Source organism: Streptomyces sp. SCPE 10, from assembly GCF_051980735.1.
Classification (GTDB): domain Bacteria; phylum Actinomycetota; class Actinomycetes; order Streptomycetales; family Streptomycetaceae; genus Streptomyces; species Streptomyces misionensis.
In genome coordinates this window covers 7621680-7676457 of record NZ_CP197069.1, presented here as the reverse complement: position 1 = coordinate 7676457, position 54778 = coordinate 7621680, and the positions used below count along the sequence as shown (strand labels likewise).

Below are 54778 nucleotides of genomic sequence, written 5' to 3'. Positions count from 1 at the left end.
GACCGTCCGCCGCGGATCCCGCCCGACGCGGTCGACGACACGGTGCAGCTCGCCGAGGACGGCTTCGGTCCCCTGTTCCACCGGACCTTCCGGGTGCACATCGCGGGGGCCGGGATCGACGGCGCCCGGCTGGTCGAGCAGCTCTGCTGCCATTTCGAGCACTTCGTGCCGTCGGAGGTCGTCGGCATCCGTGTGGGCGAACTCCGCGCCCACGGCCTGCACGTCGCGGACGAACTGCTGGTGGAGATGCCGGGCCCGTGGAACGGTCCGGTGCGGGTCGTCCAACGCGACCGCGAGCTGCTGCACCTGGTCACCCTGCGCGGGCACATGGAGGCCGGACAGGTGCAGTTCCGCGCGCGCCGGGACGGCGACCTGCTGGTGTTCGAGATCGAGTTGTGGGCGCGCGCGGCCACCCGGCTGGTGCACGTGCTGTACTCGCATCTGCGCGTGGCGAAGGAGATCCAGCTCAACATGTGGGTCCGCTTCTGCCTGTCCGCCGTCAGGGCCTCGGGCGGCCGGCTGGTGGACGGAGTGCACATCCGCACCCGCCGGCTCCCGCCGTCCCGGATGACACCGCGGAAGGGATGAGGGCCGACCGACGGCGAACAGCCCGCTGCAGGACCGGACCGTCGTCATCACCGGAGCCGCGCGCGGGATCGGCGCCGCCCTGGCACGCCAACTCGCCCGGCACCGGGCGCGGTTGGCCCTGCTCGGGCACGAGGGGGCCGAGCTGCACGCTCTGGCGGCGTCTCTGCCCACCGCGGCCCTGGCGATCGAGGTCGACGTCACGGACCACACCGCCCTGGACGACGCGGCGGCCGAGGTACGCGCGCGCCTCGGCCGGCCGTCGGTGGTCGTTCACCGCACTGCACGAGTTGCGCGTCCACATGCCGGCTCCGGGGCGCACCGTCCGCCCGCCCGAGGCGGTCGCCGCGTGGTTGGCACGGGCGGTGGAGCGGCGCCGTACCGCGGTCTACGTACCGTCGTGGCTGTGCTGCCTCCAGGTGGTCCGCTGCGCCCTGCCGCCCGTCGTACTGCGGGTGGCCCGGCACGAGTTGCCCCGTCTGGACGCCGGGCGGCCCCCGCGTGCCTCCGGCCCGCTCGGTTCCGGCGGGCGGGCCGGCCGGGCCGCGGCGGGGCCGGGGGAGAGCTGACGCGCGTGCCGTAACGAGCGGGGCCGGGAAGCGGGTTCAGCGCAGGACGAGGCGCCGGCCCGGGGTGAGCCGGTCCGGGTCGGCCCCGATGACTGTCTTGTTCCTGCGGTAAAGCGCCGACCAGGACTGGCCGTTGGCACGGGCGATGCGGCTGAGGGTGTCCCCCGGCCGCACGGTGTAGGGCTGGGTGCCGGTCCGCTTCCCGGTGAACGGGTCGGCCGAAGCGCTGTTGCCGGTGAACGGGTCGGCCGAAGCGCTCTTGCCGGTGCAGGAGGCGGCCGTGGAGGGCCGCTCAGGGACCGGGGTGAGGGGGGTGCAGACCGGGGTGGCGAGTCCGATGAGTTCGACCAGCCCGGTGCCGCCGGTGGGCGGGACGATGCGCGACCAGTTGTTGGCCAGCCAGACGTTGCCGGACTGGTCGATCTGCACGGCGGTGAGGTGCTGGATCGCCTTGCTGCGGAAGCCCTGCGGGGGTGACAGGACGGCGCCGGTGGCGCTGCCGGGCGGGCAGGCGGCCTTGTTGGTGCCGCACAGTGTCCACACGCTCGGGGTGAGGAAGCCCGCGACCCACACGCGGTCGGATCCGTCGACGGCGACCGACCAGGGCAGCGTCTTCTCGGGCAGTTTGTACGCGCCCGCGACGCTCCCGTCGGGCGTGAGCCGGGTGATGGTGCTGTTGAAGTAGTTGTCGACCCAGGCGTTGTTCCGGGAGTCGATGGCGATGCCCAAGGGCCATTTGAAGGAGCTGCTCTCGATGGGCGAGGCCGCCGTGGGTTTGAAGTCCGGCCCGATCACGGTGACGCTGCCGCTGAACTTGCCGATGAGGGGCGCCAGCGGGGTGTTCACCAACCGGGCGCCGCCGAGGCCGGCGTTGCTCACCCAGGCCCGCCCGAAGCCGTCGATCTGGACGGCGAACGGGTGGTTGAGGCCGCCGCCGGTGATCTTGATCGCCTTGGCCGGGTCGCCGTGCGGGTAGACGACCACATTGCCCTGGCCCGGTGCGGTCTCCACGCCGAAGTTGTTCGCGATCCACACATTGCCGCGCTGGTCCACGGCGAGCCCCTGCGGGTGGACGAGCCCGCCGTTGCGCCAGCCCTCCGGAGGGGACAGCGGTTTGCCGGTGGCCGAGTAGTGCGCGACGGAGTTGCCGCCGTAGCTGCTCATCCAGACCGAGCCGTCGGGGGCGACGGCGGCGCCCCAGTCGCCGCCCTTCATGCCGCCTCCCGGTATCGGACTGCCCAGGATCGGGCGGCCCGTGGGGTCGAGCACGCTGATGTAGGGGGTGGGCTTGCGGGTGCCGGGCAGCCAGTTGTTGGACGTCCAGACGTTCCCCTTGGCGTCGAAGGCGATACGGCCGGGGGCGTACAGGTTGGTGTCGGTGTAGCGCAGCGCCAGTATCCAGGCGGTGGGGGGTGCGGCGAGCGCCGGTGCGTAGTGGTTCGCGGTACGCGCCAGGCCGTAGAGCCCCGCCGGGGACAGGGTGGGGTTGCGGACGAGGTTCAGCACGGCCTGCACGGTGTCCTGGGGTGTCGTGCCGCCGGGCGGTGTCGCCAGCCGGAGCAGGCGTTCGCACCGGGTGGTGTCGGACGCGCACAGGGAGACCAGGTTGGCGAGCGTGTCGAGGGTGGCGAGGGTCTCGTTGGTGTTGCCGTTGTCGGCGTTGGTGACCGTTCCGCCGGGCTTGCCGGTGACCGGGTCGACCAGGTTGAACGTCGTCGCCGCGGCGTTCTGGAGCCCCGGACTCGGCCCGTCGATGCCGTGCTGGTCGCTGAACTGGGCGAGGGCGTACGTGGCGGCGACGGTGGTGAGTTCGTTGACCCGTACCCGGTTCGTCGTCCGTGCGGGCACCGCCCCGCCTCGGCCGACCGCCACCACGGAGCGCAACCGCAGCCGGCGGGCACCGGAGGGCGTGGCCTCCAGGTACAGCACCCCGGCGGCGGGCGGGGTGTAGGGGATGGCGAAGGAGCCGGTGGCGTCGGTCGTGGCCCGGCCCAGTTCCCTGACTCCGGTGCGCGAGCCGGCGAAGAGGGTGACCGTCGCTCCCCGGAGCGGCTTGCCCGCGCCGGTGACGGTGCCGTGCAAGGGGCCCGACGCGGCACCGAGCGGGACGGCCGGGATGCCGGCCACGCCCAGCGCCATGGCCGCCGAGGCCGCCGCGACGGCCGGAGCCCTCAGTGAGCGGCCCGTCCCTCTTTTCCTCCGGGGGCGACCGGCGCTCGCCGGCCTGCGGGCGGGTATGCCGGATGAGCTCATGGCTGATGAACCTTTCACTGAAGGAGTCGGCCCGGCCGGGTGGAGGGGCGTGGCCCCGGTGGAGGGGGGGCGCGGGTGCCGGGAACTTCGCCGAGGGCCGCGTGCGACGCGGGCCCGAGGGCGCGTCGGGAGCGGGCGCGGAACAGGCCGGGTACGAGACGAGGCCCTCGCCGCGGCTATCCGGCCCGGGTCCCCCCCGCCCCGGGAAGGGTGCGGTCGACCTGCGGCACCCTGAGGGCGAACCAGCCGACCCTGCACCCGAAGAGCCAGACCACACCGAGGTACAGGCCTTCGCCGACCTGGCGCATCTCGTCGCGGACGCCGCGTGCGACGAGGGAGATCCTGGAGTAGTCGATGACGATGCACTCCTGCTCGTCCATCAGGCTCGGGCCCTTGTAGACCTGAGCCACGATGGCGAGCACGTCGAACGAGGTCATCCGGTTGCTCAGATAGCCCTCGTGGTCGAAGACCTTGCCCCGCCACACGGCCGTGCGCACCAGCCAGGCGAGGGGGCGGGCGAGCCGGCTGCCTCCCCAGCGCAGGATGCCGGTGCCCTCCAGCGGGCCTCGGGGGATGTCACCGGCCGGGCTCGTACAGAAGAGTTCCACGAGGCCGTCGTCACCGGCGCCGATCAAGTCACTCTCGGTGAGCGCCATTTCGTCCTCCTGACGGTCGCGGGAACCGTTGCCTGTGCCGCGTCGTGGCCGCGATCGACCGGGCGGGAAGTCGTCGCGAACGGCGCGGGCCGCCGCGCGCGGGCTCGGCGTGCGGCCACGACGAGCCCGCGGCTCCGGGGGAGCCGGGTGCCGGACCGGCGACCGCGCACCGGAGTTCGCTGTACGAGCTTCGCCGCAGCGACCTGGGCGTCACCACTGCTGTTAGGCCAACGGGGGGACCGAGCGGTGCGCGGGCCGCGTCGGGTCCGGGCCGGGTCCGGTGGACGGCCCGCCGTCCGTCGTGCGGCCGGACGGGGCGGGTCGGCGACTCTCGCCCGGGTCGGGCGGCGTGGCCGGGTTCCGGGCCGGAGTGCGCCGGCCCGGAACCCGATGGCTCCACCTTGCCGCCCCCTGCCCGGCCACGCGATTACCGCACAGGTAATGCCCGGCCCGCCCGGTCGCGTCACCCGGCGAAGCGGCGCCGGACACGACGCACCGGCCCCGCGGGAAGAGGAGGCGCAGAGTTCCACTGCAGCTTCCGCGAGACCGGTGCACGGCACACATACCCAGCGATGCGCCCGATACGCCCGTTCCGCCCCCTGTGCCGACGAGCGGGATGCCCACGCATGACGTGGGGCCCGGCCTCACCCGGCCGGGCCCCACGTCATGCATCTCGTTTACCGCCGGCGCACCTCACGCCGGTCGTCTGCCTCTACCAGCGATACCAGCGGCCCTTGCGGCCCGTGCCGTCCGCGGACCGGACGACGAAGCCGAGCAGCCAGACGACCAGCACGATCACCGCGATCCACCACAGTGCCTTCAGTGCGAAGCCCGCACCGAAGAGGATCAGAGCCAGAAGAAGAACCAGAAGCAGGGGAACCATTGCTATCAACCTCCTGGCCATCGAATGCCCTTGCCTCGCACCTACATGCATACAAATCGTGAGTTATCTTCACGAAATGCAGGGCATGCGCACGCCTGACGCGGTTCCCCCACACGGGCCGACCTCACCTCGGTGAGCGGCCGGCCCCTTCGAGGCGCCGTCGCTGCGGACGTTCACCGCCGCGGCTGCGCAGCGAGACGTCCGTCTCGGTCAGTACACGGTGGACGAACCCGTACGACCGTCCGTGCGCTTCGGCTATGGCCCGTATGGACATGCCCTGCTCGTACTGCTTCTTCATCTCCTGCGCGAGCTCCTCGCGTGCCGCACCGGTGATCTGCTTGCCCTTGTCCACGGTTCGTCTCCTTCAGGGGTCGACACGATTGTGCTCGTCGTCTACCCCGGACCAGGGGAACCTTTCTTCCCGGACCGCAGGGCCGAGCCCGGCTCCCCCAGGCCCGCTACACCTCTCCGCGCCCGGTGCCGGGTGCGTCGCCGCGGTCCCCGAGCGCGTCGGCGGCGCGGCTTCGGCAGGCGCGGAAACGGCGCAGGTACGACCGCGCCATGGGGCCCGGCGGGATGCCGCGGGCGAAGGCCCGCATATTGCGTTCGCCCGTGTTGTAGCCGAGGGCGAGGAGTTCGTCGCGGGTGTAGCGGCGCACATGCCGCTTCGGAAGGCACCGGTCGAGGTCCTTCATGTGCAGGGCCGCCGCGTGGATGGCGAACGCGGGATCGTCGCGAAGGTCCTGCCACCGCCCCGGCAGGCCGTGTGTGCGCCTCACCCGCTCGAACGTCGCGCGGTGCATGTTGGCCACGCCGAAGGACGCCCCGGGCTTCCACCACTGCCACAGCCGCTCGAACAGCGGATGGTGCGGCTTGTACGCCTCGACGTGAAGCACCGTCATCACGAGCACGGGCGACACACCGGCCTCCCCCGCACTGCGCAGCACGGGCCCGGCGTAGTCGGCCGGGTCGTAGCGTCCGGGCCGCAGCGGCGGCACCCGGGCACCACCGCGCCCCACCGGTGAGGACCCTTCACCCGTCGCCGTCGTCGATCGCTCCACCGCCCGCACCCGTTCCTCCCTGCGCCGCCGGGCCTACGCCCGAACGGCGGCACGTCCGCCAGCCGGACGTCCGTCTGCCCCGCCCACCCCGGTACCAATCCAGCTCCGACCTGCGGGAGTTTCGCCGCACAACCCTCCCACCAGCGCGTACGCGGGCCGACGGATTGTCGCCTCATCGTCAACCGGAAGCCGCGTCAGGAGGGTTACCAGAAGTTTGCCGAAGTTCCCCGCCGTCTCGGCAAACCGGTACCACCCCTGGCGAGCAGGTCGATACCGCACGGTAAACCACAGCTGGCGCATAGGGGTTGACCAGCGAATTCGACGATACGTCCGCAGATCGGTTGCATTAGGAACTCAACTTGTTCGAATAGAGGACCGCTGGCTACAGTCGGCCGCCATGACCGCAGACATCGCGTTGATCCGGAGCAGCTTCGCGGCTGTTCAGCCGCACAGTTCACAGGTGACCGAGTACTTCTACGACCACCTCTTCACCCACCATCCCGGTGTGCGTCCGCTGTTCGCGGCTCACCTCGACGAACAGCGTGACCGCCTGTGGGCGGCGCTGGGCGCCCTGGTCGCGAACCTGGAGAACACCGACACCCTCACGGGCATGCTGCAGAACCTCGGTCGGCGCCATGCGGGATACGGCGCGCTGGCCGAGCACTACCCGGCCGTGGGCGCCAGCCTGATAGCGACCCTGCGCCACCACGCGGGCGATGCGTGGACCCCCGCCGTCGAGGAGTCCTGGACGGCGGTCTACGGCGTGATCAGCAGCACGATGGTCGCCGCCGGCGAGGCGACCCAGAGCTGATCCGGCCGTCCGGCGGCGGCGCACCGCGACCCGTCGGACGGCACCCGATTTTTGGAGGTCACCCCTAATGTCAGTCACCGGAGGGCGGACGTGAGCGATTCCCAGGCGCTGAGAGATTCCTTCGCTCTCGTCGGCAAGTCGGGGGACGAGGTGCCGCGGTACTTCTACTCCTACCTGTTCCTCATCGCGCCGGAGGTCCGGCCGATGTTCCCGGTGGCCATGGGGGACCAGCGCGACCGGCTCGTCGCCGCGCTCGGGCGGATCGTCGCGGAGGCGGACGACCCGGACCGGCTCATTCCCTTCCTGCAACAACTGGGCCGCGACCACCGCAGGTTCCAGGTCGTCGCCCAGCACTACGAGGCGGTGGGACAGGCGCTGCTGGCCACGCTGGCCTACTTCCTGGGCGACGCCTGGACCCCGGAACTCCAGCGTGGCTGGACCGAGGCGTACTCCCTGGTGGCCCGCACCATGATCCAGGCCGCCGAAGCGGACGGTACGGTGAACCCGCCCTGGTGGAACGCCCAGGTGGTGCGGCACGAGCAACGCGGCTTCGATCTCGCGGTGCTGACGCTGCGCCTGGACCAGCCGATGGCGTACCAGGCCGGGCAGTCCGTGATGGTGGAAGCCCCGATGCTGCCCAGCACCTGGCGGCCCTACACCCCGGCCAACGCGCAGCGCGCCGACGGGACCATCGAGTTCCATGTGCGCGCCATCGACGGCGGCCTGCTCAGCCCTGCCCTGGTGTACGGGCTGCGCCAGGGTGACGTGCTGCGCCTGGGCGCCCCGGTCGGAAACCGGCTCACGCTGCGGGCGTCCCAGGGCCGCGACCTGGTGCTGGTCGCCGGCGGCACCGGCCTGGCCCCGCTGCGGGCCCTGGTCGAGGAGATCGCGCAGCACGGCCCGTACCGCCGCGTCGACTTGTTCGTCGCGGCACGCGACAACCACGGTCTGTACGACCTGCCCGTGCTCAGGCAACTGGCCCAGGTCCACCCGTGGCTTCGCGTCACTCCGCTGGTCGGCGCCGACGCCGGCACCTTCGACAACCGAAGCCTCGCCGGCCCGGTCCTGCGCTCCGGCGCGGGGGGTGGACGCTCCTTCTACATCTGCGGTTCGTCGGCCATGGTCTCCGCCACCGTGCGTGATCTGGCGGGCGCAGGAATCCCCCACGACCTGCTGCACTACGAAGACGCTCGGTGATCGGAGACAAGTGAACGAGACAGGAGCCCACCAGCCACAGGAGTCCCGGGAGCCCTGGGTGACGCCCGAGGCCCTTCGATCGATGACCTTTCCCCGCGCGCCCCTGACCCGTCGCGGCTACAGCGAAGAAGCGGTGCACGACGCGCTGCGGCGCTGCGCCCAGGCGCTGACCGCGCTCACGGAGGAGAACGACCGCCTGCGGGCGGACATGCAGCGTCACCGGGACTGGATCCGGGCGAACAACATCGGTGACGGCGGCAGCCCCACCGGGGTGCCGACCGTGGACGCCGTGCTGCAGCAGGCGCGCGCCCAGCAGTCGGCGGAGCAGACCGTCACCGCGGCCCGCGAGCAGGCCCGCAGCATGGTGCGGGCCGCGAGGGCGCAGGCCGAGGCGATCCTTCAGCAGAGGTGGGAACAGGCCGCCCAGTCGCCCGAGAACGACCAGGAGGAGACCGAGCGGCTCATCTCCTACCTGCGCCAGGTCGCGCAGTCGCTGACCGTCACCGCGGACCAGTACGACAGCAAGCGCCCCGCGATCTCCTCGCCGGCGGGACCCGCCGCCCCGCCGGGACCCTGACCGGCGCCCCTCGCGGGCGGGCCCGCGGACCGGGCGTCGACGTGCTCGCGCCACACCGGCCGGCGTCACCCGTCACGGGGGTGCGAGGGGCCCGTCCGCCGACTTCCCCGCAGGGTCAGGCGGCGCTCGCGGCGACGGGGCCGGGGGCACTGCTGGGCGCCGTGCCGGCCGCCCGTCTGCCGAGCCGGTTCGGTCACGGCCCGGTGCTCGTGTCCGCGGCGGCGCTCGGCGACGGCGTGTTCCTGAGCGTGCCCGCCCTGCACGGCCGTTCGGCGGTGACGGTTCCCGTGCTCCTGGCCGTCAACTTCCTGTTCGGGGCGGCCGGTCGGTTGGTGAACGTCACCCTCATGGCGGTGCGGCAGGCCCTCACCCCGGACGGGACGCAGGGCCGGACGGCCGCCACGATCACGTTCGCTGGAATGGGCATGGCTCCGCTCGGCTCCCTGCTGGGCGGGTTTCTCCCGGTGGCGTGGAGCGTGCGCGGCAGTGTCCTGGTGACGGCCGCGGGCATGCTGCTGTCCCCGGCGGTGATGGCCCTGTCCCCGCTCGCACGCCTTGGCCGGACGGCCAAGCGCTCCGCCCCGGGTTGTCGACCCCTTCCCGGCCGCTGGATCCGCTGCCGGCCCCTACCGGCGGGAAACCTCAGATCTTCCGCAAACCTTGATCCACACGGTTGCCCGCCCCACGGTCGGCTGCAAATGTTTCGCGCACCCCGCTCCAGTCGGCGACTCCCTCCCAGGAGGGGCGAAATCGGAGGTTTCGTGACCACCCGCCGTACCCTGGTGACCGCCGCTTCGACGGCGTTGCTCACCCTTCCCCTGCTCCCCCACACCGCCGCCGCCTCGGCCCCCGCCGCCCCGCAGGAGACGGCTCCCGGGCTCCGGCCGCCCGCCAAGCAGGCGGTCGCCGTCGGTGACGGCGGTGCCGTCGCCAGCGTCAACCCCTACGCCACACAGGTCGGCATCGACGTTCTGCGCCGCGGCGGCAACGCCATCGACGCCGCGGTCGCCACCGCGGCCGCGCTCGGTGTCGTCGAGCCCTACTCGTGCGGGGTCGGAGGCGGCGGCTACTTCGTGTACTACGACGCCCGCACCAGGACCGTCCACACCATCGACGGCCGGGAGACCGGACCGGCCCGTATGCGGTCCGACTCGTTCACCGATCCCGCCACCGGCAAGGCGATCCCGTTCGACGACGCCGTCAACTCCGGCCTGTCGGTGGGCGTTCCCGGCACCCCGGCGACGTGGCGGAAGGCCCTGGACGCCTGGGGGACCCTTTCCCTGGCCGAGGCCATGCGGCCGGCGATCCGGATCGCGGACGAGGGATTCGTCGTCAACGAGCAGTTCCGCGCCCAGACCGAGATGAACGAGGACCGCTTCCGAGACTTCACCTCGACCGCCCGGCTGTTCCTGCCGAACGGTCGACTGCCCGTCGTCGGCAGCCTTTTCCGCAATCCGGAGCTGGCCCGGACCTACCGGGAGCTGGCCCACACCGGCATGGACGCGATGTACTTCGGTGACATCGGCCGCGACGTGGTGCGGACCGTCCAGGATCCCCCGGTGGCCCCGGGCGCCACCCGCACGGTGCGCCCCGGCCTCATGGAACGCGCCGATCTCGCCGCCTACCGGGTGATCATGCGGGCCCCGACCCGCACGACGTACCACGGGCTGGACGTGTACTCCATGGCACCGTCCTCCTCCGGTGGCACCACGGTCGGGGAGGCCCTCAACATCCTGGAGAACCTCCACCTGTCGCCGGCCGACAAGGTGCAGGCCCTGCACGACTACCTGGAGGCCAGCCGGATCGCGTTCGCGGACCGCAACCGCTGGGTGGGCGACCCGGCGTTCTCCGACGTACCGACCCAGGAGCTGCTGGGCAAGGAGTTCGCGAAGGACCGCGCCTGCCTGATCCGGCCCACCACGTCGCTGACCAGCCCCGTCGCCCCGGGCGACCCGCGCCATCCCGCGGGCTGCTCCGACTCGGGCACCGGCGCCCTCGAACCCTACGAGGGCCGGTCGACCACCCACCTGGTGGCCTCCGACCGCTGGGGCAACGTCGTCTCCTACACACTGACGATCGAGCAGACCGGCGGCTCGGCGATCACGGTTCCCGGCCGCGGGTTCCTGCTCAACAACGAGCTGACGGACTTCGACTTCACGCCCCTGCAGGCAGGCGTGCCCGACCCGAACCTGCCGGGCCCCGGCAAGCGGCCGCGCAGCAGCATGTCGCCGACGATCGTCCTGCGGAGCGGCAAGCCCCTGATCGCCGTGGGGTCGCCGGGCGGCGCCACCATCATCACCACCGTTCTCCAGACCCTCGTCAACCGCCTCGACCTCGGCATGACACTGCCGGAAGCGGTCGCCGCGCCGCGCATATCGCAGCGCAACGGCGCGACGACGGAGGCCGAGCCCGCGTTCCTCGACTCGCCGGAGCGCCCCGCGCTCGAAGCCCTCGGCGAGCGGTTCGTCCTGGCCCCGCCGGCCTTCACCCCGTCACCCGAGATCGGCGCGGTCGCCGCGCTGGAGTTCGGGTCCCACGGAAAGGTCACGGCGGTCGCCGAGCCGAAGCGGCGCGACGGCGGCTCGGCGATGGTCGTCCACCAGAGGTCCTGAGGCGGAGCCGAACGACGGCACCCGGACTCTTCGCCCCCGTACACGAACGCGTGCGGTTCTGTACGGGGGCGGCGCGAGCACGTCGGTGCCCCCTCGACGCCGGGGCCGCACCGTCTCCTCCCCGTCCGCGACCGCCCGGGTGACCTGGTGTCCCGGGCGACCCCGGTGCCACGGTAATTCGATGGCGCTCACCCATGGGTGTGACCACCCTGTTCCCATGTCAGAACCCAAGAATCGCATCCGGGCCGCGTACACCGATTCCACCGTCACCGTCTATCAGGCGTACACGCCGGAGATCGGCCGCCGGGCAGCCCATGAGGGCCGGTTTCCGCCGACGTGGAAGAGGGACCGGATGACCTGGATCAAGCCGTCGTTCCTGTGGATGATGTACCGCTGCGGGTGGGGTACGAAGGAAGGCCAGGAGACCGTCCTCGCCGTCGAGATCTCCCGCGCGGGCTTCGAATGGGCGTTGCAGAACGCCTGCCTGTCCCACTACGAGCGGGGGCTCCATGCCGACGAGGCCGCGTGGAAGCGCCAGTTGAAGCGGGCTCCCACCCGGGTGCAATGGGACCCCGAACGCGACCTGCGCCTCCAGCCGCTTCCTCACCGGTCCCTCCAGCTCGGCCTCGCCGGGGAAGCGGCGCGTCTCTACGCGGACGAGTGGATCACCTCGATCACCGACGTCACCCCTCTCGTCCACACGATCCACGCGCACGTACAGGCCGGGGACCTCGACGCCGCACAGCAACTCCTGCCCCGTGAACGCCCTTACCTTGTGAAGGAGGGTTTCCTGGCTCATCTGAGCCGGTGAGCCGGGTCCCGGTCGAGGCGGCCTTCGGGTACGAGGGATGGGTGGCAACGTGAACGCGGACGAACGTGTGGCGCGGGTTCGTGAGGTGCGCAGGCGGCTCGCGCGGGAGGGGCCTGCGCGGGTACGCGACCACGAGAGGGACTTCGAGACCGTCTCCGTTCCCGAACGCCATGGCGACCGGCTACGGGATCTGCTGGTCGCCGAGGGCGCCGGGAAGGTCGTCGAGATCGGTCTCGCGTACGCCGGTTCCGCGCTCGCCATCGGCGAGGCCCTGCTGACCGTCGACGCGCCGTCTCCCCGGCACGTCATCATCGACCCGTTCCAAGAGCGCGAGTACGCCAACGTCGGCTGGGACCTGCTGTGTTCGGCGGGGCTGGACTCGATCGCCAGGCTCGTGCCCGGTCCGTCGTCGCTCGCGCTGCCACGGCTCCTCGGCGAGGGCTTCGTCGCCGACGCGGCCTTCGTGGACGGCAGCCACCGGTTCCACGAAGTCTTCGTCGACCTGTACTTCCTGCGCAAGATCGTCCGTCCCGGCGGCCTGGTCGTCGTCGACGACGACTGGTGGCCGTCCGTGCACACGGCCGCCCGGTACTACGAGCGGAACACGGGATGGCAGGTCCTCCCCGACGCCTTTCCCGGCGAGCCGGTGGGCGTTCAGCCGCAGGGCCGGCACGGGACCCGGTGCAAGGCGTTCCGCCTGCCCGACCCCCCGTTCGAGCCTTCCTTCCAGGACTTCCGCGCGTTCTGACTCGTTCCGGTCCGGCGACGACGAGCGGCCCGCGCCCACGGCGCCGGCCGACCACCGGCGACGGACCAGGCATGAACGGCCCCTACCCTGGAACCCGCTCCTCGTCCAACCCGTGAACGAGGAAGCGAGGAACGCGCATGTCTCAGGTCGAAGAGTCCATCGAGGTCAACGTCCCCGTCCGCGCCGCCTACAACCAGTGGACCCAGTTCGAGGAATTCCCCCGCTTCATGGGGGGCGTCGAGCGCGTCGAGCAGCGCACCGACACCCTCACCCACTGGAAGACGAAGATCGACGGGGTGGAACGCGAATTCGACGCGGAGATCACCGAGCAGATCCCCGACGAGCGCGTCGCCTGGACTTCGATCGACGGCGAGGCCAAGCAGGCGGGTGTCGTCACGTTCCACCGCCTGGATGACAACACCACCAAGGTCATGCTGCAACTCGGCTACACGCCAAAGGGCGTGACCGAGACCGTCGGGGACAAGCTCGGCTTCGTCAAGCGCCAGGTCAGCGGGGACCTGAAGCGGTTCAAGGAGTTCATCGAGTCCCGCGGCACCGAGACCGGCGCCTGGCGCGGGGCGGTCTGACGGCCGAGCCGGGCGTCCGCCCGCGAGGTCACGCCGGGCGCTGCCGCGGACACCGCGTCATGGAGACGCTCTCATCGACACGGGCGGGGCTCCCCCTCGTCGGCGCCACCGTCGACACGGGGGCGGGCCCCGCCCGGCGTGCCGTGCCCGGCACGCCGGGCGGCCAGGTAAATGCCTCGACAACGCCCCTCGGCAACCGGCAAAGTGGCCGCCCGTGACGAGCAGTGAGCTGTGGAACCGTGCGACCGCCGACCGTTACGACGCCGAGGAGACCGAGATGTCCTCGGCCGCCGTCCTCGGACCCACCCTCGATTTCCTCGCCGAACTCGCCGGAGGCGGGCGGGCGTTGGAGTTCGCCATCGGTACGGGGCGGGTGGGTGTTCCGCTCCGGGAACGCGGCGTGCCGGTGGTGGGGGTCGAACTCTCCGAGCACATGGCAGCGGTCCTGCGGCGCAAGGTCGGCGAGGACGTGCTCCCGGTCGTCATCGGCGACATGGCCAAGACCGTCGTCCCCGGCGAGTTCAGCCTCGTCTATCTGGTCTACAACACGATCTCGAACCTGCTCACACAGGACGAGCAGGTCGAGTGCTTCCGCAACGCCGCACGCCATCTGGCGCCCGGTGGCCGGTTCGTCATCGAGCTGGGCGTGCCGCCGCTGCGGTTCCTGCCGCCCGGGCAGGTCGCGGTGCCGTTCGACGTCTCCGAGCAGCACCTCGGTTTCGACACCTTCCACCTGGTCGAGCAGATCCTCGTCTCGCACCACTTCACCCGCGACGGCGACGACGGCCGCTACCGCCGTGACGCCTCCCGGCACCGGTACGCGTGGCCCGCCGAACTCGATCTGATGGCGCGGATCGCCGGGCTGGAACTGGAGCGTCGCGTCGCGGACTGGGACGGGTCGCCGTTCACCCAGGACTCCGGTAAGCACATCTCCGTGTGGCGCAAGCCGGCCTGACGCCACCACCGGCCGCCACAGCGGAAATTCCGGGCCCCGCAGCGCCCTCTCTTGACCTGGAGCGCGCTCCGGATTCGAGCATGGGCACATGAACACCACTCACCCCACCGCTCGGCCCTCCACTCAGCCCCAAGTCGTCCTCGGGACGATGGACTTCGGCACCCGCGTGAGCCGCGAGCAGGCCTTCGCGGTCCTCGACGCCTTCATCGACGGCGGCGGAGTCTGGCTGGACACCGCGAACTGCTACTCGTTCTGGACCGACCCCCGTGGCATCGGCGGCGCGAGCGAGGAGGTCATCGGCGCCTGGCTCCGTGCCCGGCCCGGAGCCCGGGACGTGGTGCGGATCGCCACGAAGGTCCGGCAGAACCCGCTCGTTCCGCACTCCTGGCCGGACAGCGCCGAAGGGCTCTCCGCCCGCGCCGTCCAGACCGGGGCCGAACAGAGCCTCCTGCGGCTGGGGGTCGATCACGTCGATCTGCTCTGGGCCCACGCGGAGGACCGTGCGGTGCCGCTGGAGGAGACGGTCGGTGCCTTCGGTGAACTGGTCGCGAAGGGCGTGGCCCTGCGGGTCGGGGCGGCGAACCATGCCGCCTGGCGCGTCGCGCGGGCCCGGTCGCTCGCCCGGGAACAGGGCGTGGAACCGTGGACGGCGCTGCAACTGCGCCACTCACTCGTGCAGCCGCGCCCGCTCACCCCGGTCGCGGAGGCCGGCCACCGCATGCTGACCACCGAGGACCTGGATCTGGCGCGGTCGGAGGGGCTCGGCGTCTGGTCGTACAGCTCGCTGATGTGGGGATCTTACGTTCGCCCGGACAAGCCGCTTCCGCGAACCTATGATCACCCGGGGACCGAACGGGTGCTCGCGGTCCTGGGCGACATCGCGGGCGAACTCTCGGCCACCAGGAACCAGGTCGTCCTCGCCTGGCTGATGCAACAGGGGATCGACCCCATCGTCGGCGCGAGCCGGGCGGAGCAGATCGAGGAGGCGCTCGCGGCACGCCGGGTACGCCTCGAGGACGAGCACCTGGCGCGCTTCGCCGGAGCGCGGTAGTGACAGTGCACCCGGGAGACCGCATGACGACCCTCTCGCCGGCGGCGGCCGCCGACCGCACCGGCGTGTCCATCGACACGCTGCGCTATTACGAGCGCGAAGGGCTCATCGGACCGATCCGGCGTTCCGCGGGCGGACGCAGGGAGTACACCGAGGACGACATCTTCTGGATCGGTCTGGTCGCCTGCTTCCGGGAGGCGGGCCTCGGCATCGCGGACCTGCGGGAGTTCGTCGCCCTCCTGCGCGCCGAGCACTCCGCGCGGGACCGGGTCGCCTTCCTCCGTGAGCGCCGTGCCGCACTGGAGCACCGGGTGGCGGCGCTCCACCGGGCGATGGAGGTCCTCGACGACAAGATCTCCTACTACGGCGCGGAGTCTTAGGGCGGACTCCGCTGTCTCTTGGGCCCCGCCGGCGCTCCTGCCCACGGGCGCCGGCGGGGTGTCGGCGGGCCGGCCCGGGACTCAGGCCGTAGGCGTGGCGGTGTGGTCCCGCATGTCGATCGTGCCGTCGGCCGCCTCGACGACCACCGGGTCGTGGGTGGCGACGACGGCGACGCAGCCGTGCTCGTGTGTGGTGCGGGCGATGAGTGCGGTCAGGTCGTCGGCGCGGGTCCGGTCGACGGCGGCTGTCGGTTCGTCGACGAGGAGGAGTTCGGGCCGGGTGAGCAGGGCACGGGCCAGGGCGACGCGTTGGCGCTCGCCGCCGGAGAGCTGGTCGGGCCGGTGACGGAGCCGGTGTCCGAGGCCGACGTCGGCGAGCAGGTCGCGGGCCCTGGCTCGTACCGCGCGGGGTTTGCGGTCGGCGAGGGAGGCGGCGGCGAGCAGTTGCTCCTCGGCGGTGAGTCCGGTGATGAGGTTGCCGCTCTGGAACATGTAGCCGATGCGGGTGCGGCGGGCGCGGGCGCGTTCGCGGTCGGTGAGGGCGGCCAGGTCGGTGTCGCCGAGCAGGACCCGTCCCTCGTCGGGGCGGAGCAGGGCGCCCGCGACGGCGAGGAGGGTGGACTTGCCGGAGCCGGAGGGGCCGACGAGGGCGGTGAGGACGCCCGGCCGGAAGGTGGCGGTCAGTGCCCGCAGGGCGGTGGTACGGGATTCGCCGCGGCCGAGGGTGACGGTGATGCCGTCGAGGCGGAGGGTCATCGTGCGGCTCCCAGCATGATCATCGGGTCGACGGTGGTGACGCGGCGCAGGGTGAAGGCGGAGCCCGCGAGCCCGACCAGGGTCACCGCGGCCATGGTGGTGGCGAGGGCGGCGGCGGGGAGGCTGAAGGGCACCTGCTCGCCGACGAACAGGCCGACGGCGGAGGCGAGTACGGCTCCGACGGCCGTCCCGGCGACGACGACCACGGCGGCCTGCGCGAGGGTGTGACCGAGCAGGCGGCGGCGGGAGGCGCCCAGGGCGCGCAGCAGGGCGAGTTCGGGGGTGCGCTGAACCGTCCACACGGCGAAGAAGGCGCCGACGACCAGCGGTGCGATGAGGAAGAGGAAGGTCTGGATGGAGGTCATCGTCAGGCGTTCGCCCTCGTAGCCGGGGGCCGCGGCGAACGCGTCCCGGAGCGGGACGGTGGCCGTGTGGTGGCGGCGGTCCGCGTCGGCGAGCGTCGTGCCGTCGAAGCCGGCGGGGAGCTTGAGGGCCATCGCGCTGTACTGGCGCGGGAGGTCGCCGGGGCGCGCGTCGGTGCCCGGTGCGGTGAAGCGGATGCGGCGCCAGGTGTCGGCGGTGACATAGGCGGCGGGGACGTGCCCGTAGGAGGAGCGGCCGGTGGTGCCGACGACCTTCAGCCGGATGCCGAGCCGGTCGATGACGAGGGTGTCGCCGATGCGGACGCCGTCGCCGACGAGTTGCCGGGAGACCACGATCCCCTGGGGCGCGCTCGCGGCGAGGGGCTTGCCGTCGTCGGCCCCGGGGTCGGTGAAGGCGCCGGGCTCCACACCGAACGCGGCGAGGTCGACCTCGACGTGCCGGTCGGTGGTACCGCGGGTGATGGCGACGCCGAGCGGGGTGGCCGAGACGCCGGCTTCCCGCCGCCAGCCGTCGACGGTCCGCTCGTCGATCAGGCCTCGGGCGAACTGGTCGGAGTCCGAGCCGGCGGCGAAGGCGATGTGGGTGGCGGGCAGTCTGCGCAGGGCGGAGACGGTGTCGTCACCGAGCCCGGTGGTGAACCCGGAGACGATGCCGACGAGCGCGGCGACGAGGACGACGACGCTGCCCATCAGCAGGAAGCGGCCACGAGCCGCCTTGAGTTCCAGCAGGGCGAGGAACACTGTGTTCCTTCCAAAGTTAGGGACAGGGCGTCCCTAAAATAGAAGATGGGGACGCCGCGTCCCCAAGTGGGGGTCCTAAACTGACCCTGTGCCCAAGATCCACGCCGCGTCGGTCGCCGATCACCGCGCCCGGCAGCGGGCCGCCCTGCTCGAAGCGGCTCGGGAACTGCTCGCCGAGGGCGACGCCTCCAAGGTGACGTTCGCGGCGGTGGCCCGCCGCACCGGGCTGGCCCGCAACAGCGTCTACAAGTACTTCGCCGACCGCAGGCAGCTGCTGACCGAGGTGGTCCGGGAGGCCGCGCCGCGCTGGACCGAGCGCATCCACGCCGCCCTCGCCGCGGCCGGCGACTCGCCCCGGGACCGGGTGGCCGCCTACGTCACCGCGCAGCTGGAGATGGTCCGCGACGGCGAGCACCGCATCGCCAGGGCCGACGCCGACGCGGGGGACGCCGCGGCGCTGCGCGAGGGCGCGGACGCGGCGCACCGGGCCCTGCTCGACCCGCTCGTGGGCGCCCTGAAGGACCTCGGCGACGACGCCCCGCTGCGGACAGCTCGGCTGCTCCAAGGGTTCGTCAACGCCGCGACGACGGCGCTGGAGGCGGGCGACGACTACGACGCGGTGGCGGACAAGGCCGTACGGCTGGCCGTCGCGGCGCTCGACGGCCTCACGGCCGGACCGTCGTCCCCGGCGAAGACGTAGCGCTGCACACCTGGTCCGGCCGTCCTGGCGAACGCACAGCCCGACGCGAAGGAGACGGTCTCCCCCGGCCGCTCGACTCGCCCAGGGTCCTGCTGCCAAAGTGATCAAGGCCGTGGACGAGCCGAGATCCGACATCGAGGGGGACGACATGCGATTCGCCGATGGGCCGAGCGTGCACTGTGATGTTCATGTCCAGGCGGACGTGCGGCGCGTGTGGGAGCTGGTGACCGACATCCGTCTGCCCGCCCGGCTCAGCCCGGAGTTGCGGCGCGTCGCCTGGCTCGACGGGGCGGACCGCCCCGTGGTGGGCGCGCGCTTCGAGGGGTACAACCAGCACGAGCGGCTCGGCGAATGGCGGACCGTCTCCCATGTCGTCGAGCTGGACGAGCCGAGGGTGTTCGCCTGGGCCGTCACGGACGCCGACGGCCGTTACGGAGAACCGGCGCCGGATCCGGCGCGGCCCATGGCGACCTGGCGCTGCGAACTGGAGGCCGAGAACGGCGGCACCCTGCTGCGGCAGTCGGTCCTGATCGGGCCCGGCCGCAGCGGCGTCACACTGGCGCTCGAACGTTGGCCCGACCGGGAGGAGGAGATCGTCGCCTTCCGGTCGAAGGAACTGCTCGCCGGGATGGAGGCGACCCTTCAGGGCATCAAGGCCCTTGCCGAATAGGACAGTTGAGCGTTCAGGTGCGGCCCGTCACTCGTGGGTTCCCCGCTCCGTGGTTGTTCAAGGGGTGCTCACGGTCGTCGTCACCCGTACCAGGCTGGGTCTGCGGGGTGTGGAGCCGAAGCCGAACCGGACCGGTGGGCGCACCGCGGTGAGGGCGCCGAGGCTCCGTCCCCGCACCACCGCGGTCATCCCGGTGATCCGGTGCAGATCGTGGGCGCCGTACCACTCGTGGCGTCCGCCGCCGGCCGTGCCCCGGGTGCGCACACCCAGCAGCAGGCGGGCCGGCGGGTCCGTCACCGCGGTCCAGCCGGGGCTGGCGGACAGCGCCGCGGGTACCGCACGCAGCAGCAGCCCGGCCGGGCCCCGCCGGCCGACCGTGAACCGCAGACCGAGCACCGCTCCCGCCGTGACGGTCCACACGTCGCCGGTGACGCGGACCCGTACGGGTACGATCCGCACCTCGTCGAAGGAGTACGTACCGGCGATGAACTCGGCCGTCCGCCGGGTCGGGGCCAGCAGCAGGCGGTGTCCGTCGGGCCGTTCGAGCATCACGTCGCTGAACGGCCCGAAGGGCGAGCGCGGCCAGTGGCCCACGACCAGCCGGGTCCCGGACGCCGTCCCGAGGCCGGCGATCCAGCCCTCGAAGCGCATCCGGACCGGGCGCCTGGCCCGCCTGTCCGCACCGGAGGCCCGCATCATCCACCCGCGCCCTCGGGAGCGACGCGGCCGCACCGGCGCGAGGCTCGCGCTCCGCCCGCCCGCGCCGCCCCACCCGGTGGGCCTGCGGGCAAGCTTTCGGGGCCGGGCCACCGCACGGGTTCCCTCACCGTCTCCCCTTCCGCTGCCGCACCGGTCGCGAGGGCGCGAAACGCACCGTGCGGACCCCGTCCGAGAAGTGCGCCAGCGGCTCCTCGGCGGGCGGGGGCAGCCCGGCCGCCCGGGTCAGCGTCTCGTCGAGGCCCTCGATGTGCGCCGCGCGCAGCGGCCAGGGCTCGTGCTCGACGGGCGTCTCCCAGAGCACGCCGAACCCGCGGGTGAAGGCCCGCCAGCGCGAAGTCAGCCACACGTCCCGGCGGGTCGGCCGGAGCGGCTCGCCCGGCCGGACGGTGAGGCGGTACGACGGCCCGCCGCGCCCCCGGACGCCGGCATAGGTCAGAGCGTCGCCGTCGCGTGACAACCTCAGGCGTCCCAGGTGGTACGGCGCGCCGATCGCGCGGGCCGCAAGCATGACCGGGGACGCCACTTCGAGGGACAGGAACCACAGGCCGTCCCGGCCGTCCCGGCCGCGCGCGTAGGTGCGTAGGTTGGTCTCCGCGAAGGGAGGCACCGCGAGCGGGGACCCCGGTACCCGTACGCCGGCCATCACGAACGGCGTCAGGCTCACCCAGGCCCGCCCGTCGCAGGTGTCCACGGTCAGGCCGTCCGGGAGCAGGCGCTGCACCTGCTCGGCGGGGTAGGACCAGTGCACGAAGGTCTGCGTCAGCCATGCGGCGCGCAACGCCGGCAGACGTACGCGCTGCTCCGCTCCGTAGGACGCCACGGATCCCGACTCCCCCGCGGCCGCGCGGTGAAACCGGGCGAAGGAACAGGCCGCTCTGCCGCGCATGCGCGGCGGACACCGGAGCGGCGCTCGACACTCGGGCACGGACCGTGGGAGCCGCGTCGTGTCAGCGGCATGCCGGCTGGTTCCCGCGGTCCTCCCAGAGCAGCTTCATGTGTTCGGTGGCAGTGGTGTGTCCGCGCCTGACGGTCACGGTGACCCGGCCGCGGGTCCGCGCGGGGACGTCGAAGGCGTAGACCGAGCGCCTGCCGTCGAGGAAGGGGGCGAGCCGCCGCAGTGCGAGAGGTCTGCCGTTGCACGTCACCTTCACGACGGCCTCGTGGTCCGCGCCGAGTACGTCGTGCTGGTCGGTGATCGCGGTGACGACGAGAGGGACGACCGTGGGACGAGAGGAGTAGGCGGTGCTGCCGGGGGACGAGGCGCAGCTCGTCGTGACGGCTCCGCCGGTCGCCGCGGCGGAGCCGAAGCAGAACCGCCTCTCGCCGGTCTCCCCAGACGAACAGCGCGGATCCCCGGTCGACGGCGGCCGTGGACATCGGAGCCGGGCCGGGGTGGTCCCTTGTCGGCAGCTGCGCCAGCAGACGGCGCCGCGCCCCTGCGGTCACCTCCTCGCGGCCGGCCGTCGTGGCCCGCGAAGAGGCGGCGCGCGGCGCGGTGGGCGATTTGGTCGGGGGCGGCTCGCCGGGGCTCGTACACGCCGCCGTCGAGGCGAGCGCGGCTCCGGCCAAAGCGGACACAAGAACCCGTTTCATGTCGCCCTCCGTTGTCCTACGTGGTGTCCGCGCGCGGTGCGTGTTCCCGGTCGTCGTTCAGCCGGTCGGCGTGCCCTGGCGGAACCAGCCGGCCCGTTTCCGTCGGCCGCCACACCGGGCTTCGCCATGTCCGGCGGCCCCGGTGGTCGGCGACGTACGTCAGGTGGACGACGCCCGGCGCGAGGACGACCCCCGGCATGTCGCCGACCTCGACCGGTCACGGCCGGTGGCCGGGGTGCCGGGCGGAGGTGGTGGCCGCGCGGGCCAGGACGTCGGCGGTCAGCGCGCCCGCCGCCACGGCGTGGGCGGCGGTGCTGGGCAGGCAGCGCCCGTGTTCGGGGGCGTACTCGGTCATGACGACGCCCGCGTGATCGGTCGGGACCTCGGCGAGGGATGACGGCAGGCCCTGTTCCCCGAGTGCCGTGTGCAGTTCGCGGGAGCGCGCCACGTCGACCACGGGATCGGCGGTGCCGTGCACCAGCCAGACCGGGATCGGTGGCAGCGGGCCGCCGTCCCGGCGCAGGTCGTCCAGCGGGATGGTGCCGGTGCTGGGGGCGGCCGACGCGTAAGCGCCCGCGATTCCCACGACGGCCTGCGGCCGCCAGTCGCCGAATGCGGCGGGGTTCAGTGCGACGCCCACCGCGGCCTTGCCACCGCGCGACCAGCCGGCGAGTACGACCCGCCCGGGATCTCCGCCGAGGCCGGCCACGCGCTGCCGTACGAAGGCGGCGGACTCCATCAGATGCGTACGGCCGCCGTCCGGGGCGTCGGGGCGCCAGTCCGGCACCAGGACAAGGACGCCCAGCTCCGCGGCGGCGCGGGCGACCGGCGCGAGGACGTCCCGTTCGTCGGGGCCCCGGCCGTGCCAGAGCAGCACCACGGGTGCGGGTCCCGGTGTGCCCGTGGGCCGGTAGACGTCCATGAGCTTGCCAGTGGGCCCGTACCGGAGCCCCGCCGTGACGACGACTTCTGTGGCCACCGTTCCCCCTGACTGGTCCCACCGAACGACGACACGCTATCAACGGCCAGTCGTGCCGGGCCGCCGGTTCGGTCTCAGCCCTGGGCGGCGCTCCTGTCGTCGGCCTGGCGCGCTGCCCGTTCCAGGCGGTTGCGGTAGGACTGCCACCATGCCGGGTCGCCGGGAGCCATGCTGTCCCTGTCCTTGCGTTCGCCGACGTCGCCGTCGATGAGTTCGCGGACGATGTCGGCGTGTCCGGCGTGGCGGTGTGTCTCGGTGAGCACGCGGACGACGGCGTGGTGCAGTGTCATCTCGTCGCGGCCGGCCGGCCACCAGGGCACCTTGCCGATCGTGTCGAGGGGCAGCGCCTCCAGTGTGGCGTCCGCGTGGGACCAAGCGCGGCGGTAGAGGCCCACCATGGACTCGCGGGACTCGTCGGCCGTGGCCCACATGTCCGCGTTCGTCTCGGCGTCGTCCCCGAGCCAGGGCAGCGGCTCCTCGGCGGGCCGCCCGAACGTGGCGCCGAGGTAGCCCAGTTCCACACCGGCGACATGCTTCACCAATCCCAGCAGGTTGGTGCCGGTCGGCGTGAGCGGGCGGCGGATGTCGTACTCCGAGAGTCCTTCGAGCTTCCACAGCAACGCCTCCCGGGCGGTCTGCAGGTAGCGGTGAAGGTCGGCCTTGGCATCTGATGAGGTGGTCATGGGGTCACTTTGCCGCTTCCGCCGTCGTCTTCGGGGTTTTCCGGCCCGGCGCCGGGAGTTCGGCACCGGGCCCGGGCGGGATGCCCGTCAGGTGGACGGGTTCACGACCACCTTGGCGGAGTTGTTCTCGGTGTCCGGATCGAAGGCGAAGGACGTGCCGTAGTCGGGCCGGGCGACGACGCGGCCCGTGGCGTCGGGGACGACCCGGTCGATGCGCAACTGGAAGGGGAAGCCGACCCGCAGGTCCGGCTTGGCCCACATCGGCAGCGTGCAGGCGTAGTGGCCGATGGCCGGGTCGTCGCCGGACTTCCAGGCGTTGCGGCAGATGTCGGGCACCGAGGTGGCGGTGGTGCCCTCCGGGAGGTAGAAGTCGAGCACGGCGACCGGGTCGCCGGAGCTGACGTTGCCGACCCAGGCCGGGCCCCGGTTGTCGAAGCGGAAGGCGGCGGTGACGGTGTCGCCCGCCGTGCCGCTCACCTCGGTGCCGTGCACGGCGAAGTCGGCGGTGTTGTCGGCGTCGATGTGCAGCGAGCGGCCGTTGTCCGAACCGTCGAGGTCGGTGGCGCCGGCGCCGGGCTCGACCTCGTAGTCGAACCGCTCGTACAGCGCGTGGTCGGTGACGGCGAGCCGCAGCGGCTCCGGCGGTTCCACGGTGGCGCCGGGCGCGACCTCGGTGTCGAACGAGCAGGTCACATAGGTCATGGACGCGTATGTGCTGTCCTCGTCCGGCCCGGTGTAGGTGCACTGCGGGTAGCGGGTGACGACATCGAGGCCGTACGTCGCCCACAGCCGCACGCTGAAGCCGTGGGCGGTCTCGTTGCCCGTGTTGGTGACGGAGAACGGCACGGTGAGGCTCGACCCCGGTTCGACCCCGGAGACGTCCTGCGGGGTGCTCACCCCGAGGTCGGGGCCGGAGCCGACGGTCACGGAGGTCTCCGCGGAGTACTCCGGGGCGACGAGTTTCCCGTCGGGCCCGCCGGTCGCCTCCGCCGAGTACTCGATCGCCCCCTGCGCGCCGACGGCGGCACCCGCCGCGGCCCGCACCTTCAGCTGGACCTGCGGCGTGTAACGGGTCGGCACGTCCCCGGTGTCGCACACCGCGACCGAACCGGTGCCGTCCGGGGTGCAGTTGTCGGGCCACAGCACCTCGGCGACCCCGGCGAGCCCGGAGACGTCGACGGTCAACCGGCCGTCGGTCACCGTGAAGTTGCTGTTGTCGTGGTAAAGGCCGAGCGCCAACGAGCGGTACTGCGCCGGGCCGTCGGCCGGTGCGACGGTGACCGCCTGCTCGTAAGGCGCCTGTATCCACAACTGGTCGGTCTGCGCCTCGTCGGCGTAGGCCGCCCCCGTACCGAGACCGGCGACGACCAGCGCCCCCACGGCTCCGGCACAGGCCCCGCGGCGCAGCGCGCGCATGACGGAGACAGAACTCATGACATCTCCCGAAGAGTCGGATAACAGCCCGCGGCAAATGATCAGGATCGGGCGGCGAGTTGGACGACCTGGGAAGATGAAAGGTTGTAGGCGGATGACGCGGCGACGAGGCCCTCTCCGGCCCGTCCGGATCCGTCACCCCCCGGGGCCTGCCGTCGTGTGCCGCCGAGACGTCCCGGTGCAGGCGCTCCGCACAGCGGATCGAGATGTCGAATCACGTCCGCGCGCCGGACGTACGGCCAGGCCGGTGCTTCAGTGCTGGACCGGCGGGCAGTAGCCGGTCTGCTCGCCGATGCTGTTGATCTCGGCATTGGAGCGGGGGTCGCCCGCGTAGTTGATCTGGTTCGTGCAGCTCACGCCGGGCTTCTTCGGTGTGCCGGCCGGCTTGCCGCTCTTCTGCGGCGTCGGGCAGTAACCCGTCTGCTCGCCGACCGAGTTGATCTCCGCGTTGGAACGGGGGTCACCGGCGTAGTCGATCTGGTTCGTGCAGCTGACACCGGGCTTCTTCGGCGTGCCCACGGGCTTGCTGCCCTTCTCCGGCGCCGGGCAGTGCCCCGTCTGCTCACCGATGCTGTTGATCTCCGCGTTGGAGCGCGGGTCCCCCGCGTAGTCGATCTGGTTCGTGCAGCTCACGCCGGACTTCTTCGAGCTGCCCGACCCCGTGGTCGTGACCGAGCCCCCGCCGGTCTTGCCGGCCGAGGAGCCCGGCTGGGCGCTGCTCGTGGAACCGGCCGAGGAACTGGCCGTGACGGAAGGGCCGGAGGAGGACGACGCGCTGTCCGAGCCGCCGCCGCTACAGGCCGTGAGCGACAGACCGACGGCCACACCGGCGACAGCGAACATCGAGAACTTCCGAACGCGCATCAGATTCTCCCTCAGGGCGGCTCCCGCTCCTGGTGAGCGGGCCTACTGCCCATCCAGACAGGGTGATCGGCGGACCAGTTGCACCTCGGAGTTCGCTGAGACACACCTGTGACACAGATGGCCGATACACACAGTCGGACTGGTGCAAACCGGGCCGGAGTCGGGCCGTGGCGATGCGTGGGTCACGGCCCACCGTGGCGGCTCGCGGTCAGGGGCGCAGGATCAGCCGGATCGGGCCGCCGGTCTTGTGCTCCAGCCGCTCCACCGCCTCGGCGGCCCGCGAGCGGGAGTTCACCGCCGATCGACCCAAGGCCCGCGCCGTGGGCGAGGGCGCGCTCGCGGACGGTGGGGTTGGGGTCGACCGCGATCACGCCGCTCACCGGGTGTTCCCCGGTGAGCGGCGTGCCGCGCGCTGCGGAGAGGGCAGGATTCGAACCTGCGTGGACCCCTGGGGATCCGACCTTGAGGCGTGGCTCGCTGGTCCCCGATCAGCCGCTCCGGGCACCTCTCCTCGCTCCCGGCCCCTGCCTTCCCGGGGCCGTTCACGTGAAAGAGAGTGACACGGGGCCCTGACGCGGGGCTGACATGGCGAAGGCCGCGCACACCGACGCCGCAATCCAGTCGGAACACACTACCCGCGTTTGCAGATAGGGCGCGTCCGCAACTATTGTCGGGGTGTGCACCAGGGGGCCCCGGTCCTCCTGGCAGCCAGACACGTCGCACATCCGGCCCCCAGGGGCCCGCGCCACCTCAAGGAGCATCCGCACATCATGGCCTCCTCCCCCATCCCCAGCGTCACTCTCAACAACGGCGTCGAGATCCCCCAGCTCGGCTTCGGCGTCTTCCAGGTGCCCGACGAGCAGACCACCGCCGCCGTGACCTCGGCGCTGGAGGCCGGCTACCGCAGCATCGACACCGCCGCGATCTACGGGAACGAGACCGGCGTCGGCCGCGCCCTGGCCGCCGCCGCGCTGCCCCGCGAAGAGCTGTTCGTCACCACCAAGGTGTGGAACGCGGACCAGGGCTACGACGCCACCCTGCGCGCCTTCGACGCCAGCCTCGCCAAGCTCGGCCTCGACTACGTCGACCTGTATCTGATCCACTGGCCGACCCCCGACCGTGACCTGTACCGGGACTCCTGGCGGGCCCTGGAGCGCCTCGCCGAGGAGGGCCGCATCCGCGCCGCCGGCGTCTCCAACTTCCAGCCCGGCCACCTGGAGCGCCTGCTGGACGGGGCGACGCTGATCCCGGCCGTCAACCAGATCGAGCTGCACCCCGGTCTCCAGCAGGCCGCCCTGCGCGCCTTCCACGCCGAGCACAAGATCGCCACGGAGGCGTGGAGCCCGCTCGCCCAGGGCGCGGTGCTCGACGACCCGGCGATCACCGACATCGCCGCCCGGCACGGCAAGTCCCCCGCCCAGGTCGTCATCCGCTGGCACCTCCAGCTGGGCAACATCGTGATTCCGAAGTCGGTCACCCCGGCCCGCATCCGCGAGAACCTCGACGTCTTCGATTTCGCGCTGTCGGAGCAGGAGATGACGGCGATCGCCGCGCTCGACCGCGACCTGCGCACCGGCCCCCACCCCGACGAGCTCAACTGAGCCGGCGCCGCCCCACCGCTCCGTTCCGGGCAGGGCCGCCCGGAACGGGGCCCCGCCCCCGGAAGGAACCGCGATGGCCTCCCCTCACCCCGCGCTCGCCCGGCTGGCCCCGGCCGGCGGGCGGCTCACCCTCGGCCTGGAACTGCCCCTCGACAACGACTGGGGCGCGGCGCGCCGACACGCCGACCAGCAGTCCGGCCGCCCCTTCGGCGTCCCCGACCTGACCGAGCACGCGCGGCTCGCGCGACTCGCCGACCAGCTCGGCTTCGCCGCCCTGTGGCTGCGCGACGTCCCGCTCTACGACCCCGTCCAGTTCGGCGACGCCGGTACGGTCTTCGAGACCTTCACCCACCTCGGTCACCTCGCCGCCGTCACGGACCATGTCGTGCTCGGCACCGGCGCCGTCGTGCTCCCGCTGCGCGAGCCCCTGCTGGTCGCCAAGGCCGCGGCCACGGTGGACGTCCTGTCGGGCGGCCGCATGCTCCTCGGACTGGCCAGCGGTGACCGGCCCGTGGAGTACCCGCTGTTCGGGCGCGAGTTCCAGGCCCGTGGGGCGGCGTTCCGCGAGGGCGTCGAAACCCTGCGGGCCGCGTGGCGCGGCGGCCCGCTGGAACTGCCCCAGGCCGGCCTCGGCCGGGACCGGCAACTGGAGGTCCTGCCCAAGCCGGTGCACACGGCGGGCATCCCGATCGCGGTCGCCGGTGGCGCCCAGCAGACCCCCGAGTGGGTCGCCGAGCACGCCGACGCCTCCCTCAACTACCCGCGCGAGCTGGGCGCGTTGAGGCTGAAGACGCGGACCTGGCGGCAGCTCACCGGGGAGGGCGGCAAGCCGTACCTCACACCGATGGTGCTGAATCTGACGGAGGACGCCGACGCGCCGCCGCGCCCCATCCGGCTGGGTCTGAGCACCGGCCGCAAGGCCCTGGTCGACCACCTGGGGCAGATGGCCGAGCTCGGCGTCGCGCACGTCTCGTTCAACCTGCGCCCCAACGACCGGCCCGTGGCCGAGCTGCTGCACGAGCTCGCCGAGGACGTCCTGCCGCACTTCCCGACACCGGCCGCCGCACCGCCCGCGGGCAGCTGAGCACCGGTCGCCCCGCTGGACGCACCCGCCGGGTCTCGCGCCGCACGCGCGGGATCCGGCCGCACGGGTTCTTCGCGGCCGCGGGTGCCCGGGGCGATCGTGGGAATCGGCGTGGCGGATGGCGTAACCGCCGGGCGGTGCGGGTATGCGGGCTGCCGGTCGGCGGGCAAGGATGGTGAGCCCGTTTCCGGCCCCGGCCGCACCACCCACCGCTTCGACGAGGGAACGCAGATGCAGATCGATCTCTCCGGCCGTACCGCGCTGGTCACCGGCTCCACGCAGGGCATCGGACACGCCATCGCCGTCGGACTCGCCCGCGCGGGCGCGCACGTCGTCGTCAACGGCCGCGGCGAGGACCGCGTCGCGGACGCGGTCCGTGGGGTGCGTGACGCCTCCGGCAGCGAGCATGTCACCGGTGCCGCGGGGGACCTCGCGACGGAGCAGGGCACGGCCGCCGTGCTGGCGGCCGTGCCCGCGGCCGACATCCTCGTCAACAACCTCGGCATCTTCGGTTCCGCGGCCCCGCTGGAGATCGACGACGACGAGTGGCGGCGCTACTTCGAGGTCAACGTCCTGTCCGCCGTACGGCTCATCCGCGCCTTCCTGCCCGGCATGAAGGAGCGGGGCTGGGGCCGGATCCTCAACCTCGCCAGCGACTCGGCGGTGGTCATCCCCGCCGAGATGATCCATTACGGCATGACGAAGACCTCGCTGCTCGCCGTGAGCCGCGGCTTCGCCAAGGACGCCGCAGGCACCGGGGTCACCGTCAACTCCGTCATCGCCGGACCGACCCACACGGGCGGTGTGGAGGGGTTCGTCCGCGAACTCGTCGGCGACGAGCTGCCCTGGGACGAGGCGCAGCGCGAGTTCATGGTCAAGTACCGCCCCCAGTCGCTGCTGCAACGCCTCATCGAGCCCGAGGAGATCGCCAACATGGTCGTCTACCTCGCCTCGCCGCTCGCCTCCGCCACCACGGGCGGCGCCCTCCGCGTCGACGGCGGCTACGTCGACTCCATCCTTCCCTGAGCCCCGGCCACGCGCTTCGCCTTTCTCACTCCGAGTCGTCCGCGGCGCGGCTCGCCAGTCGTTCGTAGCGCTGTCTGGCCGCTTGCGGCGTGCCCAGTCCGAGACCGAAGGCGATCTCCTGCCAGGTCATACCGCGCCCTCGCGCCATCCGGAGCAGCGAGGTCTCCAGTTCGTCCATCTCGGCCCGGACCAGTGGGACGAGGCTCAGTGCGGCGGTGACGTCGGCCTGGTCCACCTCCGGTTCGCCGTCGTCCGGGTGCGCGGCCCCGCTCAGCAGGAACGACACGAGCCTGACGGCCTCGTGCGGTCCGAGGACCGCCGGGTGGATCTGGCGGTGGCGTTGCGCCTCGGTGGCCGCGTGCCGCTCGGCGATGCGCATCAGGGACGCGTAGACGCGGGCCGCGCGCGCCTGCTCGGGCTGCGGCGGTGTGAAGGGGTCGGTGTGCTGGTCGGAAGCTGATGACATGGGATGAGCATGGTGGACTTCATGACATGGTGTCAACGATCCGTTGTGAACAACTCGTTCACATCGCGTCGGTCCCGGGCTGTTCGGCGTCCGGTCCGCCGGTGAAGAAGGCGACCGTCTTCTCCAGGCCGTCCTCGCCGAACATGGTGTCCAGGCTGGCCGCGGACCCTGCGGCGGACGCCTCGCCGCGCGGGAAGAGGGCCTCCTCGTACGCAGCGAGGGCGGCCTCGATGTCACCGGGGTGCGCGGCGATCGCCTGGCCGAGTTCCGCGCCGTCGAGCAGCGCCAGGTTTGCGCCCTCGCCGGCGAACGGGGACATCAGGTGCGCGGCGTCGCCCAGCAGGGTGACGCCCGGGACCCGGTCCCAGCGGTGCCCGACGGGCAGGGCGAGGATGCGGCGGGGCGTGAGCGTGCCGTCCGCGTCGGCGACGAGGCCGCGCAAGTCCTCGTCCCAGCCCTCGAAGTGGGCGAGGACCGCCGCCTTGGCGGCCTCGGGGTCGCCGAAGTCGATCGTGTCGAGCCAGTCCTCGTCGGCCTTGAGCGCGGTGTAGACGTGGAGGCTGCCGTCGGTCTCCCGGTGCGCGAGGAAGCCGCGCCGGTCGCCGAGGCAGATGAAGAACCCGCCGCCGACGACGGCCGCGCTGCGCGGGTGGCGGGCGTCGGCGTCCAGCAGATCGGTCTCCACGAAGGAGATGCCGGTGTAGGCGGGCCGGGCGGCCGAGACCAGCGCCCGGATCCGCGACCAGGCGCCGTCGGCTCCGATCAGCAGGTCGGTGGTGATGGCGGAACCGTCGGCGAAGGCCACCTCATGGCGTCCGCCACCCAGCGGCCGGGCTCCGGACACCTTGCTGTTCCAGCGGATCGTCCCGTCCGGCAGGGAGTTCAGCAGCAGGTCCCGCAGGTCACCGCGGTCCACCTCCGGGCGGCCCCGGTCGCCGTCGTCCTCCTCGCAGAGGTGGACGGTGCCGTCGGGGCCGACCAGGCGCATGGCCTGTCCGCCCTCGTGGACGATCTTGCGGAATTCGTCGTGGAGGCCGGCCGCGCGCAGGGCCTTCTGTCCGTCCTCCTCGTGGATGTCGAGCATGCCGCCCTGGGTGCGGACGTCCGCGGACGCCTCCGCCTCGAAGATCGTGGCGTCGATCCCGTGGACGTGGAGGAGCCGTGCGGCCGTCAGGCCGCCGAGTCCCCCGCCGATGATCGCGACAGGGAAGTGGCTGGTGGTCATCAGGGGCCTCCCGAGGTGGTGTGCGCGCGGCCATGACGGAGCCCGCGGCAGGCTCCGCCATGAAGACGTCGGCCGAACCCCTTCAACATAACGAACGCGTTCGTTACGAACAAGTTCGGAACGGAGATGCGCGGGGCAGAGACCGGTGCGGGCGACACTCGGCCCCGTCCTCAGGGCCTCAGGGCCTCAGGGCCTCAGGGCGTCGGGGCTCCTGTCCTCAGGAGACGGAAGTGGGCGGGGCCGGGTCCGCCGGGCCCGGGACGGGGGTGTGCGTGATGCCGTCGACGAGAACGTCGAAGCCCCAGCGCATGCGCTCCGCGACGGAACCGCTGAGCAGGGCGGGCAGGTGCGCCTTGATCGCCGGATGAGTGGTCCGGCTCGTGGCGTGCAGTGCGCGGGTGAGGGCGTTCCAGTCGTCCTCGGCCGCGGGGTCGTGCTCCCGTGTCGACTGCTCGGCGGCGGTGGCCGTGGCGTCCTGGAGCAGTTTGTCGACGCCCCAGGCGACCTGCTCGCGGGAAGCGCCGCTGCGGGAGAGCAGGTCGACGATCCGCTCCAGCAGGCGCAGGTAGTTCTCGCCGCTGGGACGGGCGACGAGGGCCGACCGGGCGAGCTGCGGGTGCTCGAACAGGACGAGCGTGTAGGACGTCAGCACCGCCAGGAGCTGGTCGCGCCAGCCGTCCCCGGCCGTCTCGCCGGCCAGGTCGACCTCCCCCAGCAGCGCGTCCAGCACGGCCGCGTGCAGTTCGGCGGTGTTGGCGACGTAGACGTACAGCGAGGCCGGCCCGGTGTCCAGTTCCTGTGCCAGGCGGCGCATGGTCACCTTCTCCAGCCCCTCGGCACGCATGATCCGCACGGCGGTGTCCACGATCCACTGCCGGGACAGGGCGGGCTTCGCCGGGCGCTCCCGGCGGCTGAGCGGCTCTCTTCTCGGTGTCACACCGCGATCGTAACGAACGCGTTCGCCGGGCCCGGCCGCGGTCGCTCGCGCCGGTCGCTCAACGGCAGGGCATGCTCATGTAGAGGGCCTGTTCGCCCGCCGAGGGGGTGCCGTCGTAGAGCGCCGTGTCCAGTCCGCACAGGGTGAATCCCAGCCGCCGGTAGGCGTGGATCGCCGGAGCGTTGACGTTGCTGACCTCCAGCCAGATGTGCACGGCACCGCGCTCGCGGGCGAACGCGACGGCCCGACCGATCAGGGCACGGCCGATGCCCCGGCCCCGGTGGGCCGGCGCGACCGCGATGTCCTCGATGACCAGCCGCCGGTTCCAGGCGGCGTAGCCGACGGTGGCGAAGCCGGCCAGGCCGCCGTCCGCGGCGGCGGCGACGAAGGTACGGCTGTCGGAGCCCTCCTCTGTCCCGGGGTCCTCCTCGGTCCCGGGGTCGTCGGCGGCTTCGGTGTCCTCGGCCGGGAAGACCTTGTGGAGGGGCGGGTCCACCGGGATCTCCTGGAGGGTGAACCCGTTCTTCGTGACGGCCACGTGGAAGACGGTGCGGGTGGTGAAGGATGCGTCGAGCGCTTCGATGGCCGCGGCGTCCTCGGGCCGGGCCGCGCGGAACGCGTACTCCGGGTCACGCATGCTCGTCGTCCGCCGTGTCACCGGTGCCGGCGACGGTCGCCATGGCCCGGGCCGTCGGATCCCAGAGGCCGCCCGCCTCGCCCCGCGCGAGGTGTTCGGCGTAGACGCCGGTCTTCCAGGCGATGATGGAGCGGCACTCCTCCAGCGCCTCGATCCGGGCGTCGACGCGCTGCCGGTGGGCGTCGAGGAGGCGCAGCCGTTCGGCCTCGTTGCCCGGGCCCTGGCGTACCAGCTCGGCGAAGCGTCCCAGCTCGGCCAGTGGCATGCCGGACTCGCGGAGCTTGACGCAGATCAGCAGCCAGTCGACGTCGAGACCGGTATAGCGCCGCCGTCCGCCCGCGGTGCGCCGGACCGGTCCGACGAGCAGACCCTCACGCTCGTAGAAGCGCAGTGCGTGGACACTGAGCCCGGTGCGCTCGGCCACCTCGCCGATGCTCAGCCACTCCTCCGCCGCCATGCCCCGCCCCCGTACGACTTGATCTAGACCTCACTCGAAATCGTAGCGTCGGCCGCATGACCACCACCGAACAGCGGCCGATCGACTCGCCCTTCTCCGCCCTCAGCACCGCCGAAGACGTCATGGCCGGCCTCGACCTCTCGGGCACCACCGCCGTGGTGACCGGGGGCTACTCGGGTCTCGGGCTGGAAACCACCCGGAGTCTGGCGGCTGCCGGGGCCCGGGTCGTCGTACCGGCGCGGCGGCCCGACCTCGCCCGTGCGGCGCTCGCGGGCGTGGCGGGTTGCGAGGTCGTCCCCATGGACCTGGCGGACCCGGGCAGCGTGCGCGCGGCAGCCGCGCGGATCGGCGACTCGCTCGACCGGCTCGACCTGCTGATGGCCGTGGCCGGTGTGATGGCGACCCCGGAGCGCCACGTAGGACCGGGCTGGGAGGGCCAGTTGGCGGTCAATCACCTCGGCCACTTCATTCTCGTCTGCGAGCTCCACCCCCTACTGGCCGCCGCCGGCGGTGCGCGCGTCGTCGTCAACAGTTCGGCGGGGCATACCCTGACCGGCATCCGCTGGCACGACCCGCACTTCCGCACCGGCTACGACAAGTGGCTGGCGTACGGCCAGGCCAAGACCGCCAACTCCCTGTTCGCCGTCCATCTCGACGCGCTCGGGCGGGCGGACGGCGTGCGGGCGTTCGCGCTCCATCCGGGGAAGATCATCACCGGTCTCCAGCGGGAGATGACGCTTCGGGAACAGATGGACCGCGGCTGGGTGGACGCGGACGGCAAGGTGATCGGCGCCGGCTTCAAGACACCTTCCCAGGGCGCCGCGACCGGTCTGTGGGCGGCCACGTCCTCCCTCCTCGACGGCCGGGGCGGGCTCTACCTGGAGGACTGCGACATCGCGGCCGTCTCCGCCGCCGACCGCCCGATGGACGACGGCGGAGTGCGGGCGTACGCGATCGATCCCGACGCGGCCGCCCGGCTCTGGGACCTCTCCCTGACCGCGACCGGCGCCCGGCCCGTCCCCGGGTGAACCGGGTCGGGTCAAAGGCCGACGTCCCTGCGGCGGATGTCCTCCAGGGTCTCCCGGCGGACGAGCAGACGGGCGTGGGCGTCGTGTACGGCGACGACGGGTGGGCGGCCGATCAGGTTGTAGGTGGAGGCCATGGAGAAGTGGTAGGCGCCGGTGACGGGGACGGCGAGCAGGTCGCCGGGGCGGACGTCCGTGGGGAGGGACACGTCCTCGGCGATGACGTCGCCCGCTTCGCAATGGCGGCCGACCACGGTCGTCCGGACCCGTTCGACCGTGGCGGGGCGGCCGATCAGGCGTGGCGTGTAGCCGGCGCCGTACAGGGCCGGGCGCGGGTTGTCGCTCATGCCGCCGTCCACCGCCACGAACAGCGTCTCGCCGGTGTGCTTCACGGACAGCACGCGGTAGACGGAGACTCCGGCCGGGCCGACGACGGCCCGGCCCGGTTCGATGATCAGGCGTGGCACGGGCAGCCCCGCCGCCGCGCAGGCGTCGGTCAGCTCCACCCGCACCCGGTGGGCCAGCGAGGTCAGGTCCAGGGCCTGCTCGCCGGGCCGGTAGGCGACGCCGTGACCGCCGCCCAGGTCGAGTTCGGGCAGTACCAGCCCGTGCTGCCGGTGCAGGCGGGCCATCAGTCCGGTCATCCGGCGTACGGCCACCAGATAGGGCTTGACGCTGGTGATCTGGGAGCCCAAGTGGCAGTGCAAGCCGGTCAGTTCGAGCTGGGGCTGGTCGAGGATGCGGGTGATGGCGTGCTGGGCGTAGCCGTCGCGGATGGAGAGGCCGAACTTCTGGTCCTCGGTGCCGGTGCGGATCTTGGCGTGGCCGCCCGCGTCGATGCCGGGGACGACGCGGACCATCACCTTCTGGCGGCCCTCGGGTCCGACCGCGGCGGCCAGCCGGGCGATCTCGGAGGGGCTGTCGATGACGATGCGGCCGACGCCCAGGCGCAGGGCGGTCTCCAGGTCGCGGGGTGTCTTGGCGTTGCCGTGCAGCACGATCCGTTCGGGCGGGAAGCCGGTGGTGACGGCGAGTTCGAGTTCACCGGCGGAGCAGACGTCCAGGCCGAGGCCCTCCTCCTCCGCCCAGCGGGCCATGGCGCGGCACAGGAACGCCTTGGCCGCGTAGAGGATGTCGGCGTCGGGGAAGGCGGCCCGGTAGGTACGGCAGCGGTCGCGGACCTCGGCCTCGTCCATGACGTAGACGGGGGTCCCGAAGCGCTCGGCGATCTCGGTGAGCGGGACGCCGCCCACGGCCAGGTCACCGTGGCCGGTGTGCGTGGTGGAGGCGGGCCAGAGGGACAGGTCGCCCATGGCGTTCGCGACGGCGGGTTCGTGGATGGTGGTCATCGTGCGGGGCCCTCTCAGCGGATCCACTTCGCCGGTACGGAGACGGGTGCCGCCGCGGTGGTCGCGTGGACCGTGCCGACGGTTCGCGGGCCGCTGGTGCGGCTGTGGGGACGGGGTGCCGGCGCCTGGGCCGGGGACGGGGCGGTGAGCTGCGGGTCCACCGTGAGGGCGGTGACGCCCAGTGGCGCGGTCAGCGTGCGCAGGGCGGGTTCCGCCAGCCGGATCCACGCCTGGTCGGGGCCCAGGGTGGTGGTCAGCCGGCCGGCGGAGGTGAAGGCGACGGCGGTGTGCTCGCCGAGCGGGGTACGGAAGAGGCGGGTCACGCATCCGAAGGTGCCCGGCCGGACCGGGACGTACAGGAGTCCGGCCGGGGACCGATCAGGGGGCTCGGGCTCGTCGCCGTATTCGTCGCCGTGGCGGAGTTCGGTCATGGGGTGCCTCCCGGAAGGGCAGCGTGTGTACGAAGGGAACGGAAGCCCCGGACGCCCGGAGGAAGCGAACCGGGGCTCTGTGCCGACGGTATGCCGCCACCCGGGCCGGGGGACCGCCCCTGACGGGACACTGACGAGGACCGGTGCGGACTTGACGGGATACTGACGCCTCGTCGCGCGGCCCTTGGCCCTCTCGGGCGGAGCCGCGGGCACATCCCGCCGGGCCGTTTCGGTCCGGAACACCCACACGCTCCCGTTCAGCGCCCTGCGGTCGTCCGGCCGCTACCGCCCCCGCGACGATTCGGGCAACAGCGGCCGGACGAACTCCCACTCGGCATCGGACGGTTCACGGCGACGTGTCACGACACCACGATCCACCAGCGGTGATCATGTGAGGACGCTGGCTAGGAGAGCTTGAGAAGCAGTTCGCTGAGTTCCCTCGGCATGGTGATCATGCAGTCGTGGCCGGTCGGCAGCTCCCAGACCTGCGCGGCGGTGCCGTTGGGCTGGATCGGGGGAACGGGACGACGGGTGATGCCCGCGGGCATGGCGCCGACATTGTGGATGTGCGTGCGCGGGATCGCGTCGGCGGCCGGGTTGTCCAGTCGCACCGGCTGCTGCAGACAGCGCACCGGCTGGTCCGAGAGCATCCCGCGCAGCCAGGCGATGTCGGCCGGGTCGGTGACGCCGAACAGGCCGAAGGGCGCGGGCTGCTCGGACATCGGCGGCACGCGCCAGCCACTCTCGGACTTCTCGGCGAGTTCGATCAGTTGCCGTGTCACGGGGTGGACGTCGACTGCGGACTCGCCGTCCTCCGGGACCATCGCGTCGAGGTAGACCAGGTGCGCGATGCGTTCGGGAATCCGGTTGGCCGCGGCGGAGATCACCAGCCCTGCGTAGCTGTGGCCGACGAGTACGACGTCCCTGAGGTCCTCCTCGGTGATCAGCCCGACCACGTCGTCGACGTGCGTATCGAGACCCACCTGCGGACCGAGCAGGTGTGCCTTGTCGCCAAAGCCGGTCAGGGACGGCGCGAACACCCGGTGCTCGGCGGCCTCCAGCAGCGGTACCACCCGCTCCCAGCACCGTCCGCTGTGCCAAGCACCGTGTACCAGTAGAAATGTGGACATCGAATCTTCCTTCGCAGGAGCAGAAGAGCACGGTTGCGCGCATGCCGCTGGTTCGCGGCTCTGGCGGTTACCTTTCGTGCCTCGGTACTGTTTGAGTACAAAGGCATGCTGGTGCACACGACGCGCCGCGGGCAATAAGGCACTTTTCGGTGACCCGGTTCTCTGGAGGTAACCATGGACGCGGCACAGGGCGATCCGCAGTCGGCGGCACGGCCCGGCGATGCGTGCCGGACCCGGGTGGTGCTCGACATCGTCGGCGACAAGTGGTCGCTGCTGGTCGTGCGCAACCTCAAGGACGGACCGCGCCGTTTCACCGAGCTCAAAAGAGCCATCGACGGGATCAGCCAGCGCATGCTCACCGTGACGCTGCGCAGCCTGGAGCGCGACGGAATCCTGACCCGCACCGTCCACGACGTGATGCCGCCCCATGTCAGCTACGAGCTGACCGAGATGGGCGTCACCCTGCGCGAGGCCACCGCGCCTCTGCTCGAATGGAGCGTCGCGCACCTCACCCGGATCGACGATGCCCGCGCCGCCTACGACGCCCGCACGGCCCCACCGACGACCTCATAGCGGGACGGCGAACCGCATATCACCCGCCGCCCCCCTTTGAAGACACGGCCTGGGAGAAGTCGTACACCGCCCAGTCCGTCAGCCGCTCGTAGCCCAGCCGCTGGTAAAGGGCGTTGCTGGTGGGGTTCGCGGGGTCGGCGAAGAGGACGACGTCGGTCGCGCCCGCGGTCAGGGCGGCGCGGGTGACCTCGGCCGTCACGGCACTCGCGTAGCCGCGGCCCCGCAGGCGCGACGGGGTGTACACGGGGTCCACCCGAACCATGCCGCCGATCGGTGAGGTCGAGCCGGCGAGGGAGACGGGGGTGCCGTCGGGGGCCTCCCAGAAGGTGAAGTGTTTGTCGGCGAAGCGCGAGGTGGGCCAGGAGTCGGCGGTGGTGGGGGTCTCCCCGACGGATTCGGCGAATTCGCCGACCCACCGGAGAAGTTGGTCCCGGTGGTATGCGGAGGACGGCCGGGGCCGGCCTGCGGGGAAGGGGTTCGGCGGGGTCAGGGTGCCGAGGCGGTACAGGCGGATCCGGATACGCGGGGCCGGGGTCGCGCCGGTGTGCCGGTGCCATGCCTCGGCGTAGGCGGTGGCGGTCTCGTGGTCCGCGGTGACGTAGGGGTGGGTGTGTCCGACGGCGGCCAGGCGGGCGGCGAGGGCGTCGGCCTGGCCGGAGGTGAGGGGGGTGGGGTTGAGACCGCGGGAGGGGAGGTGGAAGAAGGCGGCGTCGATCCGGCCGTCCGACTCCAGGAGGCCGAAGAGGGGCGATCCGGGGCCGAGTTCGCGCGTTCCGTGGGTGCGCAGCCTTTCGCACACCGTCAGTGCCATGGTGTGCAGGGCGGGGCGCGAACGCAGGAAGTCCCCGGCTCGGGCGAGGAAGTCGGCGGCGTCTTCGGTGAGGTGCCAGTCATCCGGGCGCATGCCTCATCATCCCCGCGGTGCGGGGCTCAGGTCAGCCGGAACCGTCCGTCTTCGGCCCGCCGATCCTGACGGGGCTGTGACGGGCCTCTCCCCCGCCCGCCTGCGACGAGGTCGTTCACATCCGCTCCCCGGGACGGGAGCGAGCATGAAGCGGCCCAGGTGGTGACCGTTGCCGCGCCCGGTGCGTGGCCGTGGCCGGACCCGCGGGTCGTGCGGCCCCCCCGTCGACGGAGTCACGCCGTCGCGGCCGGTAGCGTGCGGCCGTATGGAACCCACGGCTCACCCCGGTTCAGCGCGGGCCGCCCGGCCCCGGGCCCGTGATCTCGGCATCGTCATCGGGGAGTTCGCCCCCGGCCCCCTCGACGCGATCACCGATGTGCCGGGGGTGCGGGTCGGGCACACCACCGTCCGCCGGCACCCCGATGTGCACAGCGGGGTGACCGCCGTCGTGCCCGACCCGGTCGGCCCCCGTGCTCCGCTGCCCGCCGGGGTGTTCACCGGCAACGGCTACGGCAAGCTGATCGGCACCACCCAGCTGTCCGAGCTGGGCACGCTGGAGACCCCGGTGCTGCTGACCTCCACCCTGTCGGCGTTCCGGGTCGCCGACGCCGTCGTCGGGTGGATGCTGGAACGGCCGGACTGCGCCGAGGTGCGCAGTCTCAATCCGGTCGTGGGCGAGTGCAACGACGGCTTCCTGTCCGACATCCGCTCCCGACCGGTGCGCGAGGAGCATGTGCGGGCCGCCCTCGACCAGGCGACCGGCGGGCCGGTGGCCGAGGGCTGTGTCGGCGCGGGCACCGGCACGGGCGCCCTGGGCTTCAAGGCGGGCATCGGCACCGCCTCGCGCACACCGGAGCTGGCGGGCCGCCGGTACACGGCCGGGGTGCTGGTGCAGGCGAACTTCGGCGGCACGCTGCGGGTCCTCGGCCGCACCGTCACCCCGCGGTCGCTCGGCCTGACCGGTGGCACGGGCCCGGTCGCCGAGCACGGCTCCTGCATGATCGTGGTGGCCACGGACGCCCCGCTGGACGCCCGGCAGCTCACCCGCGTCGCACGGCGGGCCGTGTTCGCGCTGGCCCGCACGGGTGCCGCCTACGGCCACGGCAGCGGCGACTACGCCCTCGCCTTCGGCACCCGCCCGGCAGCCGGGGCCCCGCCGGCGGACGCCGCACTGGGGCCGCTGTTCGAGGCCGTCCTGGACGCGGTCGAGGAGGCGGTGCTCAACTCCCTGCTCGCCGCGACGACGACCACCGGTTTCGCCGGTCACACCCTGCCCGCGCTGCCCGCGGACCGGCTGCTCGACGTCCTTCGCGGCACGTCGTCCGGGGAGTGAGGTCACCGGGTGCGCGCGGCGCTCTCCTGTCGTCTCTCATCGGCCCAGACGGCCGGTCGGGACCGGGAGGAGAGGCCCAGCCGGTCCCCCTCGGCGACCTGCAGCACGCGCCGGACGAGCCGACCGCCTCCTGCCCCGCCCCTCGCGGAGCGCCCCCTCGACGTGGCCGCCCCGCTGGAAATCGGATACCGGCGGGAACGCGGCCGAGATCGCGTACCTTCTGGCGTGTCCGCTCCTCCGGTGCCGCGTCCGGTCCTCCTCCCCCGAGGGTGTCCTGCGCGGTGCCGAGGCCGATCGACCGAACAGCCCGCGAAGGACAGCTCCGCCATGACAGAAGTACGTCCGCCCCTCCCCCCGTTCGACCTCGCAAGCGCCCAGGCCAAGGTGCGGGCCGCCGAGGACGTCTGGAACACCCGTGACCCGCACCGGGTCGCCCTCGCCTACACCGAGGACTCGGTCTGGCGGAACCGGGACCTCTTCCTCACCGGGCACGACGAGATCGTCCGCTTCCTCACCGACAAGTGGGAGCGCGAACTCGACTACGTGCTGCGCAAGAGCCTGTGGAGCCATGACGGCAACCGCATCGCCGTCCGCTTCCAGTACGAATGGCACAACGCCGAAGGCCAGTGGTTCCGTTCCTACGGCAACGAGCTGTGGGAGTTCGCCGACAACGGTCTGATGCGCCGCCGCGAGGCCTCGATCAACGACGTCCCCATCGAGGAGGCCGACCGGCGCTACTTCGGCCCGCGCACCGCCGAGGAGCCCGACATCCCCCTGAAGTGAGGCAACCAGTCGCGGCGCTCACCGGTACCGCGCCCGTCCCACGGCCGCGGCCACCGTCAGCGGCACGCTGAGCAGCGCGGCCAGCCAGAACAGCGGCCGGTACGCTCCCGCCTGCGCGGTGGCGGCGGCCAGCCCGCCGGCCAGGGCGCCGCCTCCGTACAGGGCCACGCCGAACAGGGCCACGCCGGTCGCCCGGGCCGCCGGGCACAGGGTGGTCGCCCACGACTGGACCGTGGAGTGCAGGAAGGACCAGCCGCCGCCGAGGAGCAGCGCGGCCACGACGAGCGGACCGGTGGACTGCCGGTAGCCGGCGAGCAGGTAGGCCACGGCCGTCTGGGCGCCGCCGGCCGCGATCAGGGCCGCCGGGGACCACCGGCCCACGAGCCGTCTCACCGCCTGGGACGCCGCCGTGGCCCCGGCCCCGTACAGGGCCGCCACCGCGCCGGCCAGGGCGACGGGCACCCCGTGCGCTTCGAGGGCCGGGGCGAGATAGGTCAGGAAGCCGAGCAGCACCGCTCCCTCCAGCAGGGCCACCGCCATGACGTACCACTGCCAGCGCGAGCGCAGGACCGTACCGAAGGGCGCGAGCAGCGACCCGGAGCGGGGCCGCGCGGGTTCGGGCAGGCGGCGCAGGCCCACGGCGAGGACGCCGGCGAGGATACCGGGCAGGGCGAACACCGGCCGCCAGGTGAGGTAGTGGGCCAGCGCTCCGGCGACGGCGGTGGCCAGGGCGGTGCCCAGGGCGAACGCGGTCATCAGTTCGCTGAGCGGGCGCTGCCGTACCGCGGCGGGCACGGTGTCGCCGACGTAGGTCAGCGAGGCAGGTATGGCGGCGGCGAAGCACGCGCCGGTGAGCACGCGGGCCCCGATCAGCACGGGCGCGTCGGGGGCGAGGGCCGAGACCAGCGCGGCCGGCGCCGCCCCGGCCAGCGACACCCGCATCACCCGCACCCGGCCCCACCGGTCGCTGGCCGCGCCCCATACCGGCTGCATCAGCCCGTAGGCCAGGTAGTAGCCGCTCGCGGCCAGCACCACGGTGGCGAGCGGTACCCCGAGGTCGGGGCCGATCAGGACCAGCATGGGGGCGATGCAGAAGCGGTCGAAGTTGCTGACGAAACCGGCGGTGCGCAGCAGTCGCAGGGCGGACGGGGACAGGGCGGCCACCGGTCGCGGCGCGGTGGTGGTGACCACGCGGCGCTCCTTCCTGGGATGTCGGACGAGGACGCGGGCCGCGGCGGTCGCGGTCCGGCACCAGTCCAGCACCAGGTCCGTGGAGGCGGAGTCCGCTGCCTATTACGATCGCTCACAGCCTGCCGGTGCGGCCCGGTCCCCGGTCGCGGCAGCATCGGACGAGGGGGCCGGCACCGGGCGGGCGCCCGGTGCGGCGAGGAGGGGCACGATGACGCGCGGCAGGCCGGGAACCGCCACGGCCGGGGCTTCGGCGACCGGGGTACGGGAACTCCCCCGCCGCGAGTTGGGTGCCTTCCTGCGGTCCCGCCGGGAGCGGCTGACGCCGGGGGACGTGGGTCTGCCGGACGGCCCGGGGCGCCGCACGCCGGGGCTGCGCCGGGCCGAGGTGGCCGAGCTCGCCGGAATCAGCGTCTCCTGGTACACGTGGCTGGAACAGGGGCGGGTGCGGACCTCGGAACAGGTACTGCGGGCGGTGGCGCGTGCGCTGCGGCTGGACGGAGCGGAGACGGCGCACGTGCTGTCCTTCGTGGCGGACGACCCGCCGTCGGACGCCCCCACCTGGGTGTCGCCCAATCTGCTGAGCCTGGTGCGGGCCATGACGCCCCACCCGGCCGTGGTGCTCGACCCGCACTGGGACCTGCTGGCCTGGAACGCGGGATACGCGGCACTGCTGACCGATCCCGCGCGGCTGCACCCCAAACAGCGCAACCTCCTGTGGCTGGTGTTCCGTTGGCCGCCGACCCGGACCCTGCTCGCCGACTGGGAGCAGGACGCCCGGGCGCTGCTCGGCCAGTTCCGCTCCCGGGCCGCCCGCCGGCCGTGGGACGCGCGGTTCGCCGAACTCGTCGAGGAACTGCGGTACGACGCCGACGCGGCCCGCTGGTACGACCATCGGGAGACCGCCGCCTTCCATCCCTCGGTGCGCCGTTTCCGGCACCCGACGGCGGGCGAGCTAAGGCTGCGGTACGTGAAGTTGGCCGCCGTCGAGGAGCCCGGCCATCACTTCCTGGCCTATCTGCCCGACGACCGGGCCACCGAGAAAGCCCTGCGGCGACTCCAGAGCGGGTGAGGAGCCGGGACCGGCGAGGCGGGCGCGGATGGCCGGAATTCCGTGGCACGGCAGGCATTTCGGCGAAAACGGCATTCGGCACGCCGTCCGGTCGGCAGGATGGGCGCCATGGACCCAGGGGATGTCAGGCCGGGCGCGCTCCGGCCGGTGGTGGTGCGCGTTCCGGTGGAGCCGGTCGAGGTCGCCATGGAGGCCGACGCCGCCGACGCCGTGCGGAGCGCGGGCGAAGTGGCGGTGCGCGGGCCGCTGTTCGGGGTGGTCGCGCAGTGCCCGGAGGACGGGCTGTGCTGGCGGGTGGTGGTGCCGGTCACGGCCGGTTTCCCGCAGATGTCGCGCGACAGCCTGAACTCGCTGCTGTGGTTCCGCGCCAAGGACGAGGCGAAGGACCGGGTGGAGCGGCGGGCCCTGCTGGCCGCGGTCGCCCGGCTGGAGACCGAGCCGGTGAACGAGCTCACCGTGCTCGGCACCCGCTACCGGGTCGTGCGCGCCGAGGAGTACGCCGGTTCGGGTGTCAACGGCATCGAACTGCCGCGCCCGACCGATCCCGAGCCGCTGGTCCCCGACTGGAGTCTCGGTCCGAGGGAGCCGCTGGTCGACGCCGACCTGGTGCTGGACCCGGACGCGCCGCTCACCCCGGCCGGGGCCACCGAACGGCTGGCCCTGCGCAACTTCGTCTACGCCGGTTCCCGCTTCCCCGATCACGTCATCCAGGAGTCCCGTCGGGCCCTGCGCACCCATCCGGACGTGCTGCTGCTCCCGACGACGTTCGCGGTCGTGGAGCGCGACGGCCGCAGCTGGGAGCCCGTCAGCCGCGCGCACCCGACCGCGCACGCCGCCCGCAGGTCGCTGGACTTCTTCCTGACCTGGCTGGAACCCCGCACCCAGGGACTGCTCCCGGTGGTCGCCGACCGGAAGATCGACGCCCGCACCGAGGTGGCCCGGAACCCCGACGCCCCACCGGAGCTGGCCGCGTACGCCGAGGCCTCCGACCGGCTGCGCACCGGCCGGTGCAACGAGCTGGAGGTCTTCGACACCACCTACCGGATCATCCGCAGCCGCCGCATGCTGCGCTGGGGCGCCGACGGGCCGGAGGGCCCCCGCCCGTCCGACACCGGCGACCACGCGCCCGAGCGCATCCACCCGGTGCTCGACGAGGACGGGGTCGTCCATCACGACGAGGACGAGTTCGGGGAGGACGAGTACGCGGAGGACGAGCACGCGGAGGGCATCGGCGGGAAGGACGAGCAGGGCGAGGGGTGACGGGCGCGAGGCCGGGCAGGGCGCCGGGTGCGGGCGGCCGGTGCGGCCCGCGGCACGGAACCGGTCAGCTCCGGTCGCCGGGCGCGCCGCCCGCCGTCCGCTCACCGACCAGGTCCAGAAACCGCCGCCGGGCGACGGGGTCCGTGGCCAGCTCGACGCCCACGCGGGCCAGGGCGGTCGCGCCGTCCACGACGGCCTGGTCCGCGCCGGGGCTGGTGCCGTGACGGGCGAACGGCTCGGTGTGCTGCAGGGCTCCCCCGGTGTCGTAACCGATGGTCGGGTGCAGGGACGGCACGGCGTGCGAGACGTTGCCCATGTCGGTGGAGGCCATGACCTCGCCGTGCCGGGGCACCGGCTCGCGGCCCAGGGCGCGGGCCGCCCGCACATAGGCGGCGGTGAGGAACGGGTCCTGCCGCAGATCGGCGAAGTCCCTTCCATGGGAGGTGAGTTCGAGTTCCGCCCCGGTGGCGAGGGCGCCCGCTTCCAGGCAGGCCCGCACCCGTTCCCGGGCCCGGTCCAGGTCTTCGGTGGTGCGGGCCCGCAACTCGTAGCGCCCTCGCGCCAGTTCGGGGATGACGTTGACCGCGTGACCGGCCTCCAGCACGATGTCGTGGACCAGGGTGCCGGGCGGGAGCTGCTGGCGCAGCAGGCCGACCGCGGTGTGGGCGAGCGTCATCGCGTCGAGGGCGTTGACACCCTCCCAGGGAGCGAGCGCGGCATGGGCGGGCCGGCCGTGGAAGGTCACGTCCCAGGCGCCGACGGCCAGCGAGGACGCGCCGACGGAGTCCTCCGGCGCGGCGTGCACCATCATGGCCGCCGCCACGCCGTCGAACACGCCCGCCTCCAGCAGCAGCGCCTTCCCGCCGATGTCCTCCTCGGCCGGGGTGCCCACGAGTTCGACGGTGATGCCGACGGTGTCCGCCACCGCCGCGAGGGCGAGCGCCGCGCCGACCGCCGCGGCTCCGTTGACGTTGTGCCCGCAGGCGTGGCCGATCCCCGGCAGCGCGTCGTACTCGGCGCACAGGGCCACCACCAGGTCTCCGGTGCCGTAGGTGCCGACCAGCGCGGTGGGCAGGCCGCCGGCCCCCGGGGTCACCGAGAATCCGGCGCCGTCGAGCACCGCCGCGATCTTCGCGGCCGACTTGTACTCCCGCATCGCGGTCTCGGGCTCCGCGTGCAGACTGTGGCTCAGTCCGACGAGGGTGTCCCGGGCGCGGCGCACGGCGTCCGCCACCCCGGTCATCGCTCGTCCGCGGTCCGCCGCCGCCCGGCCCCCGGCGTCGCCGTCCGCCGTGTTCGTCGTCCGGTCGCTCATGCCGCCTCCCCGCTCGCCGCCGGCCCGAACGCCTGCGCCCGCCCGGGCGCGGCCGTCTCCCGCAGGAGCAGGCCGACCGCGGCGCCGGCCAGCGCGACGGTGGCGCACACCGACCAGGACCACAGGTAGCCCGCCGGCCCGACGCCCCGGCCGGTGGCCGGGTGGGCGGCGAAGAGCGCGCCGATCACGGCGGCGCCGATGGCCGCGCCGAGGGAGAGGGCCAGTTCGTTCAGACCGACGGACAGGGCGGTCTCGGCCTCCTCGACGACCTCCGCGGACAGCGTGCGGGTGGCGGCCTCGAACATGCCCGTCGCGACCCCCACCACCAGAGCGCCGAGGAGGTATTCGGGCAGCGTGCGGTGCAGGAACACCAGCAGCAGGAAGCCGGCCGCGCCGACGCAGCCGCCCGCCGCGAGGGCCGTACGGTCGCCGACCAGCCGGGCCAGCCGCGGTGTGGCGGCGGAACCGGCGCAGCCCGCGACCACCATCGCGAGCGAGACCAGCGCGATCGCCTGGGAGCCCAGCCCCAGGCCGTAGCCGTCGCCGTCCGGGTCCGCGCCCAGGAACACGGCGTTCGCGCCGAGGAAGCCGATCGTGCCGAACGCGGCGCAGAAGGTGTGCGCGCTGACGACGGCGAGCCGGGGGTTGCGCAGCAGCCCGACGTCCACCAGGGGGTGGGCGGAGCGCCGTTCGACGCCGACCCAGGCCGTCAACGACACCACCGCCACGGCCAGTGCCGCCATGGACCGCGCGGAGGCCCAGCCCCAGGTCCCGCCCTGGGCCAGGACCAGCACCAGCGCGGCCAGCCCCACCGTCAGCAGCACCGCGGCCGGGGTGTTGAAGCGGCCCGCGCGGGGCGCCGTGCTGTCCGGCAGCGCGACGGCCGCGGCGAGGGCGAGCAGGGCGAACGGCACGGCGGTCCACAGCCCCGCCAAGGCGTGCTCCTCGCTCAGCGACCCGGCGACCAGGCCGCCCACGCCGATCGACAGGAGCAGCGCGCCGACCAGGACCGACATGCCCGTACGGCCATGTTCCGGGGCGCGCGAGCGCAGGATTCCGGCCAGCAGCGGGAAGAAGCCGACGACGGCGCCCTGCGACACCATGCCGACCGCCAGGGTCGCGGTGCCCGGGGCCGCGGCGATCAGCAGTGAGCCGCCCGCGACCATGGCGACGGCGATCCGCAGCAGCCTGCGGTGGCCGTGGATGTCGCCCCAGCGCGACAGCAGCGGCGTCAGCGCGGCGAACGCCAGCTGGGACAGCAGATACAGATCGTTCTGGCCGACGCCCGAGACGCCGACCCGCCGCCCGACCACCGGCAGCAGCGGCGTCAGATAGCCCTGTACGACCCCGCTGCACACCACGATCACCGCCATGCAGGCCAGCAGCCCCCGGCCGCGGCGCATTGCTCCGGTCACGGTCACACCCTCTCCCCTTGGCTGGAACCCGAGGTGGTGGCTACAGTGCGGCAACCATCCGAACCGGTGGCGAACTTGGCAGGAAACAGGCGCGGAGGGCGGCCGGGGTGACGGATTCGGACACGGTCAGCGAGCTGGACCTCGCTCTCGTGCACGCGTTGCAGATCCGCCCGCGTGCCGCCTGGTCCGATCTGGCGCCGCTGCTCGGGGCCACGGCGGTGACGCTGGCCCGCCGTTGGGAGCGGCTGACCCGGCAGGGCCTGGCGTGGCTGTCCGCGGTGCCCGGCCGGACCTTCGCACGGACCCGCTGCAGCGCGTTCGTGCTGCTGCGCTGCGCGCCGGCGGCCCGGGAGCGGCTCGCGGCGCGGGTCGCGGAGCTGACCGAGGCGGTCACCGTGGAACTCACCGCTCCCGGCACCGCGGACCTGCTGCTCGACGTGCTGACACCGGATCCGGCCGCCCTGCACCGCTTCCTCACCGAGGAGCTGGCCGCGCTGCCCGATGTGACCGGCGTCGAGTGCCTGCACGCGACCTCGCTGTACGCCGACGGAACACGCTGGCGACTGGGCTCGCTGGACGCCGCTCAGCTCACCGCGCTGGACCGGGCCGGTGCCGGTGCCCCGGGCGCCGGGGCCGCCCCGCCGCTGGACGGGCTCGACCGTGAACTGCTGCGCGCGCTCGCCGAGGACGGCCGGCTGCCGCTGGCCGAGCTGGCCCAGCGCACCGCCACCAGCGCCGCCACCGTCCGGCGGCGGCTGCACCGGCTCACCGCGACCGACGTCATCGCCTTCCGCTGCGACATGGCGCCGGCGCTGACCGGTCTGCCGGTGGCGGTGACCTTCCGCGGCCGGGCCCCGGTCCGCGATGTCAACGCGCTCCACCGCACGCTCGCCACCCTGCCCGAATGCCGGCTCGTGGCCGCCGTCACCGGCCCCGCGAACATCCTCGCCACCTATTGGCTGCGCGACATCGGCGCCGTCCAGCACCGCGAGACCACGCTCGGCGCGCGCCTGCCGTCCCTGGAGATCACCGACCGCATCCTCGCCCACCGCACCGTCAAACGCATGGGCCACCTCCTCGCCCCCGACGGCCACCGGGTCGCGACCCAGCCGATCGAACCGTGGTGAGCCGCGCGGGAACCGGGTACGGCCCGTCGCCCGGGCGGGAAGCCGGCGCCCCGGCCCGGAGCACCGGTCGCCGTCGGCCGCGCCGGTCCCGGTAGTCTGCGTCACCATGAGACGCGCTTGGACGGTGCCGCTGCTGCTGGTGCTCTGCGCGGCCGTCGCCGCGACCGGCCTGTCGCTGGCGGGCCGCGAGGGCGAGGCCGTGGTGTTCGCCCTGGCGTTCCTCGCCGTCGCGGCCGTCAACTCCCCCTTGGTCTTCCCGCGTTCGGTCAGTGCGTCCGAGGCGCTGCGCCGGAGCGCGGCGGACGGGCGGGCGGTCGTCTACTGGCGGCCGGGCTGTGCCTACTGCCTGCGGCTGCGACTGCGTCTCGGCCTCCGTGCCCGCCGGTTGCACTGGGTCGACATCTGGCGGGACACGGACGGCGCGGCGGTGGTGAGGGCGGCCAACGACGGTGACGAGACCGTACCGACCGTGGTCGTCGCGGGCCTGCCGTACGTCAACCCCGATCCCGCCTGGGTGCGCGGGCTGACGGCGGCCGGGGCTCAGTCTTCCTGACCTCTGAGGACGAGCACCGGGCAGGGCGCGTGCTGGACGCAGTGCTGGGCGACCGAGCCGAGGAGCAGCCCCTTGAAGCCGCCGAGGCCGCGGCTGCCGACCACCAGCAGCGCGGCGTCGCGGGCCGCTTCGAGCAGGACACCGGCCGGGGTGCCGTACCGCACCACCGTGCTGACCCGCACCGCGGGGTGCGCCGCCACGGCCTCCTCCACCGCGCGCGTGAGGTCGTCGCGGGCCCGGCCCTCCATGACGGCCTCGTCGGAACTGGACGGTGGCAGCCAGCCGAGCGCGCCGTGGAACTGCGGGACGTCCCAGGCGATCACCGCCTCCACCCAGCCGCCGGTGAGTGCCGCCTGGCGTACCGCCCAGTTCAGGGCCCGCTTCGACTCCTCCGAGCCGTCCACCCCGACCACGATGCGTTCTTTCCGGCTCTGTTCGTCGGCCATCCTCATCCCTCGTCCTCGTACGGAGCGCCCTCATCCGAAGGCGACACAGCTGGCGGCGGCCACGGGCAGCGAGCCGGCGGGCTCGGGCACGCCCGTCGCGGTGTCGAGGTCGAACCACGTCACCTCGCCCGAGCGCTCGTTGGCCGCGTACAGCCGGCGGCCGGGCGGGTCCAGCACGAGGTCACGCGGCCAGTGGCCACCGCACGGTACGGCCGTCACCAGCTCCGCCCGGTCGCCGGAGGCGTCGAGCGTGAGGACGGCCACGGTGTCGGTGCCGCGCACCGCCGCCCACAGGTACCGGCCGTCCGGGGACACCACCGGGGCCGAGGGCTGCACGGGGACGTCCGGGCCGTCCGGGAACAGCGGGGTCTCACCCACCGGCCGGAGCACCCCGGCGCCGGCGTCCCACCGGCAGACGGTCACCGTCGGCCTCAACTCGCCGAGGACATAGGCGTGTTCACCTGAGGGGTGAAACGCGAGGTGCCGTGGTCCGGTGCCCGGCGGCAGCCCGGTCGCGCCGTGTGCTCGCAGTTCGCCCGTGTGCTCGTCCAGTGCGCACACCCGGACCGAGTCGGTGCCGAGGTCGACGCAGAGCACCCAGCGGCCCGTCGGGTCGGGCACGACCTGGTGGGCGTGCGCGGACGTCTGGCGGTTCGGGTCCGGGCCGGAGCCGACGTGGCGCAGCACGCTGCTCGGGGGCCCCGCCGGCCCCTCAGCGGTCAGCGGCAGCACGCTGACACTGCCCGAGCCGTAGTTGGCCGTCAGCAGGTGTCGCCGGGTCAGCGACAGATGGGTCGGTTCGTCGCCGTGCACCCGCACGGGCTCGCCGAGCGGCCGGGGCACCGGTGGGTCGATGGAGTACGCGGCCACCGCGCCCGCCACGGTCTCGGAGACCGCGTAGAGGACGGTGCCCCGCACGGCCAGGTACGACGGGTTCGGCACGGACCGGACGACGCCCGTCGCGGTCAGCGCCCCGCTGCCCGGGTCCCGGTGGGCCGCGACGATCCCCGGCCCGCCGGCCGACGTGAACGTTCCGATGAAGACGCGCTCCGTGTCGCCGCCGGCCATGGATCCTCCGCCCTCCGCCCCGCACGCAGCACGGCGGAGTCACCACGATGCGGGCGCCGCGCCGGGACGCCGGGGATTCCCCGGGCGACATGGCCCGGCATTCACCGGAACGCATCAACGGGCCGCGCGGCTCCCGGCCGCCCGTGAGACGGTGATCACGGTGTGCGAAGCCGCCGCCGGCCCCGGGGACGGCCGTACGGCCGCCGGGGACGCGGCGGTGCCGAACCGACAGGAGGGCGCAAGCCGGTGAAGGCATTCGTGATGAAGGAGATCGGGAGCGTCGGCTTCATGGAAAAGCCGGTTCCCGAACCGGGCCCCCTCGACGCCGTGGTGCGGACGACCAACGCGCTGATCTGCACCTCCGACTCGCACACCGTGCAGGGCGGCATCGGCCCCCGGGAGAATCTGACGCTGGGCCACGAGGCGGTCGGTGTCGTGCACGCCGTGGGTGGCGAGGTGAAGGACTTCCGGCCCGGCGACCGGGTGCTGGTCGGGGCCATCACCCCGGACTGGGGCGACCTCGCCGCGCAGAACGGCTATCCCTCGCAGTCGGGCGGGCCGCTGGGCGGCTTCGAGTTCGCCAACCGCAAGGACGGGGTGTTCGCGGAGTACTTCCACGTCAGCTGGGCGGACGCCAATATGGCGAAGATCCCCGACGACATCTCCGACGAGCAGGCGGTCTACTGCGCCGACATGCTGTCGACCGGCTTCATGGGCGCCGAGCACGGTGACATCCCGATCGGCGGCACCGTGGCCGTGCTCGCGCAGGGGCCGGTCGGGCTGATGGCCACGGTGGGGGCCAGGCTGCGGGGCGCGGGGCTGGTGATCGGGGTGGAGTCGGTGCCCGGCCGGCAGGAACTCGCCCGGTTCTACGGCGCGGACGTGATCGTGGACTTCACCGAGGAAGACGTGGTCGAGCGGGTCCTCGAACTGACCGACGGCCAGGGCGTCGACACCGCCATCGAGGCGCTCGGCGCGGACGTGACCTTCCAGACCGCGGTCAAGGTGACCAAGCCGGGCGGCACCATCTCCGTCATCGGTTACTTCGGACAGGGCGAGTTCGTGCACATCCCGCGCGCCGAATGGGGCGTCGGCATGGCCGACAAGACCATCGCGACCGGGCTGTGCCCCGGCGGGCGGCTGCGGATGGAGCGGCTGCTGCGGGTCCTGCGCAACGGGCGCGTCGACCCGACCCGGCTGACCACCCACCGGTTCCCCTTCGACCAGATGGAGCGGGCGTTCGAGGTGTCGGACAAGAAGCTCGAGGACACCGTGAAGGTCCTGGTCACCTTCGAGGGGTGACGGGCCCGGCCCGGGCAGCACGTTTCGGTGCCGCCGGGGGCGCGCTCCTTCGGCGTCAGAGAGGCGAGGCCGCATGTACGATCCCGATCCGCCCTTCCGGCCCGTCCGGGCCCGCGGGGGCTATCTGCCGCTGGAGGACCTCGGCCTGATCGGGGACGGCAGCACGGCGGCCCTGGTCGGACTGGACGGCTCCATCCCGTGGATGTGCCTGCCCCGCTTCGACTCGGACCCGCTCTTCTGCGGTCTGCTGGACCATGCGCGCGGCGGCCACTTCACCGTGGCGCCCGAGGACCTGGTGGAGGCCCGGCAGCACTATCAGCCCGACACCGGGGTGCTGGTCACCGAACTGCGCTCGCCCACCGGGGTGGTGCGCCTGACCGACGCGCTCGCGCTGCGGTCCGGCGCCGATCTCACCGAGGACATGCCCGCGGGGCGGGCGGAGCTGGTGCGCTCGGCGGTGGTGCTGTCCGGTCACGTCCGGCTCGGGGTCCGGCTGGAACCCCGCGGCGGCGGGCAGGCCCACGCGCTGTTCAGCGGGCTGGAGGTGCGCCCCCACCGGCAGCCGGGTCTGCGCCTGCACCTGCGTTCCAACCGTCCCCTGACCGGTCTGCACAGCACCCATGACCTGCGGCAGGGCGACCGCCTCGACCTCGTGCTGTCCTGGGGGCGCTTCCACCGCCATCACCGCTTCGACAGCGACGCCATGCTCAAGAGCACCGCGGACGCCTGGCACCGCTGGATGCGGCACTGCGACTACGCCGGCCCGCAGGCGCCCCTGGTCAGGCGGGCGGCGCTGACGCTGAAGATGTGCGACGACTGGGCCAGCGGCTCGCTGGTGGCCGCGCCCACCTCCTCCCTGCCCGCCCCGATCGGCGGCATCCGCAACTGGGACTACCGCTACGCCTGGATCCGGGACGCCGCCTACGCCGTGTTCGCGCTGCGCCGCATCGGGTTCGACGGCGAGGCGGACTCCTTCCTCGGCTGGGTGCTCGACGCGTTCGAACACAGCAGACAGCCCCGCATCATGTACACCGTCGAGGGCGACACGGTGCCCGACGAGGTGGAGGACGGCGAACTGGAGGGCTACCGCGGCTCGGCCCCGGTGCGCTGGGGCAACGGCGCGGCCGACCAGCGCCAGCACGACGTCTACGGCGAGATCCTCGACTGCGCCGACCAGTGGCTGCTGGCGGGCGGGGAGATCCAGCCGGCGCTGTGGGCGGGCCTGGCCGGGCTCGCGGACACCGCGGAAGGGGCCTGGCGCCAGCCGGACCAGGGGATCTGGGAGGTGCGCAGCGCCGGGCGGGCGTTCACCTACTCGGCCGGGATGTGCCAGGTGGCGCTGGACCGGGCGGTGCGGATCGGTGAACGGCACGGTCTGCCGGGCCGGATCGCCCAGTGGCGGGCGGCCGCCGAGAAGGTGCGCCGCATCATCCTGGAGGAGTCCTGGGACGAGGAGGCGGGCACCCTCAGCGCGCATCTGACCGGCGGGGGCGTGCTCGACGCGAGCCTGCTGGCGCTGCCGACGCGCAAGGTCGTACCGGCCGACCATCCGAGGATGGTGGCCACCGCTGCGGCCGTCGCCGAACGCCTGTCGGCCGGCGGCGGGCTGCTCTACCGCTATCTGCACGACGAGGCCCCCGACGGCCTGGCCGGTGACGAGGGCGCGTTCGTGCTGTGCAGCTTCTGGCTGGTCGACAACCTGGTCGGGCAGGGCCGTACGGAGGAGGCCGAGGAGCTGTACGCCTCCCTGTGCGCGCGGGCCAGCCCGCTCGGGCTGCTGTCGGAGCAGATCCATCCCACCACAGGAGAGTTCATGGGCAACTTCCCCCAGGCGTTCAGTCACATCGGCATCATCGCGAGCGGCGTGAACCTCCAGCGGGCGAGGGCGGCGAGCCGGCGATGATCGGCCGGCTCGTCATCCTCGGCGGCACGGGAGACCTCAGCGGTCGCTTCCTGATGCCGGCCCTCGCCGCACTGCACGCCGCGGGACACCTCGCGGACGGGTTCCGGGTGACCGGCGCGAGCCGCGAGGAGTGGAGCACGGAGCGGTTCCGGGAGTGGATCGCCGAGTGGCTCGACCGGCAGGGCGGGTCCGCGCCGGCCGACGCGCGGCGGGCCGTCGTGGAGTCGGCCCGCTACCAGCGGGCCGATGTCACCGACCCGGAGGACGTGCGGGCCGTCGTCGCCGGTGACGAACCCGTGGCCCTGTACCTCGCGCTGCCGCCCGCGCTCTTCCCCCGGGTGGTCACCGCGCTGCACTCGGCGGGCCTGCCGCCGGGGAGCAGAATCGTCCTGGAGAAGCCCTTCGGCGAAGGCCTCGACAGCGCACGGGAGTTGAACCGGTTGCTGGCCGAACTGGTGCCGGAGCAGGCGGTGTTCCGGGTGGACCACTTCCTGGCCATGACGACCGTGCAGAACGTGCTCGGCAGCAGGCTCGCCAACCGGGTGCTGGAACCCCTGTGGAACAGCACCCACATCGCCGAGGTGGAGATCGTCTGGGACGAGAGCCTCGCGCTGGAGGGCAGGGCCGGCTACTACGACCGGGTGGGGGCCCTGAAGGACATGGTGCAGAACCATCTGCTCCAGGTGCTCTGCCTGGTCGCCATGGAGCCGCCGGTCACGCTCGGCGAGCGGGATCTGCGGGACCGCAAGGTGGACGTGCTGCGTTCGGTGCGGCTGCTGACCGAGTACGACGTGGTGCACCGCACCCGCCGCGCCCGCTACACGGCGGGGCGGATCGACGGCCGCGAGGTGCCCTCGTACACGGACGAGGAGGGTGTGGACCCGGAGCGCGGCACCGAGACGTTCGCCGAGGTGGAGCTGGAGCTGGACAGCTGGCGCTGGGCGGGCACGACGTTCCGGCTGCGCAGCGGCAAGGGCCTGCGCGGCGACCGCAAGGAGGTGGCGGTGCGGTTCCGGCCGGTGCCCCACCTGCCGTTCGGGCACAGCGGGGAGGTGGTCCCCAATGTGCTGCGCTTCGGTCTGGAGCCGGAGGGCCTGACGCTGGATCTGATGGGCACGGGTTCCCGGGCCGGTCATCTCACCGAGCTGGAACTGTCCGCGCGGCTGGAGCCGGGCGAACTGCCCGCGTACGGGCGGCTGTTGCTGGACGTCCTGCGGGGCGATCCGGCGTTGTCCATCCGCGGCGACGAGGCGGAGGAGGCGTGGCGGGTGCTGACGCCGGTCCTCTCGGCCTGGGAGCGGGGGCTGGTTCCGCTGGAGGAGTATCCGGCGGGCTCGGACGGGCCGGCGCCCCGGCACGCCTACGGTCCCGGACCGGTGACCAGGGACGCCCTGCTGCACGAGGAGACGGTGCTGCACACGTCGGGCGAAGCCGGCGGCAGGCCGTGAGCGGAGGGAGACGCGATGCGTCGTGAACCGGGGCGACGGCCGCCGTGTGTCGTCGTGATCGGGGTGGCCGGGGTGGGCAAGACCACGGTGGCCCGGCTGCTTTCCAGGCGGCTGGAGGTGCCGTTCGCGGAGGCGGACGACTTCCACTCGCCGCAGAGCATCGCCAAGATGTCGGCCGGTGTGCCGCTCACGGACGCCGACCGGCGGTCCTGGCTGGAGTCGATCGCCGACTGGCTGCGCGAGCGCGACGAGGCGGCGACGGGCGGTGTGGTGCCCTGCTCCGCGCTGCGCCGCCGCTACCGCGACACGCTGCGGGCGGCCTGTCCGGACGCCTTCTTCGTCCATCTGACGGCCGGCCACGAGGTGGTGGGGCGGCGCCTCAGCGAGCGCGCCGGCCATTTCATGCCGCGCACGCTGCTGGAGTCGCAGGAGGAGACGCTGGAACCGCTGGAGCCGGACGA

At 73.0% G+C, this 54778-nt stretch carries 57 protein-coding genes and 3 pseudogenes (2 of these 60 only partly in view); 30 read left to right on the top strand and 30 right to left on the bottom strand.

Features of this window, described 5'->3' with window-relative positions; genetic code table 11:
• Together ACSP97_RS34855 and ACSP97_RS34850 are read left to right on the top strand one after the other, a co-directional pair.
• Nucleotides 1–588: the 3' portion of a DUF1990 domain-containing protein gene (locus ACSP97_RS34855; RefSeq protein WP_355151039.1), read on the top strand. Its footprint begins 135 nt before the window's first position; only the last 588 of its 723 coding nucleotides appear in the window; its start codon lies beyond the left edge, outside the window; it ends in the stop codon at nucleotides 586–588.
• Between the two features lie 25 nt (nucleotides 589–613).
• A pseudogene (locus ACSP97_RS34850) lies at nucleotides 614–1154 on the top strand (SDR family NAD(P)-dependent oxidoreductase).
• 36 nt (nucleotides 1155–1190) lie between these two features.
• Here ACSP97_RS34850 and ACSP97_RS34845 read toward each other — a convergent pair.
• From ACSP97_RS34845 to ACSP97_RS34825, 5 genes are all read right to left on the bottom strand, one after another.
• Nucleotides 1191–3407, bottom strand: a complete 2217-nt coding sequence (locus ACSP97_RS34845; protein WP_440555860.1) for a LysM peptidoglycan-binding domain-containing protein — start codon at nucleotides 3405–3407, stop codon at nucleotides 1191–1193.
• A 176-nt stretch (nucleotides 3408–3583) separates the two neighbouring features.
• Entirely contained in the window at nucleotides 3584–4063 is a 480-nt protein-coding gene (locus ACSP97_RS34840; RefSeq protein ID WP_440555859.1) for a hypothetical protein, read from the bottom strand.
• A 712-nt stretch (nucleotides 4064–4775) separates the two neighbouring features.
• A complete protein-coding gene (locus tag ACSP97_RS34835) occupies nucleotides 4776–4946 on the bottom strand; it encodes a hydrophobic protein (protein WP_070029835.1) in 171 nt (56 codons plus the stop codon).
• Between the two features lie 124 nt (nucleotides 4947–5070).
• Nucleotides 5071–5298: a helix-turn-helix domain-containing protein gene (locus ACSP97_RS34830; protein WP_070029834.1), complete on the bottom strand. Its 228-nt coding sequence runs from the start codon at nucleotides 5296–5298 to the stop codon at nucleotides 5071–5073.
• A 106-nt stretch (nucleotides 5299–5404) separates the two neighbouring features.
• Nucleotides 5405–5965 carry a lytic transglycosylase domain-containing protein gene (locus ACSP97_RS34825; protein WP_440555858.1) on the bottom strand — a complete coding sequence of 187 codons (561 nt, stop codon included), beginning with the start codon at nucleotides 5963–5965 and terminating at the stop codon, nucleotides 5405–5407.
• Nucleotides 5966–6404: 439 nt separating this feature from the next.
• On the opposite strand from ACSP97_RS34825, the gene ACSP97_RS34820 reads away from it, so the two are divergent.
• The 11 genes and pseudogenes from ACSP97_RS34820 to ACSP97_RS34770 all read left to right on the top strand — a co-directional run bounded on the left by ACSP97_RS34820 (nucleotide 6405) and on the right by ACSP97_RS34770 (nucleotide 15736).
• Entirely contained in the window at nucleotides 6405–6818 is a 414-nt protein-coding gene (locus tag ACSP97_RS34820) for a globin family protein (RefSeq protein WP_355151049.1), read from the top strand.
• Nucleotides 6819–6908: 90 nt separating this feature from the next.
• Nucleotides 6909–8015: a globin domain-containing protein gene (locus ACSP97_RS34815; RefSeq protein WP_355151051.1), complete on the top strand. Its 1107-nt coding sequence runs from the start codon at nucleotides 6909–6911 to the stop codon at nucleotides 8013–8015.
• A 10-nt stretch (nucleotides 8016–8025) separates the two neighbouring features.
• Nucleotides 8026–8592, top strand: a complete 567-nt coding sequence (locus ACSP97_RS34810) for a DivIVA domain-containing protein (RefSeq protein ID WP_355325735.1) — start codon at nucleotides 8026–8028, stop codon at nucleotides 8590–8592.
• 41 nt (nucleotides 8593–8633) lie between these two features.
• Nucleotides 8634–9092: pseudogene (locus ACSP97_RS34805) on the top strand (hypothetical protein); the annotation flags it as partial.
• A 261-nt stretch (nucleotides 9093–9353) separates the two neighbouring features.
• Nucleotides 9354–11204 carry a gamma-glutamyltransferase gene (gene ggt, locus ACSP97_RS34800; protein WP_440558521.1) on the top strand — a complete coding sequence of 617 codons (1851 nt, stop codon included), beginning with the start codon at nucleotides 9354–9356 and terminating at the stop codon, nucleotides 11202–11204.
• A 217-nt stretch (nucleotides 11205–11421) separates the two neighbouring features.
• Nucleotides 11422–12015 carry a DUF4291 domain-containing protein gene (locus tag ACSP97_RS34795; RefSeq protein WP_355151055.1) on the top strand — a complete coding sequence of 198 codons (594 nt, stop codon included), beginning with the start codon at nucleotides 11422–11424 and terminating at the stop codon, nucleotides 12013–12015.
• A 37-nt stretch (nucleotides 12016–12052) separates the two neighbouring features.
• Entirely contained in the window at nucleotides 12053–12763 is a 711-nt protein-coding gene (locus tag ACSP97_RS34790; protein WP_355325743.1) for an O-methyltransferase, read from the top strand.
• A gap of 137 nt (nucleotides 12764–12900) precedes the next feature.
• On the top strand, nucleotides 12901–13350 hold the full coding sequence (locus ACSP97_RS34785; protein WP_355151059.1) for an SRPBCC family protein: 450 nt from the start codon (nucleotides 12901–12903) through the stop codon (nucleotides 13348–13350).
• A gap of 214 nt (nucleotides 13351–13564) precedes the next feature.
• The gene (locus ACSP97_RS34780; protein ID WP_358298155.1) at nucleotides 13565–14305 is read left to right on the top strand and encodes a class I SAM-dependent DNA methyltransferase; all 741 of its coding nucleotides are present in this window, start codon (nucleotides 13565–13567) and stop codon (nucleotides 14303–14305) included.
• Nucleotides 14306–14393: 88 nt separating this feature from the next.
• Nucleotides 14394–15356: an aldo/keto reductase gene (locus tag ACSP97_RS34775; RefSeq protein WP_440555857.1), complete on the top strand. Its 963-nt coding sequence runs from the start codon at nucleotides 14394–14396 to the stop codon at nucleotides 15354–15356.
• A gap of 23 nt (nucleotides 15357–15379) precedes the next feature.
• Nucleotides 15380–15736, top strand: coding sequence for a MerR family transcriptional regulator (locus ACSP97_RS34770; protein ID WP_440555856.1), 357 nt, complete (start codon nucleotides 15380–15382; stop codon nucleotides 15734–15736).
• Between the two features lie 81 nt (nucleotides 15737–15817).
• On the opposite strand, the gene ACSP97_RS34765 is transcribed toward ACSP97_RS34770, so the two are convergent.
• Both ACSP97_RS34765 and ACSP97_RS34760 read right to left on the bottom strand, forming a co-directional pair.
• On the bottom strand, nucleotides 15818–16492 hold the full coding sequence (locus tag ACSP97_RS34765) for an ABC transporter ATP-binding protein (RefSeq protein WP_358271730.1): 675 nt from the start codon (nucleotides 16490–16492) through the stop codon (nucleotides 15818–15820).
• Nucleotides 16489–17616, bottom strand: coding sequence for an FtsX-like permease family protein (locus ACSP97_RS34760; RefSeq protein ID WP_440555855.1), 1128 nt, complete (start codon nucleotides 17614–17616; stop codon nucleotides 16489–16491). Before ACSP97_RS34760 ends, ACSP97_RS34765 begins: the two co-directional genes overlap by 4 nt.
• A gap of 88 nt (nucleotides 17617–17704) precedes the next feature.
• Here ACSP97_RS34760 and ACSP97_RS34755 point away from each other — a divergent pair, with 88 nt between their 5' ends.
• Nucleotides 17705–18316, top strand: coding sequence for a TetR/AcrR family transcriptional regulator (locus ACSP97_RS34755; protein WP_364725053.1), 612 nt, complete (start codon nucleotides 17705–17707; stop codon nucleotides 18314–18316).
• A 148-nt stretch (nucleotides 18317–18464) separates the two neighbouring features.
• A complete protein-coding gene (locus ACSP97_RS34750; RefSeq protein ID WP_440555854.1) occupies nucleotides 18465–18986 on the top strand; it encodes an SRPBCC family protein in 522 nt (173 codons plus the stop codon).
• Between the two features lie 57 nt (nucleotides 18987–19043).
• On the opposite strand, the gene ACSP97_RS34745 is transcribed toward ACSP97_RS34750, so the two are convergent.
• The 9 genes and pseudogenes from ACSP97_RS34745 to ACSP97_RS34705 all read right to left on the bottom strand — a co-directional run bounded on the left by ACSP97_RS34745 (nucleotide 19044) and on the right by ACSP97_RS34705 (nucleotide 25770).
• Nucleotides 19044–19682: a hypothetical protein gene (locus tag ACSP97_RS34745; RefSeq protein WP_440558520.1), complete on the bottom strand. Its 639-nt coding sequence runs from the start codon at nucleotides 19680–19682 to the stop codon at nucleotides 19044–19046.
• 127 nt (nucleotides 19683–19809) lie between these two features.
• Nucleotides 19810–20526: a YqjF family protein gene (locus tag ACSP97_RS34740; RefSeq protein ID WP_355151077.1), complete on the bottom strand. Its 717-nt coding sequence runs from the start codon at nucleotides 20524–20526 to the stop codon at nucleotides 19810–19812.
• 127 nt (nucleotides 20527–20653) lie between these two features.
• The gene (locus ACSP97_RS34735) at nucleotides 20654–20857 is read right to left on the bottom strand and encodes a hypothetical protein (RefSeq protein WP_440555853.1); all 204 of its coding nucleotides are present in this window, start codon (nucleotides 20855–20857) and stop codon (nucleotides 20654–20656) included.
• 458 nt (nucleotides 20858–21315) lie between these two features.
• Nucleotides 21316–21498: a hypothetical protein gene (locus ACSP97_RS34730; RefSeq protein ID WP_355325767.1), complete on the bottom strand. Its 183-nt coding sequence runs from the start codon at nucleotides 21496–21498 to the stop codon at nucleotides 21316–21318.
• A gap of 18 nt (nucleotides 21499–21516) precedes the next feature.
• Nucleotides 21517–22278: an alpha/beta hydrolase gene (locus ACSP97_RS34725; protein WP_355325770.1), complete on the bottom strand. Its 762-nt coding sequence runs from the start codon at nucleotides 22276–22278 to the stop codon at nucleotides 21517–21519.
• Between the two features lie 74 nt (nucleotides 22279–22352).
• Nucleotides 22353–22961, bottom strand: coding sequence for a DinB family protein (locus ACSP97_RS34720; protein ID WP_440555852.1), 609 nt, complete (start codon nucleotides 22959–22961; stop codon nucleotides 22353–22355).
• Nucleotides 22962–23048: 87 nt separating this feature from the next.
• Nucleotides 23049–24395 carry a hypothetical protein gene (locus tag ACSP97_RS34715; protein WP_440555851.1) on the bottom strand — a complete coding sequence of 449 codons (1347 nt, stop codon included), beginning with the start codon at nucleotides 24393–24395 and terminating at the stop codon, nucleotides 23049–23051.
• 252 nt (nucleotides 24396–24647) lie between these two features.
• The gene (locus ACSP97_RS34710) at nucleotides 24648–25259 is read right to left on the bottom strand and encodes a hypothetical protein (protein WP_440555850.1); all 612 of its coding nucleotides are present in this window, start codon (nucleotides 25257–25259) and stop codon (nucleotides 24648–24650) included.
• Nucleotides 25260–25674: 415 nt separating this feature from the next.
• Nucleotides 25675–25770, bottom strand: a pseudogene (locus ACSP97_RS34705).
• Nucleotides 25771–26029: 259 nt separating this feature from the next.
• Between ACSP97_RS34705 and ACSP97_RS34700 the strand changes: the two are divergent.
• The 3 genes from ACSP97_RS34700 to ACSP97_RS34690 all read left to right on the top strand — a co-directional run bounded on the left by ACSP97_RS34700 (nucleotide 26030) and on the right by ACSP97_RS34690 (nucleotide 28970).
• Nucleotides 26030–26860, top strand: coding sequence for an aldo/keto reductase (locus tag ACSP97_RS34700; RefSeq protein ID WP_440555849.1), 831 nt, complete (start codon nucleotides 26030–26032; stop codon nucleotides 26858–26860).
• A gap of 73 nt (nucleotides 26861–26933) precedes the next feature.
• Nucleotides 26934–27944: a TIGR03571 family LLM class oxidoreductase gene (locus ACSP97_RS34695; protein WP_440555848.1), complete on the top strand. Its 1011-nt coding sequence runs from the start codon at nucleotides 26934–26936 to the stop codon at nucleotides 27942–27944.
• 231 nt (nucleotides 27945–28175) lie between these two features.
• Nucleotides 28176–28970 carry an SDR family NAD(P)-dependent oxidoreductase gene (locus tag ACSP97_RS34690; protein ID WP_355524468.1) on the top strand — a complete coding sequence of 265 codons (795 nt, stop codon included), beginning with the start codon at nucleotides 28176–28178 and terminating at the stop codon, nucleotides 28968–28970.
• A gap of 25 nt (nucleotides 28971–28995) precedes the next feature.
• Here the strand turns inward: ACSP97_RS34690 and ACSP97_RS34685 are convergent, their stop codons facing one another.
• The 5 genes from ACSP97_RS34685 to ACSP97_RS34665 form a co-directional block, all read right to left on the bottom strand.
• Nucleotides 28996–29436 (bottom strand): DNA-binding protein, encoded by a 441-nt coding sequence (locus ACSP97_RS34685; protein ID WP_355151095.1) that lies wholly within the window; start codon nucleotides 29434–29436, stop codon nucleotides 28996–28998.
• Nucleotides 29437–29494: 58 nt separating this feature from the next.
• Nucleotides 29495–30661 (bottom strand): FAD-dependent oxidoreductase, encoded by a 1167-nt coding sequence (locus ACSP97_RS34680; RefSeq protein ID WP_440555847.1) that lies wholly within the window; start codon nucleotides 30659–30661, stop codon nucleotides 29495–29497.
• 217 nt (nucleotides 30662–30878) lie between these two features.
• Nucleotides 30879–31598: a TetR/AcrR family transcriptional regulator gene (locus ACSP97_RS34675; protein ID WP_355524472.1), complete on the bottom strand. Its 720-nt coding sequence runs from the start codon at nucleotides 31596–31598 to the stop codon at nucleotides 30879–30881.
• A 58-nt stretch (nucleotides 31599–31656) separates the two neighbouring features.
• A complete protein-coding gene (locus tag ACSP97_RS34670; protein ID WP_440555846.1) occupies nucleotides 31657–32235 on the bottom strand; it encodes a GNAT family N-acetyltransferase in 579 nt (192 codons plus the stop codon).
• A complete protein-coding gene (locus tag ACSP97_RS34665) occupies nucleotides 32228–32692 on the bottom strand; it encodes a MerR family transcriptional regulator (RefSeq protein ID WP_355325795.1) in 465 nt (154 codons plus the stop codon). The genes ACSP97_RS34670 and ACSP97_RS34665 overlap by 8 nt, the downstream gene beginning before the upstream one ends.
• Nucleotides 32693–32748: 56 nt before the next feature.
• Here ACSP97_RS34665 and ACSP97_RS34660 point away from each other — a divergent pair, with 56 nt between their 5' ends.
• Nucleotides 32749–33720, top strand: a complete 972-nt coding sequence (locus ACSP97_RS34660) for an SDR family NAD(P)-dependent oxidoreductase (protein ID WP_440555845.1) — start codon at nucleotides 32749–32751, stop codon at nucleotides 33718–33720.
• 11 nt (nucleotides 33721–33731) lie between these two features.
• Here ACSP97_RS34660 and lysA read toward each other — a convergent pair whose 3' ends face one another.
• The 3 genes from lysA to ACSP97_RS34645 all read right to left on the bottom strand — a co-directional run bounded on the left by lysA (nucleotide 33732) and on the right by ACSP97_RS34645 (nucleotide 36627).
• On the bottom strand, nucleotides 33732–35066 hold the full coding sequence (lysA, locus tag ACSP97_RS34655; protein WP_440555844.1) for a diaminopimelate decarboxylase: 1335 nt from the start codon (nucleotides 35064–35066) through the stop codon (nucleotides 33732–33734).
• A 14-nt stretch (nucleotides 35067–35080) separates the two neighbouring features.
• The gene (locus ACSP97_RS34650; RefSeq protein ID WP_355151107.1) at nucleotides 35081–35497 is read right to left on the bottom strand and encodes an SAV_915 family protein; all 417 of its coding nucleotides are present in this window, start codon (nucleotides 35495–35497) and stop codon (nucleotides 35081–35083) included.
• 404 nt (nucleotides 35498–35901) lie between these two features.
• Entirely contained in the window at nucleotides 35902–36627 is a 726-nt protein-coding gene (locus tag ACSP97_RS34645) for an alpha/beta fold hydrolase (RefSeq protein WP_440555843.1), read from the bottom strand.
• Nucleotides 36628–36801: 174 nt separating this feature from the next.
• Here ACSP97_RS34645 and ACSP97_RS34640 point away from each other — a divergent pair, with 174 nt between their 5' ends.
• Nucleotides 36802–37200 carry a winged helix-turn-helix transcriptional regulator gene (locus ACSP97_RS34640; RefSeq protein WP_382069586.1) on the top strand — a complete coding sequence of 133 codons (399 nt, stop codon included), beginning with the start codon at nucleotides 36802–36804 and terminating at the stop codon, nucleotides 37198–37200.
• Nucleotides 37201–37219: 19 nt separating this feature from the next.
• Here the strand turns inward: ACSP97_RS34640 and ACSP97_RS34635 are convergent, their stop codons facing one another.
• Complete coding sequence (locus tag ACSP97_RS34635) at nucleotides 37220–38104, bottom strand: GNAT family N-acetyltransferase (protein ID WP_440555842.1); 885 nt, start codon at nucleotides 38102–38104, stop codon at nucleotides 37220–37222.
• 265 nt (nucleotides 38105–38369) lie between these two features.
• On the opposite strand from ACSP97_RS34635, the gene ACSP97_RS34630 reads away from it, so the two are divergent.
• Nucleotides 38370–39437 (top strand): P1 family peptidase, encoded by a 1068-nt coding sequence (locus ACSP97_RS34630; protein ID WP_355524490.1) that lies wholly within the window; start codon nucleotides 38370–38372, stop codon nucleotides 39435–39437.
• Between the two features lie 327 nt (nucleotides 39438–39764).
• A complete protein-coding gene (locus ACSP97_RS34625; protein ID WP_440555841.1) occupies nucleotides 39765–40220 on the top strand; it encodes a nuclear transport factor 2 family protein in 456 nt (151 codons plus the stop codon).
• Nucleotides 40221–40238: 18 nt separating this feature from the next.
• On the opposite strand, the gene ACSP97_RS34620 is transcribed toward ACSP97_RS34625, so the two are convergent.
• The gene (locus tag ACSP97_RS34620; RefSeq protein ID WP_358676102.1) at nucleotides 40239–41411 is read right to left on the bottom strand and encodes an MFS transporter; all 1173 of its coding nucleotides are present in this window, start codon (nucleotides 41409–41411) and stop codon (nucleotides 40239–40241) included.
• 208 nt (nucleotides 41412–41619) lie between these two features.
• Between ACSP97_RS34620 and ACSP97_RS34615 the strand changes: the two genes are divergently transcribed.
• Nucleotides 41620–42480 (top strand): helix-turn-helix transcriptional regulator, encoded by an 861-nt coding sequence (locus ACSP97_RS34615; RefSeq protein WP_440555840.1) that lies wholly within the window; start codon nucleotides 41620–41622, stop codon nucleotides 42478–42480.
• Between the two features lie 108 nt (nucleotides 42481–42588).
• Nucleotides 42589–43740, top strand: a complete 1152-nt coding sequence (locus tag ACSP97_RS34610; protein WP_440555839.1) for a DUF5954 family protein — start codon at nucleotides 42589–42591, stop codon at nucleotides 43738–43740.
• A 64-nt stretch (nucleotides 43741–43804) separates the two neighbouring features.
• Here the strand turns inward: ACSP97_RS34610 and ACSP97_RS34605 are convergent, their stop codons facing one another.
• Together ACSP97_RS34605 and ACSP97_RS34600 are read right to left on the bottom strand one after the other, a co-directional pair.
• Nucleotides 43805–45055 carry an amidohydrolase gene (locus tag ACSP97_RS34605; protein ID WP_355524505.1) on the bottom strand — a complete coding sequence of 417 codons (1251 nt, stop codon included), beginning with the start codon at nucleotides 45053–45055 and terminating at the stop codon, nucleotides 43805–43807.
• The gene (locus ACSP97_RS34600) at nucleotides 45052–46470 is read right to left on the bottom strand and encodes an MFS transporter (protein ID WP_440555838.1); all 1419 of its coding nucleotides are present in this window, start codon (nucleotides 46468–46470) and stop codon (nucleotides 45052–45054) included. Before ACSP97_RS34600 ends, ACSP97_RS34605 begins: the two co-directional genes overlap by 4 nt.
• 107 nt (nucleotides 46471–46577) lie before the next feature.
• On the opposite strand from ACSP97_RS34600, the gene ACSP97_RS34595 reads away from it, so the two are divergent.
• On the top strand, nucleotides 46578–47597 hold the full coding sequence (locus tag ACSP97_RS34595; protein ID WP_440555837.1) for an Lrp/AsnC family transcriptional regulator: 1020 nt from the start codon (nucleotides 46578–46580) through the stop codon (nucleotides 47595–47597).
• 106 nt (nucleotides 47598–47703) lie between these two features.
• Nucleotides 47704–48150 (top strand): hypothetical protein, encoded by a 447-nt coding sequence (locus ACSP97_RS34590; RefSeq protein WP_358676086.1) that lies wholly within the window; start codon nucleotides 47704–47706, stop codon nucleotides 48148–48150.
• On the opposite strand, the gene ACSP97_RS34585 is transcribed toward ACSP97_RS34590, so the two are convergent.
• Nucleotides 48138–48596 (bottom strand): universal stress protein, encoded by a 459-nt coding sequence (locus ACSP97_RS34585; protein WP_355524514.1) that lies wholly within the window; start codon nucleotides 48594–48596, stop codon nucleotides 48138–48140. The genes ACSP97_RS34590 and ACSP97_RS34585 overlap by 13 nt on opposite strands.
• Nucleotides 48597–48626: 30 nt before the next feature.
• Nucleotides 48627–49664 carry a lactonase family protein gene (locus tag ACSP97_RS34580; RefSeq protein ID WP_440555836.1) on the bottom strand — a complete coding sequence of 346 codons (1038 nt, stop codon included), beginning with the start codon at nucleotides 49662–49664 and terminating at the stop codon, nucleotides 48627–48629.
• A gap of 246 nt (nucleotides 49665–49910) precedes the next feature.
• Here ACSP97_RS34580 and ACSP97_RS34575 point away from each other — a divergent pair, with 246 nt between their 5' ends.
• The 4 genes from ACSP97_RS34575 to ACSP97_RS34560 all read left to right on the top strand — a co-directional run.
• Complete coding sequence (locus tag ACSP97_RS34575) at nucleotides 49911–50966, top strand: NAD(P)-dependent alcohol dehydrogenase (RefSeq protein ID WP_440555835.1); 1056 nt, start codon at nucleotides 49911–49913, stop codon at nucleotides 50964–50966.
• 73 nt (nucleotides 50967–51039) lie between these two features.
• A complete protein-coding gene (locus tag ACSP97_RS34570) occupies nucleotides 51040–52869 on the top strand; it encodes a glycoside hydrolase family 15 protein (RefSeq protein ID WP_440555834.1) in 1830 nt (609 codons plus the stop codon).
• Nucleotides 52866–54317: a glucose-6-phosphate dehydrogenase gene (locus ACSP97_RS34565; protein ID WP_440555833.1), complete on the top strand. Its 1452-nt coding sequence runs from the start codon at nucleotides 52866–52868 to the stop codon at nucleotides 54315–54317. Before ACSP97_RS34570 ends, ACSP97_RS34565 begins: the two co-directional genes overlap by 4 nt.
• A 15-nt stretch (nucleotides 54318–54332) precedes the next feature.
• A protein-coding gene (locus ACSP97_RS34560; protein WP_440555832.1) for a gluconokinase crosses the window boundary here: on the top strand, nucleotides 54333–54778 show its 5' portion. Its footprint extends 91 nt past the window's final position; the window shows 446 of its 537 coding nt (coding positions 1–446); the start codon lies at nucleotides 54333–54335; the stop codon falls past the right edge of the window.

Bases quoted from the DNA above. Each gene is read 5' to 3' on its own strand.
- ACSP97_RS34845 (WP_440555860.1), bottom strand. From the start codon at position 3,407: ATGAGCTCATCCGGCATACCCGCCCGCAGGCCGGCGAGCGCCGGTCGC.
- ACSP97_RS34840 (WP_440555859.1), bottom strand. From the start codon at position 4,063: ATGGCGCTCACCGAGAGTGACTTGATCGGCGCCGGTGACGACGGCCTC.
- ACSP97_RS34835 (WP_070029835.1), bottom strand. From the start codon at position 4,946: ATGGTTCCCCTGCTTCTGGTTCTTCTTCTGGCTCTGATCCTCTTCGGT.
- ACSP97_RS34820 (WP_355151049.1), top strand. From the start codon at position 6,405: ATGACCGCAGACATCGCGTTGATCCGGAGCAGCTTCGCGGCTGTTCAG.
- ACSP97_RS34795 (WP_355151055.1), top strand. From the start codon at position 11,422: ATGTCAGAACCCAAGAATCGCATCCGGGCCGCGTACACCGATTCCACC.
- ACSP97_RS34790 (WP_355325743.1), top strand. From the start codon at position 12,053: ATGGGTGGCAACGTGAACGCGGACGAACGTGTGGCGCGGGTTCGTGAG.
- ACSP97_RS34785 (WP_355151059.1), top strand. From the start codon at position 12,901: ATGTCTCAGGTCGAAGAGTCCATCGAGGTCAACGTCCCCGTCCGCGCC.
- ACSP97_RS34775 (WP_440555857.1), top strand. From the start codon at position 14,394: ATGAACACCACTCACCCCACCGCTCGGCCCTCCACTCAGCCCCAAGTC.
- ACSP97_RS34770 (WP_440555856.1), top strand. From the start codon at position 15,380: ATGACGACCCTCTCGCCGGCGGCGGCCGCCGACCGCACCGGCGTGTCC.
- ACSP97_RS34765 (WP_358271730.1), bottom strand. From the start codon at position 16,492: ATGACCCTCCGCCTCGACGGCATCACCGTCACCCTCGGCCGCGGCGAA.
- ACSP97_RS34750 (WP_440555854.1), top strand. From the start codon at position 18,465: ATGCGATTCGCCGATGGGCCGAGCGTGCACTGTGATGTTCATGTCCAG.
- ACSP97_RS34745 (WP_440558520.1), bottom strand. From the start codon at position 19,682: ATGCGGGCCTCCGGTGCGGACAGGCGGGCCAGGCGCCCGGTCCGGATG.
- ACSP97_RS34730 (WP_355325767.1), bottom strand. From the start codon at position 21,498: ATGCCGGGGGTCGTCCTCGCGCCGGGCGTCGTCCACCTGACGTACGTC.
- ACSP97_RS34720 (WP_440555852.1), bottom strand. From the start codon at position 22,961: ATGACCACCTCATCAGATGCCAAGGCCGACCTTCACCGCTACCTGCAG.
- ACSP97_RS34715 (WP_440555851.1), bottom strand. From the start codon at position 24,395: ATGAGTTCTGTCTCCGTCATGCGCGCGCTGCGCCGCGGGGCCTGTGCC.
- ACSP97_RS34710 (WP_440555850.1), bottom strand. From the start codon at position 25,259: ATGCGCGTTCGGAAGTTCTCGATGTTCGCTGTCGCCGGTGTGGCCGTC.
- ACSP97_RS34700 (WP_440555849.1), top strand. From the start codon at position 26,030: ATGGCCTCCTCCCCCATCCCCAGCGTCACTCTCAACAACGGCGTCGAG.
- ACSP97_RS34695 (WP_440555848.1), top strand. From the start codon at position 26,934: ATGGCCTCCCCTCACCCCGCGCTCGCCCGGCTGGCCCCGGCCGGCGGG.
- ACSP97_RS34690 (WP_355524468.1), top strand. From the start codon at position 28,176: ATGCAGATCGATCTCTCCGGCCGTACCGCGCTGGTCACCGGCTCCACG.
- ACSP97_RS34685 (WP_355151095.1), bottom strand. From the start codon at position 29,436: ATGTCATCAGCTTCCGACCAGCACACCGACCCCTTCACACCGCCGCAG.
- ACSP97_RS34680 (WP_440555847.1), bottom strand. From the start codon at position 30,661: ATGACCACCAGCCACTTCCCTGTCGCGATCATCGGCGGGGGACTCGGC.
- ACSP97_RS34670 (WP_440555846.1), bottom strand. From the start codon at position 32,235: ATGCGTGACCCGGAGTACGCGTTCCGCGCGGCCCGGCCCGAGGACGCC.
- ACSP97_RS34665 (WP_355325795.1), bottom strand. From the start codon at position 32,692: ATGGCGGCGGAGGAGTGGCTGAGCATCGGCGAGGTGGCCGAGCGCACC.
- ACSP97_RS34660 (WP_440555845.1), top strand. From the start codon at position 32,749: ATGACCACCACCGAACAGCGGCCGATCGACTCGCCCTTCTCCGCCCTC.
- lysA (WP_440555844.1), bottom strand. From the start codon at position 35,066: ATGACCACCATCCACGAACCCGCCGTCGCGAACGCCATGGGCGACCTG.
- ACSP97_RS34650 (WP_355151107.1), bottom strand. From the start codon at position 35,497: ATGACCGAACTCCGCCACGGCGACGAATACGGCGACGAGCCCGAGCCC.
- ACSP97_RS34645 (WP_440555843.1), bottom strand. From the start codon at position 36,627: ATGTCCACATTTCTACTGGTACACGGTGCTTGGCACAGCGGACGGTGC.
- ACSP97_RS34640 (WP_382069586.1), top strand. From the start codon at position 36,802: ATGGACGCGGCACAGGGCGATCCGCAGTCGGCGGCACGGCCCGGCGAT.
- ACSP97_RS34635 (WP_440555842.1), bottom strand. From the start codon at position 38,104: ATGCGCCCGGATGACTGGCACCTCACCGAAGACGCCGCCGACTTCCTC.
- ACSP97_RS34630 (WP_355524490.1), top strand. From the start codon at position 38,370: ATGGAACCCACGGCTCACCCCGGTTCAGCGCGGGCCGCCCGGCCCCGG.
- ACSP97_RS34625 (WP_440555841.1), top strand. From the start codon at position 39,765: ATGACAGAAGTACGTCCGCCCCTCCCCCCGTTCGACCTCGCAAGCGCC.
- ACSP97_RS34615 (WP_440555840.1), top strand. From the start codon at position 41,620: ATGACGCGCGGCAGGCCGGGAACCGCCACGGCCGGGGCTTCGGCGACC.
- ACSP97_RS34610 (WP_440555839.1), top strand. From the start codon at position 42,589: ATGGACCCAGGGGATGTCAGGCCGGGCGCGCTCCGGCCGGTGGTGGTG.
- ACSP97_RS34605 (WP_355524505.1), bottom strand. From the start codon at position 45,055: ATGAGCGACCGGACGACGAACACGGCGGACGGCGACGCCGGGGGCCGG.
- ACSP97_RS34590 (WP_358676086.1), top strand. From the start codon at position 47,704: ATGAGACGCGCTTGGACGGTGCCGCTGCTGCTGGTGCTCTGCGCGGCC.
- ACSP97_RS34585 (WP_355524514.1), bottom strand. From the start codon at position 48,596: ATGGCCGACGAACAGAGCCGGAAAGAACGCATCGTGGTCGGGGTGGAC.
- ACSP97_RS34580 (WP_440555836.1), bottom strand. From the start codon at position 49,664: ATGGCCGGCGGCGACACGGAGCGCGTCTTCATCGGAACGTTCACGTCG.
- ACSP97_RS34570 (WP_440555834.1), top strand. From the start codon at position 51,040: ATGTACGATCCCGATCCGCCCTTCCGGCCCGTCCGGGCCCGCGGGGGC.
- ACSP97_RS34565 (WP_440555833.1), top strand. From the start codon at position 52,866: ATGATCGGCCGGCTCGTCATCCTCGGCGGCACGGGAGACCTCAGCGGT.